Source organism: Emticicia sp. 21SJ11W-3 (assembly GCF_024138715.1).
Taxonomy (GTDB): Bacteria; Bacteroidota; Bacteroidia; order Cytophagales; family Spirosomataceae; genus Emticicia; species Emticicia fluvialis.
In genome coordinates, this window is sequence record NZ_CP092074.1 from 3,055,805 (window position 1) to 3,113,475 (window position 57,671).

At 40.7% G+C, this 57,671-nt stretch carries 48 protein-coding genes and 1 tRNA gene (1 of these 49 cut by a window edge); 28 read left to right on the forward strand and 21 right to left on the reverse strand.

The features are described 5' to 3' along the window. A protein-coding gene (locus tag MB380_RS12910) for a hypothetical protein (RefSeq protein ID WP_253523293.1) crosses the window boundary here: on the forward strand, positions 1-1,474 show its 3' portion. It extends 17 nt beyond the left edge of the window; only the last 1,474 of its 1,491 coding nucleotides appear in the window; its start codon lies beyond the left edge, outside the window; its stop codon occupies positions 1,472-1,474. Positions 1,475-1,578: 104 nt separating this feature from the next. Here the strand turns inward: MB380_RS12910 and MB380_RS12915 are convergent, their stop codons facing one another. Continuing rightward, a complete protein-coding gene (locus MB380_RS12915; protein ID WP_253523310.1) occupies positions 1,579-3,180 on the reverse strand; it encodes a GMC family oxidoreductase in 1,602 nt (533 codons plus the stop codon). A gap of 609 nt (positions 3,181-3,789) precedes the next feature. Between MB380_RS12915 and MB380_RS12920 the strand changes: the two genes are divergently transcribed. The 6 genes from MB380_RS12920 (at position 3,790) to MB380_RS12945 (ending at position 7,996) form a co-directional block, all read left to right on the forward strand. Beyond that, entirely contained in the window at positions 3,790-4,791 is a 1,002-nt protein-coding gene (locus tag MB380_RS12920) for an IS110 family transposase (RefSeq protein WP_253523137.1), read from the forward strand. Positions 4,792-4,922: 131 nt separating this feature from the next. Beyond that, complete coding sequence (locus MB380_RS12925) at positions 4,923-5,426, forward strand: hypothetical protein (RefSeq protein WP_253523313.1); 504 nt, start codon at positions 4,923-4,925, stop codon at positions 5,424-5,426. Between the two features lie 160 nt (positions 5,427-5,586). Then, positions 5,587-5,769: a hypothetical protein gene (locus MB380_RS12930; RefSeq protein WP_253523316.1), complete on the forward strand. Its 183-nt coding sequence runs from the start codon at positions 5,587-5,589 to the stop codon at positions 5,767-5,769. A gap of 309 nt (positions 5,770-6,078) precedes the next feature. After that, positions 6,079-6,444, forward strand: a complete 366-nt coding sequence (locus MB380_RS12935; RefSeq protein ID WP_253523319.1) for an immunity 8 family protein — start codon at positions 6,079-6,081, stop codon at positions 6,442-6,444. 97 nt (positions 6,445-6,541) lie between these two features. Then, positions 6,542-7,069 carry a hypothetical protein gene (locus MB380_RS12940; protein WP_253523322.1) on the forward strand — a complete coding sequence of 176 codons (528 nt, stop codon included), beginning with the start codon at positions 6,542-6,544 and terminating at the stop codon, positions 7,067-7,069. Between the two features lie 399 nt (positions 7,070-7,468). Then, positions 7,469-7,996 (forward strand): transposase, encoded by a 528-nt coding sequence (locus MB380_RS12945; RefSeq protein WP_253523325.1) that lies wholly within the window; start codon positions 7,469-7,471, stop codon positions 7,994-7,996. 374 nt (positions 7,997-8,370) lie between these two features. Here the strand turns inward: MB380_RS12945 and pdxH are convergent, their stop codons facing one another. Further along, complete coding sequence (pdxH, locus tag MB380_RS12950; RefSeq protein ID WP_253523358.1) at positions 8,371-9,012, reverse strand: pyridoxamine 5'-phosphate oxidase; 642 nt, start codon at positions 9,010-9,012, stop codon at positions 8,371-8,373. A gap of 311 nt (positions 9,013-9,323) precedes the next feature. Here pdxH and MB380_RS12955 point away from each other — a divergent pair, with 311 nt between their 5' ends. From MB380_RS12955 to MB380_RS12980, 6 genes are all read left to right on the forward strand, one after another. Next, positions 9,324-11,552 carry a DUF349 domain-containing protein gene (locus tag MB380_RS12955; protein ID WP_253523361.1) on the forward strand — a complete coding sequence of 743 codons (2,229 nt, stop codon included), beginning with the start codon at positions 9,324-9,326 and terminating at the stop codon, positions 11,550-11,552. Positions 11,553-11,697: 145 nt separating this feature from the next. Beyond that, positions 11,698-11,770: transfer RNA gene (locus MB380_RS12960), tRNA-Thr, on the forward strand. Positions 11,771-11,907: 137 nt separating this feature from the next. Continuing rightward, positions 11,908-12,603, forward strand: coding sequence for a hypothetical protein (locus MB380_RS12965; protein WP_253523364.1), 696 nt, complete (start codon positions 11,908-11,910; stop codon positions 12,601-12,603). A gap of 539 nt (positions 12,604-13,142) precedes the next feature. Continuing rightward, positions 13,143-14,147, forward strand: a complete 1,005-nt coding sequence (locus MB380_RS12970) for a hypothetical protein (protein ID WP_253523367.1) — start codon at positions 13,143-13,145, stop codon at positions 14,145-14,147. A gap of 13 nt (positions 14,148-14,160) precedes the next feature. Continuing rightward, complete coding sequence (locus MB380_RS12975) at positions 14,161-14,703, forward strand: toxin-antitoxin system YwqK family antitoxin (protein ID WP_253523371.1); 543 nt, start codon at positions 14,161-14,163, stop codon at positions 14,701-14,703. A 62-nt stretch (positions 14,704-14,765) separates the two neighbouring features. After that, the gene (locus tag MB380_RS12980; RefSeq protein WP_253523374.1) at positions 14,766-15,185 is read left to right on the forward strand and encodes a hypothetical protein; all 420 of its coding nucleotides are present in this window, start codon (positions 14,766-14,768) and stop codon (positions 15,183-15,185) included. Positions 15,186-15,464: 279 nt separating this feature from the next. Here MB380_RS12980 and MB380_RS12985 read toward each other — a convergent pair whose 3' ends face one another. The 4 genes from MB380_RS12985 to MB380_RS13000 all read right to left on the reverse strand — a co-directional run bounded on the left by MB380_RS12985 (position 15,465) and on the right by MB380_RS13000 (position 22,893). Further along, complete coding sequence (locus MB380_RS12985) at positions 15,465-18,419, reverse strand: type I restriction endonuclease subunit R (RefSeq protein ID WP_253523377.1); 2,955 nt, start codon at positions 18,417-18,419, stop codon at positions 15,465-15,467. Positions 18,420-18,664: 245 nt separating this feature from the next. Then, the gene (locus MB380_RS12990; protein WP_253523379.1) at positions 18,665-19,981 is read right to left on the reverse strand and encodes a restriction endonuclease subunit S; all 1,317 of its coding nucleotides are present in this window, start codon (positions 19,979-19,981) and stop codon (positions 18,665-18,667) included. Between the two features lie 9 nt (positions 19,982-19,990). Next, positions 19,991-21,085, reverse strand: a complete 1,095-nt coding sequence (locus MB380_RS12995) for a PD-(D/E)XK nuclease family protein (RefSeq protein WP_253523382.1) — start codon at positions 21,083-21,085, stop codon at positions 19,991-19,993. An 86-nt stretch (positions 21,086-21,171) separates the two neighbouring features. Further along, positions 21,172-22,893 carry a class I SAM-dependent DNA methyltransferase gene (locus MB380_RS13000; protein WP_253523384.1) on the reverse strand — a complete coding sequence of 574 codons (1,722 nt, stop codon included), beginning with the start codon at positions 22,891-22,893 and terminating at the stop codon, positions 21,172-21,174. Positions 22,894-23,095: 202 nt separating this feature from the next. Between MB380_RS13000 and MB380_RS13005 the strand changes: the two genes are divergently transcribed. The 4 genes from MB380_RS13005 to MB380_RS13020 all read left to right on the forward strand — a co-directional run bounded on the left by MB380_RS13005 (position 23,096) and on the right by MB380_RS13020 (position 28,857). Then, the gene (locus tag MB380_RS13005) at positions 23,096-23,791 is read left to right on the forward strand and encodes a hypothetical protein (RefSeq protein WP_253523387.1); all 696 of its coding nucleotides are present in this window, start codon (positions 23,096-23,098) and stop codon (positions 23,789-23,791) included. A 130-nt stretch (positions 23,792-23,921) separates the two neighbouring features. Beyond that, positions 23,922-24,332 (forward strand): hypothetical protein, encoded by a 411-nt coding sequence (locus MB380_RS13010; RefSeq protein ID WP_253523417.1) that lies wholly within the window; start codon positions 23,922-23,924, stop codon positions 24,330-24,332. A gap of 15 nt (positions 24,333-24,347) precedes the next feature. Then, the gene (locus MB380_RS13015; RefSeq protein ID WP_253523420.1) at positions 24,348-27,425 is read left to right on the forward strand and encodes a leucine-rich repeat domain-containing protein; all 3,078 of its coding nucleotides are present in this window, start codon (positions 24,348-24,350) and stop codon (positions 27,423-27,425) included. A 370-nt stretch (positions 27,426-27,795) separates the two neighbouring features. Then, positions 27,796-28,857: an acyltransferase gene (locus tag MB380_RS13020; RefSeq protein ID WP_253523436.1), complete on the forward strand. Its 1,062-nt coding sequence runs from the start codon at positions 27,796-27,798 to the stop codon at positions 28,855-28,857. A gap of 99 nt (positions 28,858-28,956) precedes the next feature. Here MB380_RS13020 and MB380_RS13025 read toward each other — a convergent pair whose 3' ends face one another. Next, complete coding sequence (locus MB380_RS13025) at positions 28,957-29,334, reverse strand: hypothetical protein (RefSeq protein ID WP_253523439.1); 378 nt, start codon at positions 29,332-29,334, stop codon at positions 28,957-28,959. A 333-nt stretch (positions 29,335-29,667) separates the two neighbouring features. Between MB380_RS13025 and MB380_RS13030 the strand changes: the two genes are divergently transcribed. The 7 genes from MB380_RS13030 (at position 29,668) to MB380_RS13060 (ending at position 34,641) form a co-directional block, all read left to right on the forward strand. Then, positions 29,668-29,835 carry a hypothetical protein gene (locus MB380_RS13030; protein WP_253523456.1) on the forward strand — a complete coding sequence of 56 codons (168 nt, stop codon included), beginning with the start codon at positions 29,668-29,670 and terminating at the stop codon, positions 29,833-29,835. Positions 29,836-30,111: 276 nt separating this feature from the next. Continuing rightward, the gene (locus tag MB380_RS13035; RefSeq protein WP_253523458.1) at positions 30,112-30,933 is read left to right on the forward strand and encodes an alpha/beta fold hydrolase; all 822 of its coding nucleotides are present in this window, start codon (positions 30,112-30,114) and stop codon (positions 30,931-30,933) included. 362 nt (positions 30,934-31,295) lie between these two features. Further along, complete coding sequence (locus MB380_RS13040; RefSeq protein ID WP_253523460.1) at positions 31,296-31,625, forward strand: DUF4348 domain-containing protein; 330 nt, start codon at positions 31,296-31,298, stop codon at positions 31,623-31,625. A 478-nt stretch (positions 31,626-32,103) separates the two neighbouring features. Continuing rightward, positions 32,104-32,385: a hypothetical protein gene (locus MB380_RS13045; protein WP_253523470.1), complete on the forward strand. Its 282-nt coding sequence runs from the start codon at positions 32,104-32,106 to the stop codon at positions 32,383-32,385. 194 nt (positions 32,386-32,579) lie between these two features. Then, a complete protein-coding gene (locus tag MB380_RS13050; RefSeq protein ID WP_253523471.1) occupies positions 32,580-32,957 on the forward strand; it encodes a hypothetical protein in 378 nt (125 codons plus the stop codon). An 830-nt stretch (positions 32,958-33,787) separates the two neighbouring features. Then, entirely contained in the window at positions 33,788-34,069 is a 282-nt protein-coding gene (locus tag MB380_RS13055) for a hypothetical protein (RefSeq protein ID WP_253523473.1), read from the forward strand. Between the two features lie 194 nt (positions 34,070-34,263). After that, the gene (locus MB380_RS13060) at positions 34,264-34,641 is read left to right on the forward strand and encodes a hypothetical protein (RefSeq protein WP_253523471.1); all 378 of its coding nucleotides are present in this window, start codon (positions 34,264-34,266) and stop codon (positions 34,639-34,641) included. A 646-nt stretch (positions 34,642-35,287) separates the two neighbouring features. Here the strand turns inward: MB380_RS13060 and MB380_RS13065 are convergent. Beyond that, positions 35,288-35,773 carry a hypothetical protein gene (locus MB380_RS13065; RefSeq protein WP_253523475.1) on the reverse strand — a complete coding sequence of 162 codons (486 nt, stop codon included), beginning with the start codon at positions 35,771-35,773 and terminating at the stop codon, positions 35,288-35,290. Between the two features lie 132 nt (positions 35,774-35,905). Between MB380_RS13065 and MB380_RS13070 the strand changes: the two genes are divergently transcribed. Both MB380_RS13070 and MB380_RS13075 read left to right on the forward strand, forming a co-directional pair. Beyond that, positions 35,906-36,736, forward strand: a complete 831-nt coding sequence (locus MB380_RS13070) for an AraC family transcriptional regulator (RefSeq protein ID WP_253523477.1) — start codon at positions 35,906-35,908, stop codon at positions 36,734-36,736. A gap of 73 nt (positions 36,737-36,809) precedes the next feature. After that, the gene (locus MB380_RS13075; protein WP_253523479.1) at positions 36,810-37,307 is read left to right on the forward strand and encodes an SgcJ/EcaC family oxidoreductase; all 498 of its coding nucleotides are present in this window, start codon (positions 36,810-36,812) and stop codon (positions 37,305-37,307) included. A gap of 94 nt (positions 37,308-37,401) precedes the next feature. Here the strand turns inward: MB380_RS13075 and MB380_RS13080 are convergent, their stop codons facing one another. Further along, entirely contained in the window at positions 37,402-37,608 is a 207-nt protein-coding gene (locus MB380_RS13080; protein WP_253523481.1) for a hypothetical protein, read from the reverse strand. A gap of 790 nt (positions 37,609-38,398) precedes the next feature. Here MB380_RS13080 and MB380_RS13085 point away from each other — a divergent pair. After that, positions 38,399-39,445: a VWA domain-containing protein gene (locus MB380_RS13085; RefSeq protein ID WP_253523483.1), complete on the forward strand. Its 1,047-nt coding sequence runs from the start codon at positions 38,399-38,401 to the stop codon at positions 39,443-39,445. 69 nt (positions 39,446-39,514) lie between these two features. Here the strand turns inward: MB380_RS13085 and MB380_RS13090 are convergent, their stop codons facing one another. From MB380_RS13090 to MB380_RS13145, 12 genes are all read right to left on the reverse strand, one after another. Next, positions 39,515-43,660 carry a restriction endonuclease gene (locus MB380_RS13090; RefSeq protein WP_253523485.1) on the reverse strand — a complete coding sequence of 1,382 codons (4,146 nt, stop codon included), beginning with the start codon at positions 43,658-43,660 and terminating at the stop codon, positions 39,515-39,517. 223 nt (positions 43,661-43,883) lie between these two features. Continuing rightward, a complete protein-coding gene (locus MB380_RS13095) occupies positions 43,884-44,267 on the reverse strand; it encodes a hypothetical protein (protein ID WP_253523487.1) in 384 nt (127 codons plus the stop codon). After that, positions 44,264-44,782, reverse strand: a complete 519-nt coding sequence (locus tag MB380_RS13100; protein WP_158237951.1) for a phage holin family protein — start codon at positions 44,780-44,782, stop codon at positions 44,264-44,266. The genes MB380_RS13095 and MB380_RS13100 overlap by 4 nt, the downstream gene beginning before the upstream one ends. Positions 44,783-44,816: 34 nt before the next feature. Then, positions 44,817-45,347 (reverse strand): N-acetylmuramoyl-L-alanine amidase, encoded by a 531-nt coding sequence (locus MB380_RS13105; protein WP_253523489.1) that lies wholly within the window; start codon positions 45,345-45,347, stop codon positions 44,817-44,819. A gap of 14 nt (positions 45,348-45,361) precedes the next feature. After that, positions 45,362-46,447 carry an SGNH/GDSL hydrolase family protein gene (locus tag MB380_RS13110; RefSeq protein ID WP_253523490.1) on the reverse strand — a complete coding sequence of 362 codons (1,086 nt, stop codon included), beginning with the start codon at positions 46,445-46,447 and terminating at the stop codon, positions 45,362-45,364. Positions 46,448-46,788: 341 nt separating this feature from the next. Further along, complete coding sequence (locus MB380_RS13115) at positions 46,789-47,271, reverse strand: hypothetical protein (RefSeq protein ID WP_253523492.1); 483 nt, start codon at positions 47,269-47,271, stop codon at positions 46,789-46,791. A gap of 49 nt (positions 47,272-47,320) precedes the next feature. Then, entirely contained in the window at positions 47,321-49,267 is a 1,947-nt protein-coding gene (locus MB380_RS13120; RefSeq protein WP_253523501.1) for a hypothetical protein, read from the reverse strand. Positions 49,268-49,290: 23 nt separating this feature from the next. Next, positions 49,291-49,725, reverse strand: a complete 435-nt coding sequence (locus MB380_RS13125; RefSeq protein WP_253523503.1) for a hypothetical protein — start codon at positions 49,723-49,725, stop codon at positions 49,291-49,293. A gap of 21 nt (positions 49,726-49,746) precedes the next feature. Further along, complete coding sequence (locus MB380_RS13130; protein WP_253523512.1) at positions 49,747-55,062, reverse strand: phage tail protein; 5,316 nt, start codon at positions 55,060-55,062, stop codon at positions 49,747-49,749. Beyond that, entirely contained in the window at positions 55,047-55,721 is a 675-nt protein-coding gene (locus MB380_RS13135; RefSeq protein ID WP_253523514.1) for a hypothetical protein, read from the reverse strand. Before MB380_RS13135 ends, MB380_RS13130 begins: the two co-directional genes overlap by 16 nt. 152 nt (positions 55,722-55,873) lie before the next feature. After that, positions 55,874-56,506 carry a DUF416 family protein gene (locus MB380_RS13140; protein ID WP_253523523.1) on the reverse strand — a complete coding sequence of 211 codons (633 nt, stop codon included), beginning with the start codon at positions 56,504-56,506 and terminating at the stop codon, positions 55,874-55,876. 72 nt (positions 56,507-56,578) lie between these two features. Then, positions 56,579-56,821: a hypothetical protein gene (locus tag MB380_RS13145; protein WP_253523525.1), complete on the reverse strand. Its 243-nt coding sequence runs from the start codon at positions 56,819-56,821 to the stop codon at positions 56,579-56,581. A 331-nt stretch (positions 56,822-57,152) separates the two neighbouring features. On the opposite strand from MB380_RS13145, the gene MB380_RS13150 reads away from it, so the two are divergent. Then, positions 57,153-57,395 carry a hypothetical protein gene (locus MB380_RS13150; protein WP_253523527.1) on the forward strand — a complete coding sequence of 81 codons (243 nt, stop codon included), beginning with the start codon at positions 57,153-57,155 and terminating at the stop codon, positions 57,393-57,395. Positions 57,396-57,671: the final 276 nt, after the last annotated feature.

A 57,671-nucleotide genomic window follows, 5' to 3' on the forward strand; every position in this document is an offset into this window, starting at 1 on the left:
AAACACACTAATTGACAGAATAGCCGGGAACCTGAAACACAAAGCCGGGCAATTGGAAGAACTTGTAAAAAAATACATTCAAAAGGCCGGACAGAAAAGAGAACGGGTGAGGAACACGGCGGCGCAGATACAGCAGGATACCCTGATAAGTGATATTCCGCCACAAGGGATATTGATAGACAAACCGGGAAACTACCAGTTTGCGAAAACTATTACGTGGATACCCGGGCAACAGGCAACAGCCATTGCCATTGATATTATTGCCGATGACGTAACCCTTGACCTGCAGGGGTACAGCCTCGTTGCCGTGCCTGTTATAAATACCAATAGCGTTATCGGAATCAACATTACAGGCAATAATATAACCATAAAAAGCGGCGTGGTGGTTGATATGTTGCTGCACGGCATCTCGGCCTCGCTATGCAATAACCTAACCATAAGCGGTGTTGCCGTGCAAGGCTCTGAATACAGCTACCTGGGCAACGACCCGCTCGTAACGGCCTCGGGCATATACATTGAGCTGTCAGAAAACATTACCCTGCAAAACTGCCAGGTAAGCGGAGCCAACGTTACTGCGCCTGCTTATGCGGGTATTCAATTATCTGTATCAACCCATGCCCGGGTTACTGATTGCCAGACAAGCCATCTGATAAATAATGACGGTACCGTTACAGGTTTTAGTTATGTATTCTCCGAACATATAACAACTACCAACTGCCTTGCTACCAAGTTCCGATCGTATTATCAGGGAAAAACAACCACTTTTGGCCACACTGTTTTAGGCTTTTTACCAACCGCCTGCAAAAACCTGACATACGAAAACTGTACGGCTATCAGCCTGAGGGGGTGCTGCGATGATTGCCATGGGATGTCGATTTTTGAATCAGATGATATTACAGTTACAGGCTTTAGCGCCATTGGTATTGTAGACGGCGACTGCCCCACCAACACGGGTGCCAAAGCCACCGGGCTGGAAGTGTATGGCAACAACATTACCATACAATACAGCCAGGTGCAAAACATCTTTGCTATTGTGCCGCAAGACAAACAGAGTTGCGGTTTCAGCGCGGCAGGAAATAACATCACGTTTGAAGCATGCGTGGCCTATAACGTATTTGTTTTTGACGAAAACAGAAACCTAACCAAAAACGCTGCTAAATATGGCTATGGTATCGGCTTTGGATGGGCACCAGACCCCCGCCAACCTTTTGTAGGCAAGAATGCCGTCAATACGGTTTACACTAACTGCGGTGCCATTTTCTGCCAGGTTGGGTTTGATACCTGGAATCATATCGGCGGACAATGGAATAACTGTTCGGTGGAAGACTGCCTCACGGCTGTGTTGCAGGAAGCTGGCGGCCAAAGGATTTTCACGATGGATAAGTGTTCTGAACTCCCCTCCAATATGACAAGCCCCATGACCATTATTAACTATGCGGCCAATAATACCTTTAATCCGCCAATCAGCAATTAGTATTACCGGGCGTGAAACCGCAGATAAGGATACAAAAAAATGAATCTGTTAGCAGGTAGAGGCAAGGCTTTATCTCTACCTGCTAACCCTTCCTTCAAGCTACCCTACCTCAGTACCAGATCTGCTCCTTTTTCGGCTATCATATAAACAGGGGCATTGGTGTTGCCCGATACGATGGTGGGCATAATGCTGGCGTCTATTACACGGAGGTTTTCTACGCCCTTTACACGCAGCTGATCGTCGACCACGGCCATTTCATCCGTACCCATTTTGCAGGTGCCTACGGGGTGGTAAACGGTTTCCAGTTGTTTTTTAATGTGCAGCATGATGCCATCGTCTGAGGTGCTGTCGGGAGGGGTAATCAACCGGTCGCGGTAAGCATCAAAGGCTTTGGCGTTCATTACCTCAATGGCTTTTCTGGTGGCTTTCAGCAGGGTGATTGCGTCTTGCTCTTTAGATAAGAAATTGGGCTGTATAACCGGTGCATCGGCTGGGTTATTGCTTCTTAAACCCACATACCCTCTGCTTTTGGGGCGCAACAAGGTGGGTAGAATGGTGTAGCCATCATTGTGCGGATAGGTTGAAACGTCATACATATCTACCGTGTAATCATCGCCCGTTTGCACGGCTGCAAAATGAAACTGGTAATCAACCCTATCCGGGCTGTCATCTGTCATGCCAAAGGCCACCGCCTCAAGAGGCCCGATGGTCATCACGCCCTTTTTCAGCAACAGATATTGCGCCAGCGCCTTTGCCTGGTTAACCAGCGACAGGTGGTGATTTTGCCCCCATTGCTGGTGAGACAACGCCGTAACACCCATAAAGAGATGGTCTTGCAGGTTTTTGCCTACGCCGGGCAGTTCTTTTTTGCAGGCAATGCCTGCTTTTTTGAGTTCGTGTTTATCGCCCACGCCAGAGAGCATGAGCAACTGCGGAGAATTGAACGACCCCGCCGAAAGGATTACTTCACGGGCAGCCATAATCTTTTCCGTATTGTTTCGGCCGCGTATTACCTCTACACCAATGGCTTTGTCGTTTTCTATCAATACCTGCTTCACAAGGGTATGGGTGTACACCGTCAGATTCGGGCGTTTCATGGCCGGTTTCAGAAATGCCCCTACGCCACTGTGCCGGCGTGCCTCTTTAATGGTAAACTGCATGAACGACACCCCCTCCTGCCGCTCGCCGTTATAATCTTTGTTGTCGGCAAAACCGTTTTCAATGCAGGCCTTCACAAAGGCATCGGTAAAGCGGGTTCTGTATTGCGTGGCAAAGGTGACGTTCAATGGCCCGCCCTGACCATGATAGAAATTTTTGATTTGCTCGTTATGCTCCGACTTCCGGAAATACGGAAGAATTTCTTCGTAGCTCCACCCCTCGTTGCCTGCATCGGCCCAATCGTTATAGTCTTCCCTGTTGCCACGCACATAGGCCATCGCATTGGTAGAGCTGCAACCACCCAATGTTTTGCCACGCGGCAGGTAAATGCGGCGGTTCAGCACGTGCGCCTGCGGCTCAGAATAATAGCCCCAGTCGACCTCTGTTCGGTGCAGTTTGGCGTATCCGGCCGGAATATGTATCTCGGGTTTCTTGTCGGGCCCGCCTGCTTCAATCAGTAAGACCCGATGGGCAGGGTTCTCTGACAGGCGGTTTGCCAGCACACATCCGGCCGAGCCGGCACCGATAATGATGTAGTCGTAGGTCATGGTTTGAATAGATAGCAGGTTAAAACAATGAAGATAAGGTGGTTTTGCAGAGCAATTTAATAAATTCTGAAAGAAAATCAGCGCGCGGGGAAGTATTATTCCAGTTAGTGTATACGAATTTAAGTGGAAGATAAAATTGAAAGGATTAACCATTGATTCTGCATTGAATAAAAGAGACAACCCAAATTGCCAAAACCAGAAATGATATTAATTTGCAAATGGATGATGGTAACGATTAAAAAATAGATTTGGCAGCTAAATGCCTCACCGTTCTAGGTTAACACCCGTGGTAGAGACAGGGCAATGCCCTGTCTCTACTCGTCGGATAAAGAATCCACCACCGCGACAGAGTCTTTTAGATTTGTAAATGAAAAGCAAGCTGTACAAAACCAAGAAAGGTTATCTTTGGTAAGATTAACAATTATAGAAGTTGTGGGGGGTAGGGAAACTAATTAGAGTCATAGGCTTGGAGCCTATAAGGGGATATAGTCCTACCCTCGCTACTTCGATAGTCAACACAAATAGAAATTCAGGGCTACCGACCCTATTATTAAAGACATGTGTCAATCTATCGAAACCAACTTCTTATTCTTCAACTATTACAAAGATATGAAAACCAAGACATTATTTTTAGGAATGGATGTATCAAAATTGACGATTGATTATTCGCTAATTGATTCAATGGACAAAGTTCTATTAAATGGGCAGATTGACAATACAGCAAAAGACATTTCTGGTTTGTTAAAAAATCTGAAGAATGCAGGGTATAAAGACTTAGGCTCGATATTATTTGGGATGGAAAATACGGGTATCTATTCAAATCCTTTTAAAGTTTATGCGGTCGAAAAAGGATTAGATTTGGTGGTATCTAATGCCCTAGACATTGCTAACTCAAAGGGTATTAGGCGAGAGAAATCAGATAGTGCTGATGCGTATCTAATTGCCCAGTATTTAAGAAAGAATCTTCCAACAATCAGGATATATAAACCTGATAATAAAGTGGTTGTAAAGATGAAACGTTTACAATCTGCTAGACAATTATTACTCAAACAGAAGCATCAGATAGAACGGCATGTCAATGAAATGAAGGGATTTGTTTCTACAAAAGACCATGCATCTTTAAAGAAGACCTTACAGGATTCAATAGCAGGATTAGCCAAAAGTATTGCCAAAATTGACAAAGAGTTGGATGAAATAGTCAAAGAAGATCTGCAAGTTGACAATAACAAGGATTTGATTGAAAGTATTCCAGGTGTTGGCAAACAAACTGCCATTGCCCTGATTACGGCAACTAATAACTTTGAAACGATTTCTGATCCAAGAAAAATTGCTTGTCATGCAGGTGTAGTACCTTTTAAAAAAGAATCAGGGAGTAGTCTTAAAAATACACCACGAGTTTCACATCTGGCTAATAAAAAACTAAAGCAAGCACTGCATATGGCCGCGCTATCTACGGTCAAATGGTGTCAACCTATTAAGCAATATTATGAAAGAAAACTTGCCGAAGATAAAAGCAAAATGTCGGCTTTGAATGCTGTTAGAAACAAAATTTTACATATAGTTTCTGCGCTGATTCGCAAACAAGAAAAATTTAACTTTTCCTTGAACTAGTTCTTTGTCTTTATCATAGAAATCCCTTTTCTGAGCAGTGGCCTGCGCACACAGGAGACTACCGGAACAATATACTAAAGATATGACAGTTGAAGAATTTCTTGAAAAATTTAAATTGATTAAATTAATATATGGAGGAAGAAAATGAAACTCGCGAAAATTGGGAGAATTATAAAAAAGGCCAACAAACTTTATATCGGCAAAGAAATGAATTACTAATGGATGAAAAATTCAAAGATTTAGCCTTTGAATTTTTTAATAATCCTTCAGAAAGATGGCATTTTCTTTCATTTTGTTGCAGCTTGATACATTTTGAAGATCAAGAGTTTATTAAAATCTTCATTAATGAAATTACTGAAGCCGCATTACTTGATAATCCAACAGGCTTGATGATTGCTCGATTTGTACTAAAGAAACTAGACAATAATTGGTTAAAAGCAAATTTGGATGCAATCATTAATAAAATACTTAATGAAATAGATTCGGAATCAGAGCAAGAATGGGCATATAGTAGAACAGCTGACTTACTATATTATTTAGGATTTGACTATATGTTAAAAGCATTTCTGGAGAATTGCAAAATTCATACAAATCCAGAGATTAATTCTATTGTTGACTTTTATTCCAATGATTAACAATCTACATTATTAACATTATTTTTGAGAGAAATACAGGTAATCTATTCTTTAGTAAATAAATATGGAAAATATTCTAAGACTATTTCATTTTACGATTGAGTTATTAAAGTTAAGAGGCATAAAGCACGAATTTACAAGTTTCGATTCGGGTGCAATAATGCTAGATATCTGGCATAATGAAAAGTTTTATGTTATCCAATTCGATGTTGATGGTTACATTGGCGTTTCTGAAGTAAACAATGATAATATGGGCTTTGATACTATCCCTGATGAGAAGTTCTATGATGAAATAAAATATAAAAACAAACTGGAAAGTATGTTGATGAGCGAGAACCGCTAAGAAGGTATCTGGGCAAAAGTAAGTGATATAGTTAAAGATTCTGCAAAATGGAAAGGAAATTTCGGTTTGGGAAGTGGGACTTATGATGAAGCAATGACAGCCTGTAAGTCTTGGGTCGGTGTTGGATATCGTATTTCTAGCGATGGTAAAGCACTTGTGAGTGCAGATGAATTGCGTATTTTTAGACCACCTTATTTTAAACCTAAGTCAGGGGAAACACAAGCCAATTTTGAATGGAAAACAGTTGCAGGTTGACAATTTCAAGGGAATGGTCATTTATACATTATTAATCCATAAGTTAAAATTTACATGAGAGCAGTATTGAAAGAATTATATACTATTGATATGATGCAATTATTAAAAGATTTTAAACCTGCTGTTTATAACAATTTTGGTATTTGGATAAGACTAATTGTAGGAGAAGAAAAAACAGGCGGCGAGGAAAGTTTTGATATTAAACTTTGTACTCCTCAATGGCTAATAGAAAACCATCAGGATTCTGATATTATTTTTGGACGACATCATTTAATTGTTTTTGAATACAACTATTCGAAAATTTATAATAAACTAAAAAAGCACATTGAAAATATCCATGGTGACACTTGGGGAGAAATTGGGACGAAAGTAGGCAGAATTGGATATTGGGAATTTGAAGATTATCAAGAGTATCGTTAATCGATTTAAAGTCAGTCAGAAGAAAAACCCTTTTAAATATTGAACCAGGCAATTAGTGATTAAGGTGGAAACTCTATCAATAAAAAGCAAGTAGTTAATGGATATTATAGTTGTAGGAGTTTATAATGAACAAGATGCCAATACAATTGAAGAAATGGCATCAGCTAATGGACTCAAATTGGTTTGGGACTATAAGCGATACAATATAGAAGCGGAAATGGGAATCGTCGAGTTGAAAAAATACTATACGTTATATGAAACAGGAATACTTATTGAAGGTAACTATGTTGAGGGTGATACCTTCTATTCGTATCCAGTTATATATGAGGTTTCTGATTATTTTATTGCTAGAGAATGGTACAATAAAAGTCGTGAACAACCGAAGTTATTTAATTTTTTTGATACTTTGAGTATAAGCAATATTCAGAAAATGATAATTGGATTTGCTGATGAGTGGGATGAAAACACGACAGTCAAAATTGAGAAATTAAGTTATAAAGAATTGAAAAGCAGACTATACAGTCCTTATGTATGGTGTTTTGGATATAATAATCTTAGAACAAACTCTGTAATCAGAGACGATTTTCATCCATTAGTTTTGGAGTTAGAAAAAGAATTAGATTAGCGAAAAAGCAATCGTACTAATTGCTTTCCGCTGCTATGGCAGTTGATGAAGCCGCTGTGCCTACAGCGGCAGTAAATGCAAATGTCCCTTTGTCGGGCGGTGGTGTATGTACATAGGAAAGTCTGTTAGAATATTATATGGCGCACAAATCAATTAGCGCCAAAATACGTTTCATACTGTCACTAGTTAAGCCGCACTGCGTGCGGCTTATCGTAGAATTAGGATATCGAATTAAATATTTACAACGGATTTGATTACATTTTTCAATTATCCTCCAATAAAAATCCACCTAACTTTAAAGGCAAAAAGCTGCATGCAACGCGGCTCTACCCAATTAAAAATAATCTGTAATTTATTAAATTAATTTATTTGTTATTTTTAGGGACAATTACTAATTACATGAGCGAATTATATAACAACAAATATCGAATACCCACAGTGAGACTAAAATCATGGAATTATTCATTTGAGGGGTTTTACTTTGTAACTATCTGCACAAAAAATAAAAAATATTATTTTGGCAATATAGCATCAGGTCAATTAACATCAACTGAAATAGCCAATATTGCTCATGCTGAATGGTTTAAGATACAGGAATTAAGACCTGACATGAATATTGAATTAGGTGAATTTGTAATAATGCCTAACCATATTCATGGCATAATAATCATTGGCAGAAACGATTTTAATAAATCAATTCCTAACGCTGAGACCAAAAATCAGTTTTCAGTACAATCAAAAAATCTGGCATCTATAATCGGAGGTTTTAAAGGGGCGGTAACAAGCTATGCCAGGAAGAATAGTATCGAATTTGAATGGCAATCCAGATATTATGAACATATTATTCGATCAGAAACAGAATATTTGAAAATCAGACAATATATTATTGATAATCCGTTTAAATGGAATGAGGATTCATTGTTTTGATAATTTTCGTTAAGCTGCACTCCCTGCCGCTTAACGCAGAATCAGGCTGTTGACACAATTATTTAAACCGGAATTATTGGTATTTTTCAACTTTCCTCCAATAAAAATCTACCTTGCTTTATAGGCCACAAGCCGCATGCAATGCGGCTCTACGAAATTCAATTTAATTACATTATTTAAAAATGATTCATAAACGCTATTATAACTTCACTGCGTGCGGCTTATCGTAGAATCAGGCTGTTGACTCAATTAATCACCACGGAATTAATGTCGTTTCTCAATCAACCCCAATAAAAATCCATCGTGTTTTAAATGCAAAAAAAGCCGCATGCAATGCGGCTCTACCAAACTCATTCGAAATATCAATTCAAAAATCACGGGCTTAAACGCTCAATTTTCCAATCTTCACCTTCATTCGTAAATAACAGGCGGTCGTGCAGGCGGTTGGGGCGGCCCTGCCAGAACTCAATACTTTCGGGTATTAACCGGTAACCTCCCCAGTGCGGAGGCCGCGGGATAACGTCATCGCCATACCATTCTTCCAGTTCTTTGGTGCGTTCTTCAAGGCTTTCTCTGGTTACTATGCTCGACTGCCGCGACACCCACGCGCCTATCTGGCTGCCCCGCGGGCGCTGCTGAAAATATTCGTCCGACTCCGCCGCACTCGTTTTTTCAATCCGCCCCTCAATGCGCACCTGCCGTTCCATGGCTGTCCAGAAAAACGTAATCGAGGCATGAGGCACCTCGGCCAGTTCACGGCCCTTGTTACTTTCATAATTGGTATAAAACACAAAGCCGGTGTCGTCAAAGCCTTTCAGCAAAACTATACGGCCGTGGGGCTTACCGCCAGACACCGTAGCCAGATGCATGGCGTTTGGCTCTGCCACATTGTTTTCCAGAGCTTCATGAAACCATTTTTCGAATTGTTTGAAAGGGTTTATCAAAACATTTTCTTCAAGCAATTCGTTGAGTACATAGTTAAGCCGAAGCGAGGCCACATCAGTTTTTTTATTCATTTCTTGCAACGTTTTGGGCTTTTTTTTCGTTTTTAATTATATAGAACCACCTGTTTTTGCAGGGTTGCCGGCGGTAGCAGAAACATCAGCCGGGCCTTCCAATGGTGTAGGTGGCGGCACAAATTTCGGGTTTTGTAGTAATTTAATTGCATTAAATTTTGTTTTTTCAGATACAAAACCGCAGGTTTTTTACCGGTTAGTAAAAATATAATTTCACACTGTGGTTTGTTAGGCAAAAGTATTTTTATATTTATTACATTTGCAAATCTAATAAAAACATTCTGCCTTACTACGAATCGTTTTAATTACCAATGACGCCCATAGACTCAGATTTACAAGAACCCGTTACTGATGCTGCCGAACAGAAAGATTCAACTTTGAAAGAGGCAGAGGCTCCGGCCATTACACAAGTAGACTCTAAAGAAATTATGAACGAACTGAATGATTCCATCGACACTTCGACCGACGAACCTGTTGAAGCAAGCAAAAAAGAGGTGAAAGATGCAGCCCCTGTTGCCGAAAATGCAGAAACTCCGGCAACGGAACAAACAGAAACCCCCATTGAGGTGGTTGCCATTACTACTGACGGTGAAGCCGAAGCCCCTGTGCTGGGTGCCGACGAAAGCCCATTAGAAGAAATTGTGGTAAGCAACGACCCGACTGTAATGGTTGAGGTATCGCCCAAGCCGGTTGAGACTGTAGAGGCCGCTGTTGAAGAGCTGCCGCAGTCGTTCGAGCTGGCAGAAGAAGAAACAGCCGGGCAACCAGCCGAAGAAGTTGATTACAGCAATTTTGGTAAAAAGGATTTTGTAGACCTGGGCGAAAAACTGCTGGGTTCAATTAAAGCCGAGGGCGTGAGTGTATCTGACGTAAGAAATGCCGACAACGTAATGAAGGAAATCAAACCTTTGTTTGACGACCTGAAAGCACGCGAGAAATCGGAGGCATTGAAAAAATATATTGCAGACAACGGAAGTAACGAAGGCTTTGAGTTTAGAAACGACAACTTTGTGGTGCGTTTTGAGTCTCTGAGTGCCCAGATACGTGATGCTAAAAACAGTTTCTTCCAGAAAATAGAGCGCCTGAAAGAAGATTACTTTGAGCGCAAAACCAACCTGCTGCAACGCCTGCGCGACATTGTAGAGCAGGAAGAACAAGGCGGCACTAAAAGCAACTGGCAGGATTTCAAGAAACTACAGGAAGAGTGGAAAACGGCCGGGAATGTCAATTCTCCGCATAATACCTCGCTGTGGTCGGCCTATAATGCCCTGGTTGACCGATACTTTAGTATCCGCCATATTCAGAACGAACTGAAAGACCTGGACCGCAAGAAAAACCTGACAGCCAAAAGCGAAATTGTTGAGCGCATTGAAGCCATTGCCGCTACCCTTGAAGAAGGCGGCCTGAGCAATGCTACCCTGCGCCAGGCAAACGACCTGCTGGAAGAGTACAAACACATTGGCCCGGCACAGCGTGAAGCCCAGGAAGAACTCTGGAAACGCCTGAAAGCCGCCTTTGATGTGATACACAACAAACGCAGAGAGCAGTCGTCGCAAGCCGGGGCTTTGCAGGAAGAGATTTTCCAGGCCAAACAACGCCTGGTAGACAACCTGAAAGCCTATGTGCAGTTTAATACCGACAGCATTAACGAATGGAACGCCAAAACCAAAGAAGTGCTGGCAGTGCAAGACCAATGGAATGCCATAAAAGGCGCCATGCCGAAAGACAAAGGCAAAGAGCTGAGCCGCGAGTTCTGGTCGTCGTTAAAGACTTTCTTCCGTAACAAGGGCGACTTCTTTAACCGTCTGGAAACCGAACGCGAAGGCAACCTGAAATCGAAAACGTCTTTGTGCGAGCAAGTGGAAGCACTTCTGGAAGCAGGCGATTACTCGCCGGCCAATACCGATAAAGTAGTAGAACTACAAAAAACCTGGAAGACAATTGGCCACGTGCCTGAGAAATTCAAGGATAAAATATATGATCGCTTCAAAAAAGCCTGCGATGCCTTCTTTAACGGCAAACGTGCCAAAGGCAATGAAGTAGAGCAGGAATACGAAGCCAACCTGAAACAAAAGCAGGCGCTATGCGATGAAATTGAAAAAGCCGCTGAAGCAGGCGAAGCAGACCTGAACAAGCTGGCCGGTTACAAGGCCCGTTATAACGAAATCGGCTTTGTGCCACGCAAAGAGATGCAGAACATTCAGCGCCGCTTTGTAGATGCCATTAATGCCTATGTAAAGGCCAGCTCGGGTGTGAGCGGCTCTGAAAAAGAGAAAATGCTGCTGCAGAACGAGGTTGAAGTAACCCTGAAAAACGACAGAGGCAACTCTAAAGAGCTTGACAAAAAAGAAAACGATATACGCCGGAAGATGAAAAAACTGGAAGACGACATCAGCCTTTGGCAGAACAATATCGAATTCTTTGCCCGTTCTAAAAACGCCAATGCGGTCCGCGCCGAATACGAAGCCAAGATACAAGGCGCAGAAAAAGAACTGGCCGACCTAAAACAGAAGCTGAAAATAATTGTGGCAGCCAACTGAAAAAATTTTATTTCTTAACTCGTTGGGCATCAACGAGTTAAGAAATTGTTAAAAAATATTTCAAAAAAGGGCTTGCGTTGTATATCTGAAACCATTAATTTTGCACCACGATTTCAGAACAACGGTAACGAAATCAGAAATAAAAGCCTCCATAGCTCAGCTGATAGAGCAACTGACTTGTAATCAGTAGGTCGCTGGTTTGATCCCGGCTGGGGGCTCACAGAAATTTAAAACCTCATAATCAAATTGATTGTGAGGTTTTTTTGTTTATTTTTAGGCCGTGAATAACCGACTAAAATACTCTACGCTTCACTAAGCTGGTATGTATCAGTAACGCACCCAAAAAAACAACCCAATGACTAAAATTTACTCCTACGTGCTGCGATTAGACGATGGCTCTGCCCCCAACCCTTTTGGCGGAATATGTACCCTAACTATTTGTAAACCGGTAATCAGAAGAACTGCCCATGTGGGCGACTGGGTGATTGGAACCGGCTCAAAAAACGTGGTGATTGAAAAAGGGACGCGCCCTATTGATTTTTCAGACAGCCTGGTATATGCCATGAAAATTACCGACATAAAAACCTTACAAGCGTATGACGAGTACTGCAGGAATTACTTGCCAGTGAAAATAGGCAATAAGTATGCAGATGACTGGCACCTGAAAGCAGGCGATTGTATTTACGATTATACTTCGGGCAAGCCGGTATTGAGAGTGAGTTCACATGACAAATGCCACACACCAACTGATTTAAGCGGGCAAAATGCGTTGCTATCTGACCACTTTTATTACTTTGGCCTTGAGGCACGACGCCTGCCGGATGAGCTGAAGGACATGATTAAAATCAGCAAAGGACATAAGATAATAGAACAGCCCGCGCTTGTGGCGGCATTTGAAAATTGGATTGCACAATTTGAGAAAAACAAGCTTTACGCCGACCCCCAGCGAAGATGGTTCTTTGACAGGCCAACGACAGAAATGGAAGCAAGCCAATGTGCCAAAGAAAAACTGGAAACAGAAGAAGATGATATGGAAGAAAGGCATTGCTGATAATAACACAAGACCTGGATAAATGAGAATTTTAATTGTTTTAGTTTTTATAAGCTTGTTTACCGGACGCAGACACAAATCTAAAACTCAGACTATAGAAATAGATGCCTCAAAGGATACCAATCTTTTTATAGAGAGAAGAAGCCATGCTTATTCAGCCAGGCTTATTGTTAACGGGCACATTAATCGTGACGCTCAAATTACTTTTGAGCAGACTGTCCCGAATACCGCAAAAAAATACCTCTCATAAAAGGTGCTAATCACTGTACTGAGTACCTATCCAATGTATATGTTGATACGATAAGAATTGCGTATTATCATAAAAATGTCAGTAATGGTAAGTTGAAATTAATAGTAAATTTTTAGTATAATGAATTACATAAACCACCTCATTATGTTAGAATTATCAATCTATTGCAAAGAGGGGAAATTCTATTGACAACTAAAGATTTGAAATGTAAAGAACAATCAAATTTTACGTTAAGAGTAAATGACTAAACCAACGTATTACATTTGCAGACACACAGAAATAAAGCTGAATGACACCCACCTTAAATAGCGATATAAACAATCCTTGTTCTTGCATCGTCGAAGCGTTTCATGAGCTTTTTCAATTGAATATGAAAATCCAGAAAACCCTAAAATTGCTATCCATAATTATTATTCTTGCCGTAGTGTCTATTTTCTACTTTCATAAAGAGACCATATTAATAACAAGGTTTGGAACTACCCATTGGGATTTGTATAAATCTGACTATAAAACCTTTAAACACCAATTCAAAAAACCAAATGAAATATTTCAAAAGGAAGGTGTTTATGAGCTTTCCTGGGACGGAGATTGCAACTATTACTTATATAATCATAGAAAGGATAGACTTGAACCATTTGAGGTAGACGATGTCATTACTAGCCATACCTGGAAATATGAGAATGATTCTACTTTTATGTTAGAAGGCTATAAATATAAAACATTATCCTTTACACCTGATTCTATTGTTTTACTCTGGACAAATCCAAATTGGATTGATACATTGATTCTAGTCAGGAGTAAGAAAATGTATAAGAAACAGCCCATCGGCCATAAAAATATGCTGGAGTTATCAATCGACTACAAGGAAGATAAATTTATATTAGAAATTAAAGATTTGAAATTTAAAGCATATTCAGATTTCTACTTCTTTGTAATTGATACCGGAATCAAGGAAAAGAAAAATGTCCTTCTGGAAAATCAGATAGAAAACTTCAAAAGCTGGAAAAATCAGATTTCAGGACTTGCTTCTGGTGAAATTTACTTACCTTTTGATTTTTCCGATCAATATCTTGGGTCTTTTAAACTCTTGGTTAAAAACGGAGAGTATCTGTTAAGTTACGGCTATTTTGATACCATACCAGCCGCATCTCCATCTTATTGTCGCCCTTTGAAACTTACGGCTAATGACAATTTCGTTGAAGACCTCCCGGCTTTTAATGTCAACAAAAATGAAATGATTAAGGATATCGATAGGATTATTTCTTTTCTTAATAAAGAATTAGCTGAAGAATGATAATTTTTTAAGAATGATAAAAACATCCCCCTACTACCGTATAATCAGGTTTTCTTTAATGTTATTGTCTGTAATGCTGCTATCGTGCCATGATAGCCAGCAAAAAACAGAAATAAAATGGCAAACCTTAGCCAATGGTGAAAAGAAACCCATGGGCATGCTTGTTGATAATAAAAAGAAAGGTATGTGGATCGAATACCAAGACAATGGTGAAATTGGAGTTATAAGGTCGTATAATAATAATATTCTAAATGGACCTTGTATGTATTTTGGTTCAGATGGTAAACTTTATTCTAAAAAGGAATATGTCGACAGTACTTATCATGGAGAGTATATAGTTTACAATTGTGATAGTAAATGTATTCGATTAAAAGGGTTCTATGACCATGGTAAGCCAGTGAAAGTCTGGGATTTTTATCCTCCCTGCGACTGTCGCCTAAGTAGAAGAGTTGATTATGGAGAAGACGGCAATAAGAATGATACACTGATAGAAAATCATATTGAGCCTATATTCCCAACCGACCATTATAAAAATTTTAAGATTGATAATCAATAACTATCCTTTAATCATCTATTTTTATCTGGATAAAGAATTAAACTGCCAATAGATAAGACAAAATGATTAAAATTGAATTCAAGGAAAACCATGAAAATAGGGCTCATGAGGATAGTATCATAGAATTTCCAACCTTAGGCAAAAAGCTAATAGGAGATACTTTTTGGTTTGCAGTTGATGTTGAACCAGAAATTTCGTATGAAAAACTGATTCAAAATATTGTATCTGAATTTCTAAAAGATTTCAATGCGATTAAGAAACTTTCTATCAAACGCTCATATATGTGGTTTTTTCATACTTTTGATGAAGGAGATCATGGAGTTGTTTTAACTAATATGGATAATTTCAGATTAAAGCTGAGTTTTGTATTTAAGTTTAGAGGTCACCCTCAAGAATATTCTTTTCAAGACGAAGAGTACTTGTTAGAAAGAGAACCATTTTTGATTGAAATGGAAAAAGAAATAAATAAATATCTGGTCTGATAATAAATGAATCGAAGTGTTTTTATCATGTGAAATAGTCAAGCTTTTTTAAAACAGACCTACGAATCAGTTTCATATAAAATACCTATAAAACCACTTCTGCTTTTTCTATAGACTTAAATAATTTAACAAATTACAACAATCTTAAAAGCAGGTATTTCAATAGTCCAAATGCCATAGTTGAAATTAATCAACTTGGGTTAATTCCGGTGTTTAACTATAAACTTGAATTCCAGCAAAATAATATGTAACCTAACCAAATAAGACTTTTATCACTTTTCAACGGAATTTCATTCCCATATACTGCCGATACATCAAATCAGCAATATTGGGTTTGATTCCGGGTGATTCTACGGTTTTGTAGAAATCAAAGTTATCATTAATGTACTCCAGAAAGATTTTGCTCATCATTTCGTTCCAGTATTGCCTTTTATTGGCCTCTGAGTTATCTCCTTCCATTACTTTCCTGATTTCTGCGCTCTGGCTCATCCTTATATAAACATTGTTCAGATGAATCCTGTCTTCTTCTTTCAGGTTTACTCCATGCACCTCATTTATCTTCCTGATAATTTCAGACAGTAAACTGTTCTCTTCTGCGTCTTTACCTTTGGCTCCGCTTTCTGCCATCGGGTCCAGCTCGCCCGCTTTGTCGTCCAGTTTAAGCTTCATTTCTTCTTGTTTCTGTAACCTCAGGGACTCTAAATCAATCGCATCGGTAATATCAACAGTGGTACCTATACGTTTGGGTAGTTTCTTCTTCAGGTATTTCAGGAAAATAAAAAGCTTTTCTAATTCAGCATCCTGAAAATCCATAATCTGAGAAATATAGCTGTACAACCGGCAATAAGCATTTATTAAAGACCTGTATTCTTCGCGCTTATCAATTAACTCTATTTCCTGCCATTTTTCTACGGCCCGGTTCAGGTACGGCTGGAAGGCCTCATCTGATTTTCTTTCTGAAAAGAATAATTGACAGAACTCATCTAATTCATATTTAGTAAACAAATGAAACGACTTTATTTCAGAATCTAATTCATACAATTTATAGGAGTCTGTTTCACCAGTTAGGATGGTTGAGGTATAAAAAGGCTGAAATGCCTCAATTATTTCTTCCGGCTGGTTTACAAAATCAAGCACAAAGGTATCTGTCTTGCCGGTGGCTTTTCTGTTTAGTCTGGATAACGTTTGTACACATTGCACGCCACCCAGCCGTTTGTCGACAAACATGGTATGGATGAAAGGTTCATCAAACCCTGTCTGATACTTGTTAGAGACAATTAATATCCTGAACCGGGGGTCTTTCAGTCCGTCAGGAATAGAAACCCCTCCTTGCAGCCCGTTTTCGGTATTTAATGAACCCTCCGTGTGTTCTTTTCCATCTTTTTGAATGCTGCCACTGAATGCCACCAGACAAGAGAAGGGTAGCCGGAGCGCCTTCATTTGCTTAAGCATTTCCTGCTGGTACAATACGCAGTGTTTTCTTGACCGCACCACTACCATAGCCCTGGCCTTCCCCCTGATTTGCTTCTGAGTTTGGTGCATAAACTGATTGAGTATAATTGCCACTTTTTGTCTGATGGTTTCAGGGTGAGAATCAACAAAATTCATTAATTCTCTTTTTACTTTTCCTTCCGGTAGTTCCAAATCATCCTTACCATCTTCCTGCTTCAATTTAAACCATCTTTTGTAGGGCATATAATGCGCCAGCACGTCTAATGTGTAGCCCTCAAAAATTGATTGCTTCATGCTATAAGAATGAAAAGGCACAAACTGGCCAAGCTCATTCTTTCTACCAAATAGCTCAAGGGTTTTGTTTTTGGGGGTGCCTGTAAAACCAAAAAACGATATGTGCTTTTGCCGCCCGCGGCTCAATAGCTCTTTTGTTAGTATATCTTCATAGTCTTCTTCCTCGTCTTCGTCAAATTCATTGAATGACAGCGACTTCTTTAATTTCTTTGCCGTCTCGCCTGTTTGCGACGAGTGTACTTCGTCTATGATCACCCCGAAGGTTCTACCCTTTAGTTTAGACATGGCATCGGCAATTACCCCAAATTTCTGAATGGTGGTAACTACAATATCATTCCCTTTGGCAAGGGCATCTTTCAGTTGCTCTGAGTTTTTATCTATTGCCTTTACAACCCCCGCCGTCTGTTCTAAATCTCTGAGGGTTTTCTGTAGCTGTTTGTCTAAAACTTTTCTATCGGTTACTACTATAATGGTATCAAACAGCCTTGTTTTTTGGCTTGAGTTCTGGTAAAGAGAAGTAAGGGTATGTGCCAGCCAGCCAATGCTATAGCTTTTGCCCGACCCTGTTGTGTGCTGAATAAGATAATAATGCCCTGCCCCTTCTGCTTTAATTTGTGTTTTTAGTTTACGGATAACATCCAGCTGGTGGTATCTCGGAAATATCAGTAAATCTTTTTTCTTCTCTACTACCCTGCCCAGTTTTTCATCCCATTCTTTTTCAGTTTCGGTGGTTTCCAACACAAAGTTTTCAATGATATCTAAAACTGAATTGGGGCTAAGCACTTCTTTCCAGAGGTAAGAGACTTTGTAATCGTTGGCAACAATGGGGTTTACGATGTCGCGGTTATAGGGCCAAAACCGGGTGTCGGGGCCTTTCAGCTCTGACGCCATGCCCACCGTGTCGTTATCTACTATAAAATGCACCAGCATACGCTTAAACTGTAACAGTGGCTCATTTTTAGGGTCTCTGTCAAACTGATACTGCCGGCTTGCGTGGCTGATGTCTTGCCCCGATAGCTGATTCTTCAGCTCAATGCCAATAATGGGTATGCCATTGATAAACAATACGATGTCTATCGATTTTTCATTGGCCTTTGAGTAATGCAATTGCCTCACAATACTTAACCTATTACACAAATACTTAGCCTGATGCTCAGGATTCAGCCCGCTTTTGGGCTCAAAGTAGGTCATATCAAAGTACACGGCTCTATCTTTGATGCCTTCTCTGAGTACTTTTATAAGGCCGTCTTTCTCAATCTGGGTAGATAACCGCTGCAGCAGCTTTTCATCTGCTTTCTCGCCAAACTGTACCTGCCAGCGCTCATAGCTTTCAGGCTGTGAAGATTGAAGAAACGCCAGTACCTCAGCGGGTAGCAGGCAGAGGGTTCTATCATAATTACTAAAATGCAATGCGGTATACACCAGACCATTATTATCGGTTGATGTGAGATATTTTTCTATGTATTCTTCAAATCTTTTTTCAGTCATTGTCAGATAATTATCAAGTTGTTCTATCTAATCAGGCTGAAAGCCCTTATGTTTAGTGTCTGGGTATGGTACAGGTTTTTTCTATTTACTTATAACTAAATTAATTATTTCTGCCGATATGGAGGTATTTTGACGATACCGAATCTGAACTAAAACATTTGATGGTTTCAGTTGATTGATGCTTATTTTAGAAAACAACAAAAAACTAAAATAACCAACCGTCTTGTTTTAATTTTTTAAAACATTTAAAATACTTTTATCTTGCCCGTAACCACATTAGAAATCAGGCTTTGACGATACTCTTTGAGCTTTTCTATTTTTTGGGTTTCAATTTCAATGCTTTTATCTATTATAGTTGTTTGGTTGTCTAAGAATTTTACAATATCCTTTTGTTCAAATAATGGTGGAAAAGTAAAACAAAAATTCCCTAAATTTTCCATTGATAAATTTGGTTGCGCCGATTGTACGGCATCAATCCAAATTTGTTGTTGTAAAATACTTGATGATAACCAATACCAAATATATTTTACATTATGATTTTCTTTTAGTCTAATAAATGAAACCGCTTGATTAGTATTTGCCGGGATAAATTCCTTAGTGAGAATTGCAACCTTCCCAAGTGTTGCACCCGCTATCACCACAAGAATATCATTTTCAAGCAGTTTTGACCTACTTAATATTTTATCTGTTTCATTATCAATAAAAAATGATGGAAATAACATCACTTTATTGTCGCTAATATTTTCAGCTTTTAAATACCTGACTTCTCCCTCATCTAACAACTCTCTACCAACTGTTGAAGGGGTTGTCCCTTTACTAATAATTTTTGAAATTTGTTTAATTTTTTTTCTCTCCCAATGCTCAGGTATTTCCCCAATCCAATCAATACCAGAATCTTTCATGGGGGCATCGGGGTTGAGGCCTTTGGTTACAACGTGGTTTATCAGGGCACTTCGTTGTTCTTTTAAAAGCTCAATTTTTCTTTCTTTTTTTATGATTAATTCATCAATTAAGGCTGTTTTGTGGTCTAGGTAATTTACTATTGCTTGTTGTTCTTGAATTGGAGGAAGAACAAATAAAATATTCTGTAACTTTTCCTTAGTTAAGTGTGGTATACTAACTCTATTTACCGAAGAGTCATAATATCCGGTAAAATAATGACAAATAGAATGATATAAGAAATACTGAGACAAGCCATTAATTATTGATACTCTATTCACAGAGTTTTGAATATAACATTCATTCAATTCATCATTCCAAATACAAGTTCTACCAACATCACCACCTTCATTTATTAATAAATCATTCTTTCTTAAAAGATATAATTGTAACTCTCTTTCTGAAAACCACATTTGCTTTACATCTGAAACATCAACTTTTTCATTTTGAATATTTTGGCTTCTTAAATATGGTTTCAATACGAACCCTCCTTTATCATCAATAGTAAGCATTTTGCCTAATGTAATAATAGAGAAATATTTTAATGGGATTATTCTCCAATGACTAGGAATCTCTCCAATCCATTCAATATTTGAGGGTTTGTATGAAGTGTAGGTTTGCATATATTTTAGTTAATTAAGATCTTTTAGGTCTTTTAAAAAAGGTACCCATTCATTTTGTACAGATACTCTAAATTCCTCTTCAAACTTTTCAAAGTTCTCTATATTCAAGTCATACATTTTAAAAACCATAGATGCCCAAATCGCGCTATCACCTTTTGTGTCTGGGACCAATAGAGTGGAATATTTACTCAAGACACCTGAGAACCTTCCATGTCCATCCTTATGCCATTCCTCCACCCAACTTTTATTATCCGCAATCCAGATATTGAGAACAAGTTTACTTATATCATTATCGCTAAAGAAAATATATCCATATAAACTCAGGTCGTTTACTTTAAAGGTAATTGAGTTCCCTTTCTGAACAGTGAATTTTACATGACCCTTAAATAACTCTTTGGCCACAATTTTGACTTTATTAATATAGCTGGTATGAACTTCATTGAGTAATTGCACCAACTTGGTTATTTTATCACTATTCATTGAAATAAATTCAATCTTTTCGGCAAGATTCTCCACGATTTGATAATGACTTTTTAATATTTCTATAAATGATTCAAAGTTTACTTTCTGTCTTTCTGTAAGAGATATGTTTTCAGATTTAAAATTTCTCTCGACACTTTCAAATAAATTCTGATGTGTAATGGTATAAAAATTTCCCACTTTTTCAGGTAAGTTTACCACAGAAAGAATGATGCATTCATTGCAGTTTAATCGATTGTGGCTTTCATAGCTATCCAGTTTATTATAAATATCAGCATATAATTTATTCTCAATTACTATTCTATTTTCATCGTCTTTAATGATTAAATCAATATACTTACCGTCATCAGTTTTTATTTCTCTATGAACTCTAACTTTTTTATAGTCATGAAATGAGACACCAAAATTTCTTAGTTCTAAAAGGGATTTCAGGAATAGTCCACCCAGGCCATGAGATTCAGATGGCGTAAAAAAATAAGCATATAAATTACTAACAGGTAATTCCTTATTATTGACTTTGGCCAGCTCTAAAATATTGGGTTCATATACTTCATCTGCTTTGAATAAAACAGCGTTATTTAGTAAGACTTCAACATCAAAAGTTTCGTTATTTTTATTCAGCATCGGTGTTTCTATGTTTTAGTATCTTTACAGGGTATGGTTTAATTCTTTTTAACATTTGCCCTAAGGCAAACAAGGCTTCAGGTTATTTATTTTGATATTTCATCTTCCAGTATCATTTTAAGCAGTCCGTCGCTTTCTTCTTCCAGTTTTAGTAAATCGGCCGTAATTTCCTGCAATGTTCTGAGGGGCTTATACTGGTAAAAATACTTTGTAAAGTTAATCTCATACCCTACTTTGTCTTTGCTTCTGTCCATCCAGGCCTGGGGCAGGTGCGGTTTTACCTCGGTTTCAAAGTAGGCATCAATGTCGGTTGCCAAAGGTATTCTCTCAAAGTCTCTCAGGCTGCCATCTACTTTGGGTAGCTTTGTTTTTTTGTCAATAACCTGCAGGCCATTCTCGTCAACCAGCGGTTGCTCAATGGTTACTTTTGTGTATCCAAAATAGGAGTTTGCAAAAATCTTGCTGTAAGCGTTTTCTTCAAATGAGAGGTAGGTTTGCAGTATTTCTTCTCTTTGGGCATCGGTAATGTATTTTCTCTTACTGCCTAACGATTTCTTCATGGTCTGGTGCAGCTCGGCGGCATTAATCAACTGCACTTTACCTTTTCGGTGGGGTTTCTTTTGGTTGGTAACTATCCAGATATAGGTGCTGATACCCGTATTAAAAAAGAGCTGGTCGGGCAGGGCAATGATGGTTTCCAGCCAGTCGTTTTCAATAATCCATTTTCTTATGTCTGACTCCCCCGAGCCGGCATCACCCGTAAACAGCGGAGACCCATTGAGTACAATGCCTATGCGGCTGCCCCGGTCTTCCATTTTTGATATCATGTGTTGCAGAAAAAGCAAAGCCCCATCAGAGCTTCTGGGTGTTCCTGCCACAAACCGGCCCTGCGGGTTTTTGGCCTCTGTTTCTACAAACTCCTGCTCCGATTTCCACGACACCCCATAAGGCGGATTGGAAATCATGTAGTCGAAGGTATTACGCTGTAGTTTGTCTTCAGACAATGACGAACCCAAATGAATGTTATCGGGGTTCTGGCCCGTAATGAGCATATCAGATTTACAGATAGAGTAGGTCTGGGGGTTGAGCTCCTGCCCATACAGCCGGATATCAATATTGGGGTTGATGTTCTCCAGAATCCAGTCTTTGCCCACCGTGAGCATACCACCGGTGCCACAGCAGGGGTCGAATATAGACCTGATTTTTCCATCGCCCTGCAAATCTTCTTTGTTTTCAGAGAACACCAGCCCTACCAATAGCTTAACCACATCGCGCGGGGTGTAGTGTTCCCCACTGGTTTCGTTGCTCATCTCTGAAAACTTGCGGAGCAGCTCTTCAAAAATCTGGCCCATTACATGGTTAGACACCACATCGGGGTGTAGGTCTATTTCTTTAAATTTAGCAATAAGCAGGTATAAGCGGTTGTTTTTAATGAGCTTTTCAACAGGTTTTTCAAGCTGAAAGCTGTCTATGATTTCAAACACATTTTTAGAATAACCATTCAGGTAATTCTGAAAATTGATTTTCAGGCTATTGGCAGTAAGTGTCGATAAATCGTATTGCGAATGGTTATAAAACTTAAGGTTGATTGCGTTTTCAATAATGGGGTCCAGGTTATTAATCTGGTCTTTGTAGGTGTTGTAGAGGTTAAAAACTTTGTCTTTGTGGGGTTCAAGCACGCAGTCCAGGCGTCTTAAAACAACAAAAGGGAGGATAATATCGCCGTATTCATGCTGTTTGAAAAGGCCTCTGAGCACATCGTCACACACATTCCATATAAAGGAAGATACTTCTTGGTGGTTTGCCATAGTCAGGTTAAAAGGAAATTTTGTTAAGCATGGCAATATAAAAAGATTAGAGATAATATAGAAAAATACTTTTATTGGCACGGCAGATGAGCCGCTGCCCGAGGCCAGTTATAATGAATTAAAAAATATCTGATTTGACAGGTTTTATCTTTTGAAATTCAATGAGAAACAATTACTTTAACGCACCAAAAAAAACAACCCAATGACTAAAATTTACTCCTACGTGCTGCGATTCGACGATGGCTCTGCCCCCAACCCTTTTGGCGGAATATGTACCCTAACTATTTGTAAACCGGTAATCAGAAGAACTGCCCAGGTGGGCGACTGGGTGATTGGAACCGGCTCAAAAAACGTGGTGATTGAAAAAGGGACGCGCCCCATTGATTTTTCAGACAGCCTGGTATATGCCATGAAAATTACCGACATAAAAACCTTACAAGCGTATGACGAGTACTGCAAAAAAGAATTGCCTGTAAAAATTGTAAACTGGGAGTCTGAGGACTGGCACCTGAAAGCAGGCGATTGTATTTATGATTATGCTACGGGCGAGCCGGTATTGAGAGTGAGCTCACATGACAAATGCCACACACCAACTGATTTAAGCGGGCAAAATGCCTTGCTATCTGACCACTTTTATTACTTTGGCCTTGAAGCACGGCGCCTGCCGGATGAGTTGAAGGACATGATTAAAATCAGCAAAGGACATAAGATAATAGAACAGCCCGCGCTTGTGGCGGCATTTGAAAATTGGATTGCACAATTTGAGAAAAACAAGCTTTACGCCGACCCCCAACGGAGATGGTTCTTTGACAGGCCAATAACAGAAATGGAAGCAAGCCAATGTGCCAAAGAAAAACTGGAAACGGAAGAAGATGATATGGAAGAAAGGCTGTGTTAATTTACTTTAACAACTACTGAATATTGTAACCTTTAAACCCATTCACAGATATGACCAGAATTAAGTACTCAATTATTGTTTTATTGGCCTTATTAACTTCTTGCTCTGACTTTGAACCTTCCATCTACTTATGAGTGCTGATGCTAAACACAAACACCTGGACCTGGTACAGGGGGTTATAAGCCGTATGGCGCAAAATTCTTTTATTATAAAAGGCTGGGCTATTACCATTTTAACAGGTTTACTGGCTTACGGCACCTCAAAGCCCGAGACGCCCTTCATTAAAATAGCGTGTTTAAGTATTGTGCCCACGCTTCTATTCTGGATTCTCGATGCCTTTTACCTGAGCCTTGAAAAACAGTACCGGCAGTTGTTTGATGCAGTAAGAAAAAAAGACAACGATAAAATAGATTACAAAATGGACGTAACTGCTTTTAAAAAAGATAAAAACAGCTGGCTAAATATTTTTGCCTGCAATTTATCTCTGTTGTTCTTTTACCTGCCACTGCTGCTATTACCTTTTATAATTGCCTGTTTTTAATTTACACTTTTGCGCATGAGCCGACTAGCTATTGAATTAATTGAAGAAAATATACGCACCAAAAACCCTTTTCTGGACTTAGGCAACTGTGGCCTGGTAGGTGAACTACCCAATGAAATTCTGAAATGTAAAGATTGGCTGGAAAGGCTGAATTTAGGCGTTTATTATTTTGACCCAGAAAGCAAAATCTCTATTCCATCAAAAAACAAGGGAAATAGAAATAAAATCAAGGGTAAGGGGTTGGATGCTTTACAAAACCTGCCCCAATTACAATCTTTAGACCTTCACTATAATCAAATTCAGGATATTAGTTTTTTACAAAACCTGTCCCAATTACAATCTTTAGACCTTAGCTCTAATCAAATTCAGGATATCAGCTTTTTACAAAACCTGTCCCAATTACAATCTTTAGACATTAGCATTAATCAAATTCAGGATATTCGTTTTTTACAAAACCTGTCCCAATTACAATCTTTAGACCTTAGCTCTAATCAAATGCAGGATATTAGTTTTTTACAAAACCTGTCCCAATTACAATCTTTAGACCTTAGCTTTAATCAAATTCAGAATTATAGTTTTTTACAAAACCTGTCCCAATTACAATCTTTAGACCTTCGCTCTAATCAAATTCAGGATTATAGTTTTTTACAAAACCTGTCCCAATTACAATCTTTAGACCTTCGCTATAATCAAATTAAGGATATTAGTTTTTTACAAAACCTGTACCAATTACTATCTTTATACCTTAGCTCTAATCAAATTCAGGATATTCGATTTTTACAAAACCTGTCCCAATTACAATCTTTAGACCTTAGCTCTAATCAAATTCATGATGTCAGCTTTTTACAAAACCTCACAAGGCTTAGTTTCATAGACATCAGATATAATCCAGTTCAGAATATTGGAGAAGGCTTTAAACAGTTTATCCTGAATAATACAAATTTAGAAGAATTTTACAGCGACCCATTACCCGGTATTCCTGCTGGTATTGAAAAAGGAATTGATGCACTCAGAACTTATTTTAAAGAGTTAAAAAAGCAGGCTGAAAGACATCCAAACAGGTCTTTTAAAATAATACTCATGGGTAATACGCGTGCCGGTAAAAGCCAGCTATTAAATTATCTGGTGCGGCAAAGTTTTGATGACCCTTCCATCAGCACGCACGGCATCAAAATTGAAGAGTGGCAAACAAGCATCAACAATGATGCGTATAATATAACTTTTTATGATTTCGGCGGGCAGGATTTCTACCATGCTACGCATAATTTATACCTGAGCCACAAGGCCCTTTACCTAACGCTCTGGAACACCGAAAACGAACAGAGCAACTCAGAACAGAATCTGCATTTAGGCTACTGGCTTGGTAATATTCTGTTCTACCTTCTATCAGACACTGAAGCCGACACCGCTCAGCAATTAATGCAAAGCCATGTTTGGTGCATACAAAGCAAAGCAGACCTGCAAGAAAACCAAAGGAAGCTTTTGCAAAGCCAGCTTGACTATCAGGTAAGCCCCAACGGAAATTTTTACCTCAGCATAAAAAATGCCTTTGATGCCGATGCCTACTGGCAAAAAGAATGGCAATATTTTAAAGACCATTTGCTGGCGCAAATTGCCGGCTTGTGCAAACAGGCAGATTTACTTACGGCGTCAATGGTGGCCATTAAAGAAAAAGTGCTGAAAACCTATAGAAACAAAGAACTATTGGTGGTTAAGTACGATGATTTACTGAACGATTGCCGGGCAAATACTGGGGCTTCTGATGAACAGATATATAATGCCTTATTGGTATGGGATGCGGCGGGTTATATTCAGTACTACCCAAAAGATGCTGTATTGAAAAACTACATTTTCCCTAATCCGGCGCTTCTGTCTGAAACCGTTTTCGGTGTTCTGGAAAATAAAAAAATGGAAACGAAAGGTGGTGAGTTTATGCAAGCAGACATAGATGAAGTACTAAATAAACAGGAAATTGAAACACAAGATTTATTCAGTAAAATCTTTATTGACCTGCTGTTGAATTTTGAAATAATATTTGAGAAACCCGGCCAACCCGGCACTTATGTAGTGCCGCAGTATTTGCCACCACAAAAGCTGGAAACCTTTCTGCTCGATATCATTCCGGTTACTTTAGTGATTCGCTTCAAAGACTATATGCCTTTCTGGCGTATATCTAACTTTATTACTCAGGTAGGCGCGCTTCCTGCTTCAAATGCACACTACTGGCGATACGGCATTTTATACAAGCTGCAAGACTGCACGGTGCTGATACGCATGCAAAGGGCTTTTGGGGCAGAAAGCACAGAAAACCAGAAGGTGATGATTCATATTGATGGGCCTGCTGATATAAGAAGCAAACACCTGAGAGAAGTATTTGAGTTTTTTACATTGACCGAAAAAAGAATACAACTGAGTTTTGCAAAACCGGCGTTGGATTTACTGTCTGAAGAAGTACAGCCAAAAAGACAAAAGTCGTTTATTGAACGAATTGAGTTGTCTGACGACGGCCATCAGTTTTTTAATGTGGCTGAGCTACTGAACCACATTGATGATACCAAATATTGTAAAAATCAGGATGGTAAAATTAAGCCTATCCCACCTATATTTTACCCGGTGCTAAATAAAGAGAATAAAACCCCCAAGCGTATTTTCTTTTCGTATGCTCATGCCGATGCCGTTTATCGCAAACAACTGGAAACGCATTTTGCCGCCCTGAAAAGAGATAAATTAGTGGAAACGTGGTTTGATTTGGAGATATCGCCGGGTGAAGAATGGGATAAACGAATAATGGAAGAAATCCAACGGGCAGATATTGTGCTGGCGCTCATCAGTCCAGATTATATAAATTCTTATTATATATGGGAGAAGGAAATTCCGAACATAACGCCCGATAAAACGTTGATACCTATTTTTCTTCGCTATTGTGATGTACCCGAGTCGTTGAATAAATATCAGGGCGCGCCGTTTGATTCAGAATCGAAGGATAAAAAAGCAGGAATAAAATGGATATTGTCTGACCATTGGAAGTTCATAGATGAGGCGTATCTGGAGGTAGTGAAAAAGGTAAAATCTGTTTTGGGAGCAGGTAGCTGATCCTGAAAATCCCGTCACTGCAAATTAAGAAACACAGAGCCGAATTATCAGATACCCCAATACGCTCAACACCCAACACTCTTATGCCCTCCAATGGGTTTTACAACCTCTCCGTTCGCAGCGGGTTTTGACAGGTAAATGGCATCACCCCCCCACTTTCAAAAAAACTTATTTAACGGTTACATTTTTTTAATCGGCGCTTTTGAGGTGTTTTATTGGCTCCGGATGGGCCTTTAAGGCGTTTTCTGCCTACTTATTACTTCTGCTGCCTGCCCTTGTAGGCTACCCGCAACCTGCTGACTACTAGCATTGTATAGGTTTATTAGATACATTTGTTAATCCCGATTTTGCAACATTACGAAACCCAAAAATGCTAAAAAAGACCAATCGCTCATCTAATATTGAGCTGCTGCGACTATTCGCCATGCTGTACATTGTAGTTTATCACTTTATTCTACACTCGGTTATCCCTACTTCTCCAGAACTCGACTACCTCATCAGGCCCATAATTGGGGTGCTGCACATTGGGGTTATCTGTTTTGTGCTCATTTCCGGCTATGCGGGCATCAGCTTTTCGCTGAAAAACCTCGTGAAACTTCTGATTCTTTGCTCGGTTTACTCTACGCTTATTTATCTGGTGGCGTGCCTCATCAGGCCCGATTTATTCGGTTTCAGAAGTCTGCCCTTTTCGTTGCTGCCGCTGCAATGGTGGTACGTGCGGGTATATGTAGGCCTGTACCTGCTTGCGCCGCTCATTAATATACCGCTCCAGACGGCTACCAGACGCCGAAAACTGCTTTACATTGCCCTGTTGGGTGTGGTATCGTGCATACTGGGGCAGTTTACGGGTGTGCTGGCCGACGGAAAAAACGTGGTCAATTTTATATTTCTCTATTACGTGGGGCATTACATCAGGCATCATCTGCGGGTTATTCCGCGCCGCATAGTACTCATTTACCTGGCTTATAATGTGGCTGTTTTCTTCTCGGTGCTGGCCCTGAACGCCTACCCCACCCTGCGCGACCAGGTGTTTCGCAGCCTGTTTTTCTCTTACAACAGCCCCGGGCTTATTATAAGCGGTATATTGTTTTTTCTTTGTTTTCTTAGTTTTCAATTCAATTCAGGCTTTGTGAACCGCATGGCAGCTTCGGTTTTTCCGGTTTATCTGCTCCATGAAAACAAGTACCTGAGCCATTATCTTTACGACTTTGTAGGTAGCCTGAAGGCGTACGTACCGCAACCGGCACTGCTGATGCTGGTATTGGTACTGCTGGGCGTGGTGGTTATTTTGGTTTGCGTGCTGATTGACAAGGTGCTGAGCCCCGTTATATCGCGGATTACAGACGCCGTTACCCATTCAAGGCTGTTTGAAAAAATTTCGGATTTTTCAGACCCCCTCCTGGCGCGTATCAAGAAGCCCGAAGTACAATAGGCCATACACCCGGGCTGACACTAACACGCCCGGCTGGCCCTCCGCATACAGGCGGCAGGCAAACCGGGCTGGGTATTTGGGGCAGCAGAACCAGCCTGACTACTGGTTACTGGCCGAAGGCTTGCGTTTCCGGAGCAGGTAATGCCGCATCCCTTGTTCGCCAAGTGGAAAAGCATACGCCTGTACAAAATCATAGCCGTTCCGGCTCATGAAATTGAGGGCATCTACCATCGACTCGAACTTGATTATTTTATCGTTTTCGTCGCGCACCACGGCCTGTTTGGGGTCAATGACACGGCTCTTTTGTCCGTAGTCAAAGTCAATTACCATTCTGGTTTGCTGAACCCGGTTAAAGCCTGTGATGGTCATGTACTCAGCCTTAAGGTCTTTCAGGGGGATGTCGTCAATGGATTGAGCGAAGCCGGCAGAAGCCACAAAAAACAAGGCAAGCGTTGCGATAAATCTGGATTTTGTCATGGTGGATACGTTTAGTTTATAAACAGTTAATTGAGTGCCGGCAGAAAGCTGCCTGTGTAGCTAAAGTTAATAAACGTTAACCTGTATGGGCTTGTTGCATGGCCGGCGAATGCCTAAAGATTATTTTTTTAGAATTATGTTAATCAGCCCTTAATTTTAGTAAATTAGAGGCAGGCGGCGGCGCATATTCACTTTATCCATTGCAGCTTCTCTCCTCCCAAAGCCATTGCACGCGGAAAATTTGCTAAAAAAGACTTACGATAACTAAAGAAATACCACAGGGTAGTTGAAAACTGCTGGGAGCAGGCACTACAGACAACATTTATGTATTTTATGAAAACATGGGCAATAAAAATTATTCTGATTGTGGCAGGCATTGCGCTGATAAATCTGTTATCAGGATATGGCCTGCCCGATTACGCGCGTTACACCGGCTTTGTTTTACTTATTGGGTTTGTCTTGTGGATTAAAACAGGTAACCAGCCCATCAGCAAACCCTGATGCTGGGTTCGTTTCCATCCGCGTTCGGCTCAATGTTAATTTAGTCGGTGTGTAAAGCGTTCACTGAACGCATTTTGATTTCTGGTTTTAATGGATTGTTGTAAACCAATCTACTTTGCATATAAAAAGGCTCTATTCCGATTCAGTATCTAACAAATTTGGATTGTTAAGGAAAAAAGTACAATCCAAAGCGAAAGCTGTCCATTTCAGGGACTCAGAAATTGCCTGAACTTTGTAACATCAAAAACAAGTTAATAACCATTAAATTTTAAAGACATGAACAAGTTTACAGTAAAAGACGGCACAGAGATTTATTTCAAAGACCTGGGTGAAGGACAACCGATATTTTTTCATCATGGATGGCCGTTATCGTCAGACGACTGGGATGCACAAATCATGTTTTTCCTGGAAAAAGGATTCAGAGTAATATCGCACGACAGAAGAGGCCATGGCAGATCTACTCAAACGTATAAGGGCAATGATATGGACACCTATGCAGCAGATGTGGCAGAATTGGTTGAGTTTCTGGATATAAAGGATGCCATACATGTTGGCCATTCAACCGGAGGTGGTGAAGCCATCAGATATGCCGCACAATACGGTAAAGACAGAGTTGCCAAAGTTGTATTAATAAGCGCTATTACGCCTTATATGATAGCCGACAAAAATAACCCGGATGGAGTACCGCTTGCCGTTTTTGACGATATCAGACACAATACACTTCATAACAGACAGCAGTTTTATCATGATATTACATTCCCTTTCTACGGCTACAACAGAGAAAACGCAGTGATAAAAAAAGGAATACAAGACAACTGGTGGAGACAAGGAATGATGGGGGGTATAAAAGCACATTATGATTGTATCAGAGTTTTTTCTGAAACCGATTTTACCGAAGACCTTAAAAGTGTAAAAATACCTGTTTTGGTTCTTCATGGTGACGACGACCAGATTGTACCTTACGCCACTACCGCAGTAAAAGCCGCAGCATTACTAAAAAACAGCAAACTGATTATTTATCCGGGTTTCTCGCACGGTATGCCCACAATCAATGCCGATGTAATTAACGAAGACATCTTATCTTTTATAAAAGAATAATAATTAACAGGCACAAAAGTACCAATGAATGGGCAGCCCCGAGGCCGCCCATTCATTTGCTTAAAGATTGAAGCCCAATTGTAGTATCAAAATTCAGACGCTACGTATGGTTCTCCCAGAGCGTATATTTGATTTTTGGTTTTGTGGATGAAGGTGATGGTGGTTTATCACCTTATGCAGAGTCCCCTCCTTTTCGCAAGGCCAATGCGCGGGAGACTTTGCTGGTACCTATAAAGTCGATTCATAAAAGTTTTTAATTTCTTCAACACGTGAGATTTGTATTATTGTTACTGGTTTTTATAATATCAATGAGTTGTAATAACCACTCGAAAGAATCTGCCAATAAAATAGTTAGTAAAGGCATGAATTTAAAAGAAGAGTCATTCGATGACTTTTTTCATAGATTCAGCAGGGATTCTGTTTATCAGAATAGCAGGATTAAATTCCCTCTACTAGTAATCATTGATGATATTGACGAAAAAGAGCAAAAATTAATTACTCAGAAAGATTGGGGATTCTTTGACATTGCCAAACTTAGTAAACCAAAGTATATTCAAACTGTCGAAAAAATAAACTCCCAGGAATACCACCTTACAATACAAATGGAAGATACCGGAGTTTATGTGGTTTATGTATTTAAAAGAGAGAAAAATAGTTGGATGCTTACTCAAATGATTGATAGTAGTACTTAACAACCCTGTTCGGCTAAATATCTAAATTTAGTCGGTGTGTCAGGCGTTCTCTGAATGCATATTTGGTTTTTGGTTTTATTGGATTGATATAATTTAACCAATTTATCCAACGCAGAGTCCCCTCGCATTTCACAAGGCCAGCACACACGGGAGACTCTGCTGATACCTCTGCACATATTTTACATAGCACTCATGAAAATTACAAGGAATTATTCCGAATAAAAGATTATGAAAGTTTTCAACTCAAAGGCTTTTTCCTGCCACTTTCTGAAATTCGTTAGATTGGTAACGCACTCACCTCTGTTCGGCTAAATAAAAAAGAAGAAAAGTAATGAGATATATTTTAAAGACAATTACCTTTATAAGTCTACAAATATTTATAAATTCCTGTACTAATAAATGCGTTGTTGCCGATATAGAAGTTAGTGAATTATTAAGTACAGTAGCTAAAGATCAGTGAATAGATTATTGTGAATTATTGAAATCTGCTTTATCGGGAGATATAGATTCAATTAAAAAATTATCATTATTAGAATTTAATGATGCTGTTAGATATGTTCACGGAGCTGTTATTGTAGATTTAATTCTCCAGATAGGGGAACAAAAGTATTTAGGATCTATTTTATCAACAAATCAAGAGCAAAAATATTTAATAAAGACCTATTTAGATATTGGTTTAAGCTATGGAAATAATCCAAAAGTAATGGGTACGGAATTACAAGATATCTTTCCCAGTATCTATGCTTTTTTGAAAAAATAATATCCTATAATGGAGTAAATTAATTCCACCCACCGCAAGCAGAGTCTCCTCGCTTTTTGCAAGGCCAAGGATTTAAAGAATATATAGCTAATTTATCGAATACCTTGAAATCGCAACTGGATATTGATCTAAACGAGATTTTAGTAAAGACCATCAATTAATTTTCAAATACCAATTTTACCATTAAACAACTCATGAAAGCACTTTTAATCTCTATTTTATTTTTTTTAACAGCAAGTTGCGCTAGTCCTGACCTGACTAATTCCGTTTGGATATGCACCATCGATGATAGATGTACAGACACATTAAAATTTGAAAGTAATAATCGTGTAACACACTATAGTTGTCAAATGAATTATACTTTCAAGAGTACTTTTGATATCTCTAAAAACGTAGTAACAATTTCCGTGAAAGATGAGTCTCGCGAAGGTAAACCAGAATATGCAAGATTGAAATATCATCTTGGTGATAATGAATTATATCCTATTAGCAATGAAGAACTAGTCAATGGCAAATGGATAAAGCCTAACGCGCAGTTGGCTAAAAAGTATATATTTAAGAGAAGTAAATAATCCAGTATCGGGCTAACTGTCCATTATTTCTTAGGGTTATAATGTATTTCAGGACAGGATATGCCCCTCTGTTCGGCTAAATTTCTAAATTTAGTCGGTGTGTCAGGCGTTCTCTGAACGCATATTTGATTCTTTGGTTTTATTGGATTGATATGATTTAACCAATTTATCCAACGCAGAGTCCCCTCGCATTTCACAAGGCCAGCACACACGGGAGACTCTGCTGATACCTCTGCACTTATTTTACAAAGCACTTATGAAAATTACAAGGAATTATTCTGAATGAAAGATTCTGAAAGTTTTCAAGTCAAAGCCTTCTTCCTGCCACTTTCTGAAATTAGTTAGATTTGTAATGCACTTACCCCTGTTCGGCTAAATATCTAAATTTAGTCGGTGGGTCAGGCGTTCTCTGAACGCATTTTTGGTTTTATTGGATTGATATAATTTAACCAATTTATCCAACGCAGAGTCCCCTCGCATTTCACAAGGCCAGCACACACGGGAGACTCTGCTGATACCCCTACACATATTTTACATAGCACTCATAAAAATTACAAGGATTTATTCCGAATGAAAGATTCTGAAAGTTTTCAAGTCAAAGGCTTTTTCCTGCCACTTTCTGAAATTCGTTAGATTGGTAATGCACTCACCCCTGTTCGGCTAAATAAAAAAGAAGAAAAGTAATGAGATATATTTTAAAGACAATTACCTTTATAAGTCTACAAATATTTATAAATTCCTGTACTAATAAATGCGTTGTTGCCGATATAGAAGTTAGTGAATTATTAAGTACAGTAGCTAAAGATCAGTGAATAGATTATTGTGAATTATTGGAATCTGCTTTATCGGGAGATATAGATTCAATTAAAAAATTATCATTATTAGAATTTAATGATGCTGTTAGATATGTTCACGGAGCTGTTATTGTAGATTTAATTCTCCAGATAGGGGAACAAAAGTATTTAGGATCTATTTTATCAACAAATCAAGAGCAAAAATATTTAATAAAGACCTATTTAGATATTGGTTTAAGCTATGGAAATAATCCAAAAGTAATGGGTACGGAATTACAACATATCTTTCCCAGTATCTATGCTTTTTTGAAAAAATAATATACTATAATAGAGTAAATAAATTCCACCCACCGCAAGCAGAGTCTCCTCGCTTTTTGCAAGGCCAAGGATTTAAAGAATATTTAGGTAATTTATCGAATACTTTGAAATCGCAACTGGATATTGATCTAAGCGAGATTTTAGTAAAGACCATCAATTAATTTTCAAATACCAATTTTACCATTAAACAATTCATGAAAGCACTTTTAATCTCTATTTTATTTTTTTTAACAGCAAGTTGCGCTAGTCCTGACCTGACTAATTCCGTTTGGATATGCACCATCGATGATAGATGTACAGACACATTAAAATTTGAAAGTAATAATCGTGTAACACACTATAGTTGTCAAATGAATTATACTTTCAAGAGTACTTTTGATATCTCTAAAAACGTAGTAACAATTTCCGTGAAAGATGAGTCTCGCGAAGGTAAACCAGAATATGCAAGATTGAAATATCATCTTGGTGATAATGAATTATATCCTATTAGCAATGAAGAACTAGTCAATGGTAAATGGATAAAGCCTAACGCGCAGTTGGCTAAAAAGTATATATTTAAGAGAAGTAAATAATCCAGTATCGGGCTAACTGTCCATTATTTCTTAGGGTTATAATGTATTTCAGGACATGATATGCCCCCCTGTTCGGCTAAATTTCAAAATTTAGTCGGTGGGTCAGGCGTTCTCTGAACGCATTTTTGATTTTATTGGATTGATATAATTTAACCAATTTATCCAACGCAGAGTCCCCTCGCATTTCACAAGGCCAGCACACACGGGAGACTCTGCTGATACCTCTGCACATATTTTACAAAGCACTCATGAAAATTACAAGGAATTATTCCGAATGAAAGATTCTGTAAGTTTTCAAGTCAAAGGCTTTTTCCTTCCACTTTCTGATATCCGTTAGATTTGGAATGCACTCACCTCTGTTCGGCTAAATATCTAAATTTAGTCGGTGTGTCAGGCGTTCTCTGAACGCATATTTGATTCTTTGGTTTTATTGGATTGATATAATTTAACCAATTTTTCCAACGCAGAGTCCCCTCGCATTTCACAAGGCCAGCACACACGGGAGACTCTGCTGATACCTCTGCTCCTATTTTACATAGCACTCATGAAAATTACAAGGAATTATTCTGAATGAAAGATTCTGTAAGTTTTCAAGTCAAAGGCTTCTTCCTACCACTTTCTGATATCCATTAGATTGGTAATGCACTCACCCCACCCTCTCCCAAACCAACCAGGTATGCCAGCAATGCAGCACAACGAAAACGGCTGAAACAGACAGGTAATAAAACCAACGGTAAGGCAGCTTGCAATAGAATGAATCGGCCATGAGGGCTATGCCTGCCAGCCAGATAAAGGGCGTGTAGGCCGGGGCCATGAAACCCCACAGGCTTTGGCTCCAGGGGCTTTGGGGGTAGTCAATCTGGGCTATCCAAGCTGCAAAATAGAGTGCCAGCCCTGCCAGATAGATTTTAAAACCGGCTTTCCGGTGTAGCTTACTGATGGGCAGCGGCATGAACAAGGGTAGTGCAAATACCAGTATTCTTGTAGCGTTTTCGGCATATTGCAACCAGACGGGAATATGGCTCCTGAAAACATCGGGCTGAAAAGCCGCCGGAAGTCGGCTGGTAAACAGGCCGTCCCATAGCATCACAGGCAGCAGGAACAGCACACAGTTGAGCAGGTATTTCTTCATCAGGTAATACATAGGCCACAAATTATGCCCCGCCGCCATCAAAATCAATGATAAAACTCATAATACCACTTTAAGCTGTTAATTTTTTTAATATATTGCTCTGCGTTTGCCGTACCAACCTGTTAATCAGCCATGATACACATTTACCATCAGCCTCACCCTGCCCTTCGGGCATTTGTGAACAATATCATGGTTTTCAGGCTTCAGCTCCCCGGCGCTGTGCCTGCACCGGTTTTGTCGTTCCCGCCGCTGCCCGAGCAATGCCTGTATTTTTATCCGTTTGGCGCGCCTGTGGGCGAATACCCCCATCTGCAAAAATCTGTCCACCTGCCCCGCAGCATTGTAGTGGGGCCGCAGGCAACGCGTATCAGGCTACACATGCGGCAGTCGAACTACACAGTAAAGGTGGGCTTTCAACCTGGCGGACTTTACAGGCTGCTGGGGATTCCGATGAGTGAGTTTCCGATGGATGAGTCGCTCGACAGTGCCTACGTATTGGATGCCTACACCGGCTCGCTGGCCGACCAACTGGCCGAAACGCCCGATGCGGCAGATGCCATTGCGCTGGTAGAACAATTTCTGCTTCAAAAATTGAGGCTGCTACGGCCCGCCCTACCGATAGACCGCGCCTTGCCGCTGCTCATCAGGCAGGGAGGGCTGATGAACGTTGATACCATGGCGCACCTGGCTTGTGTCAGCACGCGCCAGTTGGAAAGGCAGTTTATGCAGCGTGTGGGGCTGGGGCCAAAGTTTTTTGCTCGCCTGACCCGCTTTGCCAGCGCCTGGGTGCTGAAAGAAAACCAACAGTACCTGAACTGGACCACCATTGCCCACCAATGCGGGTATTTTGACCAGATGCACCTCATCCGCGACTTCAAGGCTTTCTGCGGGGTGTCGCCGCGCATGATAGAAGAGGAGTTCAGGCAGACACCTTTTTTGCTGAAAAACCGCCTGCCCGGCTGACAATGTCGGATTTGTACTATTTATGCCCTGCCGCAATGTATAGTTTTGCCAGCAACCAAACATAAGGCAAACAATGAAATACATGATTTTAATGCTGGGCTTATGGCTGCCCTGCACCCTTGCAGCCCAAACCAGAACCCAAGACCAGGCCGCTGTTGAAAAACAGGTGGAGGCCATTATTAACAGCTGGAATCGCCACGATTACAGCGATATGCCCACCTATGCCACCGAAGACTGCGACTGGGTGAATATTGTAGGTATGTGGTGGCAAAACCGCAAAGAGGTAGAATATGCGCATGAGGTTTTTCATAAAGGGATGTTCAGAGACGTAACCCTGAAGATGGACAGCGTGAAAACCCGTGTAATAACCCCTGATGTGATACTGGCCCGGGTTTACAAAACCATAGGAGCCTATAAAAGCCCTTCTGGCACGGTTTACCCCAAAGCACAAAACCTGCTGATGCTACTGTATGTAAAAAAGAATGGCAAATGGCTGCTAACCGCAGGCCAGAACGTAGTAGTAAACGAAGCCGCCCAAAAAAGCAATCCGGTTAATAAGCTGAGGCGGTAGAAGAATTAACGGCCTGTGTTTTGCTTTTTATTTAGGGCAGAATACAGGCATATTTTTTGGCAGCGGCGGGCTGGTAAAAGCGGTTAATGATACATCATTTGTGCGTTATTTTATGCCCGTCTTTATAGTTGGCTTTTACATATCTGACAAAGCTCTCTGTGTCTCTCCTTTCAAAGTCTGAGCCAGAAACAGGATGTTCATTTCTATATCCATCATTCCTTGTATCAAAAGCACTCAAGTCTCCTTGTGCATACACAAATCCGTTGTTACTTTTCTGATATTTTTTCGTCTGGTTTTTCATTTAACAAATTTATATAATGGATTTTGTTCAGTAATATCAATTATTCTGAAATCATCTCCAATTTTCACATCGGTACTTATTTCACAAAAAGAAACGAATAAATCCTGATTAAAGTTTTTTAATCGGTATTAATTTATTGTAGGTAACCGGATAAAATTAATTGATAATGTTCTACCACGGTGTATCACTGAGTTTTGCACAGAGTGACACGTAGAATGCATTGTCAAACTGTGTAACTCGGTGTTTTTTTACTCTGTGAAACTCAGTGGTTTATAGTTTTAATGGCAAATAGTATTTTCTCATTACTTAGGTTCATTTGAATAACTATTAAGAATATAGTAGAACCGAAACTAAAAATACCTCCGCCATCAGCAGAGGTATTTCCTTAATCAAACAATTAACAATTTAACTGTCCTATGGAACAGCCCTAATAAGCATACGTTTATTAAGATTTTTGCCGGGTGGCTGGTCTTACGCCACATCTATGTTCTAACCCCTGCGGGGCTTGCATTTTGCCTCAGGCGGCGCATATCTACGCTATTGTTTTTCAAACTTATTCAATCAGGCCCACAAAACCAATTAAAAAAACATTAATAGCAAGCCTGTGCACACCTGCCGAAATAACGGCTGGTCTATACGCAACCCAGCCTGCGCCACCATAAAAAATGATTTTTGTGCGCGCTGAATCAGATTCGGGATTTTTTTTCGTTACAAATGCAGATGGTAAACTGAATGATTGGTTAATTTGCAGCCCCAAACGTGCAAGTACTTTAAAAAATCCATATATAACATGACCCGTAAGACATTTTTAAACGTAACGCTGATGCTGATTGTATTGTTTTTTAATTCCTGCGGAAGCAGCATTGAAAACAACTGCCCCAATATATCATACAGCGACCTGAAAATCAGCGTTGTGCAAGAGCCGAAAATTATACCCGGCAGCAGCAAACTAAGCATGATACTCAAGGTAGACGAAAACTTTAACAAGTTTATGCCGGTTTCCGGCCTTACCACCGGCAACTTTAAGGTTTACGAAAAAGGACCCAACGACGACTGCCCCAACCCTATATCGGAGAGCGAGGCCAACAAGCAGTTTTCTCCCAGTCCACAGAAATTCCGCCACAACACCCTCATCGTGCTAGACCTCAGCGCCAGCGTAACCAGCAGCACGTTGTCGCAGCTGAAAAGCTCAACCACCAGTTTTATTAACAATATTATTACCAGCAACGGCGACAACTCGTATCTGGTGGGTGTGTCGTGGTTTGACGGCGAAGACAAGCTAAACACCCTGGTTGACTTTACGTCAGACAAAAACAAGCTCATCAATGCCGTGCAGAACATCAATGCCGGTATCACGAACGACCCCTCTACCGACCTCTACGGAGCCGTTATCAAGTCGGTCGACAAAGCCGAACAACGCCTAAAAGACCTGCAGAAAGAAAGCTATATATCAGCCTTTTCGATAGTGATTTTCACCGACGGCACCGACCAGGCCGCGCGTTACAGCAAGCAGGCGGCAATAAACAAAGTAAACGGAGCCAACCCGAAGATATCAATGTTTACCATTGGCCTGGGTACTGAAATTGACAAAACCGTATTGACCGCCATAGGAAAAAACGGAGCAGTTTTCCCCCAGAACAAAAACGAGCTGGAAGCCAAATTTGTAGAGCTGGCCCGCATCGTACGCGGCGAAGCCAACAGCTATTACCTGTTTGAATACTGTTCGCCCAAGCGAGCCGGCAAAGTACAACTGGTGCTGGTAGTGCAATACGACGCCAAAAAAGGCACCTACGCCACTACTTTTGACGCCACCGGGCTGACTAGTAATTGTTATTAGGAATCAGAACTCGATTTATATCTATCCCCCTCGCTTTGCCTGGGGGATTTTTGTGTGGAAGAATCTTGACTAAGCAAATATCTTTTCTAATATTGGCTTGATTTCTTTGATGTTTTTGTAGTCAATCTTTTGTAGGTAATATTCTCTTTCGAGTGAAAATAGACGGTCTTTAAAAATTGAAGTATTAATCTTATCAATTTCTGAGATATCAATGGAATTCAACTTCTTAAAAACTTCCAAAAAGATTTCATCTGATTTAAGAGCAATTAGCTTTAATGAATCAAAAAGAATATTGATAGGTTCAAACCTATCCCTTTCGTATATTTTATTGTTTAATACAAATTTTATTAAATCTACAAAAATTACAATTGACCTATCAACGGGTAATAAGTCTATGCCCTTTAAAGGTATTATAAAATCATTTCTATGATTTCTGAAATCTTCAAGAGATTTGAGCCAATTAGCATACCATTCAAGCCCCTCGATAAAGTTTGCTTCAATTAATATTAGAGACGCTTTATGAAGCGACTCACTCTTTCTAATTTTTAGTATTGTATTCCCTACTCTAGGCTTCATAATGTCCACCTTAACCATTTGCTCCAATAAACTCCAATGAAATTCATTACCAGAATCAAATACATTAAAAATGAAACGAAGTTCAACCACTTTGCCTCCTAACTTTAAGTAATTCTTGAATATACTTTCTAAGTAAATACAATTCTTACTATGCTTTTTTTCTAGAATACTCTTTATTAATGGAATCGCTTCAATGCAGTTGAATTTAGTACACCACTGAACCTGTAAGTCTGTTACAATTAAAGGTTGTGATTCATTTTGTAAATTTTCTAGAATTTTATTCTTCGCTTTATCAAAACCGATTAATGATGCAATCTTTTCAATAAATGTTCTTTCATCTTTGCTCCCTTTCGATTTCTCAAAACTGTCTCTTACTACAATAAAGCTTAACATATCTAATAGTATTTCCTCAGGAACACTTATACCCAAGTTTAAAAAAAAGTCTGCATAGTACAATTCTAAATACCTGTATGACCAAGAAAAGTCTTCATTCTCAATTATTGCTGTTCTAAAAATCAAATTTTCCACATTTTCATTACACCATGTTTGCAAATATTCCAATGCATCACAAGGAAAACTTATATCATTATGTAATAATCGATGAAACTCCTCAATGATATACGAATTCCAATTTGTATCATTATCTATCCAATTGAATACTTGAGATTTGCGGACTTCCTGAATTTCATTCGAAAAAAAACTTCGTAAAAAATCACCAATAATATTATTATCCTCAAGTTGCCAATTTCTTCTATCACCATCGAACTCAGATCTGTTAAAATTATCCTTTGCAAATCTTTCAAAAACTTCCAATACGCAGTTTTTAAACTGATTTCTATTTAGGAGTAAATAGAAATCTTTTTGGGTTTTAATGAGTCTTTCCTCTTCCCAGTTTTTTTGTTCTATATATACAAAGTAATTATTACTAATACTATTCAATTCCAATCTTAGTTGTTCAGACCACTCATGATTTGAATCGTTTGTAATATGAATAATATACCATAAATCTTCTTTTGACAAAGTGCGATTTTGAAAGTTATGGATACAATCCTGCAATAATTGATTATCCAGCAACCCATTAAAATCTAACTTCCAAATTTGTTTTCCACTTTTATGCTCATCCCAAATATCCCAAAAGACCTCCTTTTTTGATTTTGATTTAATCATAAAGACCAAAAAACATTTGGTTGTTTTGTTTTTTTGATAGCAACTAGAATTTAAAAAGAGCTGCAATATTTTTTTATAAATTTCTTCATTTTGGTTAAAAACTAAGAACAAATTATCAAAAAGAGCGTTAAAAAGTTCTTCTATATAATAATGACCCCAATTTAGAAAAGATTGTCTTGCATCTAAATCAACACTAATCTCTAGTAAAAAATCTAAGATAATCCTTAAAGATTCTGGACTTTTAATTTCTCCCAAACCTTGATATAAACTATCTCCAGTAAAATGATAAGATCCATTCCCTGCTTGTAATGTTTCTTCAAATAACCTGATTGCCCTTATATAAATATCCAAATATTTTTCCAACTCTCCAGACATATTTAAGTAACAGACCACATCTTCAATTAACCAATACTCATTCTTATCTTTTGCCTTACCAACTAATATTTCAGTAATTCTTTCGTCTATTAGTTCAAGATCAATAATTATTCTTATAACTGCTTCAACAACTTTTTTTTCGTTCGTTTGAAGTAACTCGCAAAAAATAGAAATCATTTCGTTCTCTAACCCCCAAAGTTGTAGTTTATTCGTTTCCATTAAACAATATAATGCCTCTCTTCTTATAAAGGAATCTTTGCTTTTTACTACGTCAAGTAAATATTCTAAAACCTCAGGATTTTCATTTAGCCCAGCAAACTCCGTCAAATTTTTACCGAGTATCTCCCAGCTTTTGTATTTTCTATCTGCAGACGATACAATTTTTTTGAATGACTTTAACCTCAAGGGAAGTGGAAAAAACTTATATTCAATATTTGCAAGGATATTTGATTCCTTTTCAACTATTAAATTAATAAGAGGTTCAAATAATGGAATTGAAGTTGGTATTATTTCAAGCAAGATTCCAATTGTATTAAACCACTTAGGTTTAATTTTTTGAAAATCAGGAGGAAAAGTAATTGCTTGTAACAAATCAGTCCAGGAGAAAGAAAAAAGAACTTTAGCAGCCAAGTATTCCTGTAAAATATTATGCTCAAAAGAAATAGATTGGTCATTAACCTCTACTATACTCATCTTTCTTAATTTCTCGAACTCCTGACTTGTAAAAATTTCATTTAAATCATTGAAAGTTAAACTATTCCGACCAAGAAGATTCATTGCAAATGCAAGCCTCTCTAATAATTTCAAGTAAGAATTTTGCTCAAAATAATCAATCCCATATCTAGTAAAATCCTTGTTGATTTTAAGATCAAAAATTCTCTCAATCAATTGAACTCTAGTCGTTGGTATATTATTTAAATCCTTCTTATAAAACTCAATAAAATGCTGTAAGCAAAAAGGACTTCTTAACCAATGCTTAATATTCTTGTAATCAACTAAATCCAAAAAGTTTCCGACTTCGTTTTTAGATAAAAGTAACGAAGCATATTCTTGCATATTAAAATCACTAAATTCAGTTAAGGTAAATACTTCAAATTCCTTTAATTGACTAGATTGAATCACAAAATTGGTACGTGAAGATAAAACGATAGTAACATCAGGATTAGCCTCAATAAACTGACCTAATCTTTTGAGAAAATTCTCTCTTTCTTCTGTCTTTACTTCATCAAGGCCGTCTAAAAGCAACAGAAGTTCTCTCTTTGGAATACTTTCCCACTTAGAAATGTATTTGGTAATTAAATCTGGAATTTCCTGATTTACATAGTTTTTAAGAGAAATAAAAACTGGGAAATAGACATCCTTTTCAACAGAAGAATAGTAATGAGCTATAAACTTTAGTTCGGTTGACTTACCAATCGTCGCTTCACTTTTGATTAAAACTAAATTTGGGATTTTTTCAAGACTATTATTGAAAATATCTATTGATGAAGTTTGAACAGTTTCATTACCTTCATTTTTAATCCAGTGCAAAACTCTTTGTTGATAATACTTTGGACATGCGTATTCTATTCTTTTAGGCTTGAAAATTAGACCCTCTAATGCATGTTCACCATTAAATTCCTTTACCCATTCTACACCAAATAAATCGAGTACAATCTTTGGGTATTTCTTTAGTAAAGCATTCAGCCTCTGTTCATCCCACAATTCAAAAAGTATGCCTTTTTCATTCAACCTTATTTCAGATTTCCTTAATTCACTCTCAAAATTTCTATTAATACTTACTTTAGTTACAAGTATAAATCTCTTGGTTTGTTCTATAATATCCCCTTTTTCAAATACATCAATAATATTCTTTAAATCTTTGTGTGTAAGTTTTTTTACTTGCTTACATTGTATGCATACCAATTTATTATCTTCAGGATTAAAACCTCTAATATCAATCCCTTCTTGCCTATGCCCTTGGCTAAGATATAATCTTACATTTAAAAGTGTTGGAAATTCTTTCTCTACTAAATCTCTACTCAGCCTTTCAAAGTTTTGCCATGAAAGTTTGTGATAATCTAGGGCATTATGCTTAGGACTAACTGGTGGTGTCATCTTTGTTCTAAAAACCTTCAAATTTTAAATTTCTACATTGTATTAGCATAGTTGCATTGAAACGCTTATACCTAAAAGTAAATTTACGAAAATAATCTAATATAAGTTGACTTCTCAATGAGAGATGATATTCAATTCTGTATATATACGAAATTGTATTTACAAAAAAACAACCAACCCAAACGGGCTGGCTGTTTCGGTAAATCCCCTTATTTGTAAAAAATCAAAACAGTTTCTTTTTCTGTCTGGCTTTTTCGAGGTCTTTCTGGAGTTCAAGCACGCGGGCTTCCAGTTTAGAGCGGTCGCGGTTGATTTTGATAACGCTGTCGCGCATCACGGCAATGACCGACTGAAACGAGGCCGTCATGCCTTTGCTAAGGCTGTAAAGTTCGGTAGCGTTTCGGGTGTCTATCAGGCTTTTGGCCAGCCATTCTTTATGAATCCGCAGGGAGTCCTGCAGTGCCTTTTTCTCGGCCACCAACGTTTTGTTTTCTTTCGTAACCACCTTGTAATCTTTCAGTTTTCTGAATGCTCCCTGCGCCCAGATGGTGCCTCCGATGGTTGCCAGAACGCATACCCCCAATATGATTTGTCTGATACGGTTCATTGTCTGGCTTGGTTGGATGGGTTAGGAATCTGGTCTGCATCTCCGCCCGAGCTGATGAAAGTCTCAACTTTGTCTATCACGGCGGTTGGCATTCTGATGCCGAAAATCCGGCTCAGATTATCTTTAATCGACAGAAATTCGATACCTGCAAAAAACAGCATGGAGGTCATCATCGGGATATTGAGGTAATAGCTGTCAACAAAAGGCGCACCGTCTTTGATGTTCATGAGGAAGAGCATCATCGTGAAGGTCCAGAGGGCCATCAGGAAAATAACATAACCCAGCACCTTTTTAACACCTTTTTCTTTCAACAATTTATAGTCGTAAGTACCGGTTTTTTTAGCCAAACGTACACCAATATACGTATCAATTGAAATCATAAAAAAAAGGAAAATAAACAGCACTCCGTCTACCTGCCACGACTGCACCACAAATTTGAGCAGCGTAGATAGTAAAGCAAAAAATGACACCATGTAAGGATGGTCTATGATTTGCTGTTTGAAATTAAGCATCATTGTTTTCATTGTTGTGTGGAAATTAATTGGTAATCTAAAACTTGCTGGCCAGTACGTTTGTTATCTCCTCAACCAATAAGTCGAAAAAAGTATCATACTGCTGCATATCATATTTGTTTGATATAAAGCAGACCTCAACCAGTACATTTAAACCCAGAGGCCTCATCATGCCGAGCTTTTTATGCTGGCTGTCGCGCTCGCGTTTTACGCCCCTGTTTCTGATAATGAGCGTTGAGGCGATTGTATCAACCAATGATTTAGCCAGCGCAAGCTCGGTGGCATTGGCGTCATCGGCCACGAAGACCTCACATCCGGTGGCCGTGGGGCCACCGGCATTAAAGTGGAAATCGCAGATGATATCGCCAGGTTGAGAGATTTTCCTGATTTCATTAATGGTCTGACTTAAATTCCAGGCGTCGTTATCATTCCAGACCTGCGCGCCCTTTTCCCTCAACGATTGAGTAACAGCATTGCGGAGCCTGATTGTTTCCTCCGCCTCATTTCTCCCGGCATACACAGCACCCGGGTCTTTCCGGTTATGCCCGGCGGTTATTATTAGTTGCATGGGGGGAGTTAGGGCTAAAGCATGTTCATTGTTAAGAATGAGTCAAGAACATTAAACATTGCTTGGTGGCCAGAATTATTTGGATGAACTCCATCGTTGAGGTAATAATTGGAAAGGACAGTCCTATCAAAGGAATTAGCAAGGTCGCAATAAAATACATTTTGATTTGCTGCTTCATAAACTGCTAATTGCATTTTTCTTCTTAAATTTTCAAGGATTGTTTCTTCATTACTGTTATTTCGCGGTGAAGCCCCCAAATAAATTTGCTTTGCATTTGGATATTTAATACTATTGTAGGCAATCTCAGATTTTATATTAACGTAATATTCTGCTTCACTGGTGCCTTGAACGGCATCGTTTACTCCCAACTGATAAAAAATATAATCAACTTGTTCATAATCAAAATAAGAATTTCTCCTTAAGTAGTCAAACCATTTTGAAGTTGTTCCTCCCCAAGTTTTTGCGATTAACCTTACCCCATTAGGAGTTCTATCAAATAACCTATTCCTTATTTTCCAATTTAACATGTTTAACTTATTTGTAACGCCATAGCCATCTGAAATTGAATCGCCCTTCCATAAAATTATCTTGCTAGCACCTATATTAAAATCATCTGTCAAGTATTTGCCAATGTAGGTTACACCAAAGTCGCAATTTGTTTTGTCGGAATCATAAACTTTTCTAACAAAGCAAGACATCGCGGCACCTAAAGTTTGACCTTGATAGCCTCCATTAGCAATTAAATGGACAGGAATTACAACAGAACCCCCTCCATCAGGCGTAGTCGCGAAAACATTTGCATTTGCTGTCCAAGTTCCAACGCCGGAAAGCCCTAGTCCAGACCCTAAATTGCCCCCGGTCTGCACAAAAAATAATGCTTTTTTATTAGAATGGACTATAATGCTTTCAATGTATAAAGCCTTTAAGTGAGAAACTGAAATACCCCCAATTACTTCCCCAGCTCCAATTGTTGATGATGGAAATATTCCGTTATTGGCGGAATACGACATTAATATGCTTCCATTATTACCAACACCATCCCCCTCTTGCATTAGTCTACTTATATATTCTTTGTTATACTGTTGAGAAACCGGAAACATAGATAAATTGTTTAAAATGTAAAAAAACTAATTCTGATCCTAATGAATTTCCTTCCTGTCTTTTAGGTAAATCCAATGTTGATACTTTTTTTAATTAAATTGGAAAAAAAACACTTTTCTTTCTGTTTAACTACCCATGAAATTTATAAAATTGATAATGATATAATCGATTATTACATTTAAAAAAAATGTAAGTTCTTCAAATCAAATTACCGTTTCAAATTCATAAATCTTATAGTACATTTAGACTATTAATTTTAAATATTTAGCACTTGAATAAATAACATTGATAGACTCAAAAATTGAATAAAAAAATACTTTCAAAATTTTTAAAAAGTTGGCTACATTTCTTCAGTCGCAGCAATCCATAACAATGTTTCATTAGGATAGATAATATAAATTGCACTCTTTATTCCTTTCCTCTCATCGTTTTCCACCCGCACCAAAGTATCAACATCAACTGTAAGGGCAAGCATTTCTGCGTAGGTGCTCACGGTTACAGAACTTAATTTACCACTCAATGCCGCCTGTTGAGCTACGCTTATGGGCTTTGCGGCGTCTGAGGTGTTGTCTACGTTACTTAACCCTACCTGGCTTTTGTTTAGCCCTGATACCGTGTTTCCGGTTATGGTTAATCCACTAAAGGTGGGTGCTGCCGCGGGCCCTAATTCCTGGGGAAGTATCTTCAGAGTAATGTCGTCTTCCTCCTGGCTCGCTAACAATTTCAATCCCTCTTCAACCACTATAACTCTATACAGCCCGCCTACGTCCGGACGGGTGTCGTCGGTACTTACATACCCTAATGCCAATTTTGTGCTACTCATAAAAACCGTCTTTAAATTTTCTGGACACTAATTAATCTTATGCACCGATTCAGACATCCCCGTGCAACCCGTTCTTCTTTACTGCTACACCCTTAATTGAAGTGTACTGTATCCATACCTGAGCTGGTGTCAGATTTCCTGCCCCCGGAAACGTGAAAGTCTCCCACAATGGGTCCTTTATGCCTCCTTCGTTCAGCACGCGGGTAAAAGTTACGCCATTCACCGTGTTACCAATCGTTACGGTCAGGGTTTCGCCAGCTTCCAGCCGCGGCTCTGCCAGCAGTATATCCAGATGATTGGCTCTCAGGCGACCCAGCCCGATTAGCTCTGCACGGGGCTGAATGTGCATCGGGTCTGTAAAAACACAAAGTTGGTCGTTACTGCCGTAAAGGCCGAAGTCACGGTTTTTCATCCGGATGGCATAACTAATCGCCAGCGACTGCCGCTCGGCGCCCAGATGCACGTTTTTGGTGTAGGCATCCAAGCCCTCAATACCCGCTTGCGTAAAAGCGTTTCCTTCGTTTGTCAAAGGGTACAAACCACTTCCGTCGTCAGTAAAGCCCAGCGTGCCTGTCCACCCTGCCCACCAAAGCACCTTATCGGTAAACATAAAGCCCATTACCACATACAGCTTGGTTGTGTATCGGTCCAGCGGCCTGTAAGCGTTTGTCCAACTGTTGCTTTCGTTGGTTGTGCGCAGCATCCAGCAGGTTTTATAAGGCCCGTTAATTACATTGCTGATGTCATTGCTTCCGGCAAAGGCTCTCAGGTTAAACACCGCGTTGGCATAATGGGCATAGCCGCCGTAAACTGCCAGAAATGCCTCATGTATCCAGTGCTTGTAAGGGCCCTGATCATCATTGACAGGGTCGTTTTCGTGGCCTTCATTGGGCGACCAGTGCATGTTCAGGCCTCGCTGAACTTCATCAAAACCGTGATCTACAAAATCGCGCTCTCCACTTCCGTCGTTCACTATCGCTCCGCCCGACTTCTTATACATGGCTGTACTGAGCGGTAATGGCGCCGACGGATAAGAATACAGAATATTAAAATAAATATTCTTATGCTGAAAGTACGCATCAATGGCGCCGGACGGCTCCTGATAGTTGACTCCGGCCTTCATAAAAGGATACAGCTTCTGCCTGTCTGGCACAGCATCGCCATCATAATAAAAGCTACTCTGCCGCCAGAATGCCCTGTACTGCCTGATTGCCGGTTTACCATATACGATACTCACAAAGTCGGGATTATCGACTAAAGCAGCATTATGAAACCCCTTGTAAAAAGCGGCTGCTTTGGCCTCAGACCAGCTGCCCAGCTCAATATCCCAGTGCACACGCGGAATCCTGATTACCTGGTTGTTTTTGTCTCGGCGCGTACCACCAGCACCAAACATGTTGATGTTGTACTCTCCGGCTCCGTTGATTTCATTTTGCTCAACAGAATCAAAAGCGTAACGCTCAGGCGGAATGTTCCAGGTGTAGCGTTCTGAAACCGGCATGGCCGTTGTGTCAAACGCCCGGTTATGGTCAAAGGCGGTAGCCAGCCCCAATGCTCTGATGCCCTCGGCATTTCCTCTGAAAAGCGGCGCATCGCCCCACCATAATTCGGCCCTGATACTGCCTGATGGCGACACCGGAACTGATGGAAAAACTGACAAACCCAGCGAGTTCATGTTTGGAATATCCGTTAAGCCGGAAATCAGGCCGGGCAATACCGATTGTTCCCAGTTAAGGTTGGGGTTCTCCAGCACAGGCACTTCTCTGTACACTACCGGCATATTCAATTTTGCTTCCGTGAGCGACTCCTCCAGAGACGTACCCTTTACCTGCCCGCCTCTGTTCAGCGGCTTTCCGGTGGCGTCGGTCGTAAACCAGAGGTATTGCATCTGGTTGCCCACTTTTCGCTTAAATACCTTCGCAAAGTGGTCTGCTCCCTCTTTTTTTACTAATACTTCGCCCTCTGCATCTACCAACGGACTAACACCTATTGCCATATCCTTTTTGTTTAAACTTGTGCTTAATTTTTTACCAACCCTCTTCTTGACAGCAGCAGCAGCGCTGCCCTTACCATGCTTATACCGTCCTTGTTCAGGCGTTTATCCAGCCTTTCGGTGTCGGTCGGTATTTTGCTTAATTCAACCGGCCTGAAACTCCCTGCAAATGCTGCCTCGGTTATTCTGTTCCATTCGGCATGGGCTTTTTCGGTTTCTGCTTTTATTTCGGCATCCAGCGCCGCCTGTTCTTCAGCATTTGTATCTGTGTTTTTTTTCTTTTCGTGCAGGGGCTTCAGCTTTTTTGTTAGCACGCTCTGAACGTTTTCGAGCGAATCCTGCACCGGCTTTACTTTTTTGCTTTCTTCCAGCAATTCAAGTGAGTATCCAAAATCAATTCCGGTCATTTCCAGAATCACGTCATAGTTTGCTGCTATGGTCAGCGCTTCGTTGTTGGTCATATTTGTAGCTTAATTTTTTACTTATGAAGGGGTTACCCAGCTTGCCTTGCCGGCGGCTGTGGCCATCAGCACTTTTCCTACGGCAAAGCCGGTCATGTCTAACTCAATGCCCTGAATGATGACTTTGCCTCCGGCCGATAATTCCATGTCGCCATGCTCGGTTACAATAGCTATCATAGCGTTGTTATAACCCGTCATGCACAAGGTTCCGTTGCCGTCGGTGTCCAGATAAACGCCGCCCAGTTGCGTGGCTGTGCCGCCCGACAGCCTGTTAAATTGTAAGCCAACGGGGTAGCCTCCTACCTCTTCTTTGTCCAGTTTCAGCTGATTCCTGAACGTACTTATCTCGGTAGTGGTGAATCCGGGCGATAATTTGTTATTGAACGTCGTCCAGTCAGATGCGCTCAGGGCACCTGCATTGGCGGCGCTGGCGTATTGAATCTGAATATTGTTGCCGCTTATTGACAAGGGGCCTGATGCCGTGTAGCTGTTGTCTTGCCACACCACCGAGCTGCCGCTTTTGGTTAGTACCTGCCCGTTACTGCCACCTGACGGCAGGCTGAATTTATTGTTGAAGGTTGTCCAGTCTTCGGCCGACAAAACACCTTTCTGACTACCCCCGGCTGTAGCCACTGATATTACCGAGCCTGTAACGGATATGGGCGATGTACCTGTGTACAAAGGCGCATCGGCCCACTGCACACCGCTGCCCAGTTTGTACAGTATCTGCCCGGTTGTACCCGTTTCGGGCATAGGCATTTTATTGTTGAAGGTATTCCAGTCGTCGGCACTCAATGCGCCCGGCGACGTACTACCCGCCATGCCTATTGAAATATGATTACCCGATACAAAAATGGGCGAATTACCCACATAACCGGTGCCGCCAGCGGGCGCATCTGCCCAAACGGGCAAGCCGCCACTCAGCATCAGCATTTGTCCGTCAGAACCGCTCATGACCGGACTGGCGAGCTTGCTATGAAAGCTATTCCAGTCTGAGGCGCTCAGATAACCCGGCTGTGAACCCGATGCCTGCTGAATGGATATACTGCCGCCACTAACTGATATGGGCGATGTACCCGTGTAACCACCCTCCGAACTCACCGACCCCCATACCACCGAGCCACCGCTTTTCATTAATACCTGCCCGCTGCTGCCACCTGTCGGCAGGCTGAACTTGCTGTTGAAGGTATTCCAGTCGCCAAAAGTCAGGTAGCCAGATTGCGCCGCCGTGGCCTGCTGAATAGAGATATAATTGCCCGAAACCGTTATAGGCAGGTTGCCTGTGTAAGCTGCTCCGGCGTTTTCCCATCTGGTGCTGCTGCCATATTTGGTAAGCACCTGCCCGCTCACACCTTCGTTATCTGGCATGGGCATTTTGTTGTTGAAGGTATTCCAGTCGTCGGCGCTCAAAGCACCTGTAACCGTGCTGCTGGCGGTGGAGATAGAAATAAATCCGGCACTGATAAATATAGGCGCATTACCTGCATAGGTGCCTCCACCGGCTACATCGCCCCAAACTACATTGCTGCCGTCTTTCATCAGCACCTGCCCGTTGCTGCCGCCTGCGGGTTTGTTTAGTTTGTTGTTAAAAGCCGCCCAGTCTGCTGCGCTCAGTGCGCCTGCCTGCGAGGCCGAAGCCATAGCAATAGAGATTTCAGCGCCACTTACATCAATAGGCCCGGCCCCGGTGTAAACCCCTCCTTCGCTTACGGTTGCCCAGGCTGTGCCGCTGCCTGTTCTGGTAAGTACCTGGCCTTCAGAGCCTCCGGCGGGCAGGGTAAATTTATTGTTAAAGCTAAGCCAGTCTGCTGCGCTTAATGCACCTGCCTGGCTTGCCCCGGCCGTAGCGATTGATATAACCGACCCACTGATACTAATGGGCCCTGCGCCTGAATAACTACCGCCTGAACCCACCGTACCCCATACGGCCGTGCTGCCGCTTTTCATCAGCACCTGCCCGTTGGTACCACCTGCCGGCAGGCTGAACTTACTGTTGAAGTTGTTCCAGTCGTAGGCTGATAAAGCCCCCGACGTGCCACTGCCTGCCATGGAGATGGATATCACGTTACCAGACACCGAAATGGGCAATGCGCCTGTATATAGCCCGCCTTCGGCGTCTTCGCCTTCCAGCACATATTTGTAGCGTGTGTTGGGGTAAACAGGGTCTATATAATACAGCCTGCCGTCTGCGGGGTTTATCCAGTTCTGGTAAGTGGTAACAGCGGGAGAATCTATCGACACCACGTTCATTTCCAGCACAATTCCCCCGTTTACCACATCTTTGCCAATAAAAACGCCTTCGTCACCGTCTATCTCCTCTATCAGCAGGCCTTTATACCGGGCTTCATATTCGCCTCTGTCAAACACATATTCTTTTACGTCGCCGCCAATGCCTATCCAGCCCGAATCGGTGCCGCCATACAAACCGCGCACATACAGTTTGCCGTCAAAGTGGTCGGCAAATGGCCTGCCAAAGGCCAGGTAGGTTGCCTGGTCGGGGTATTCTTTACCGATTCCGAGCTTCAATACATGCCATTGGGTAGCCTCGTAGGGCATATCTGTATCCGTGCCGTTCAGAAATGCAGCACCCCAGTTATCAATATCTTCCAGCAAGGCATACTGCTCATGCCCCTGCCATTGGCCCCAGTCGGCGCCAAAGCTCAACCAGCCGGAATCGGCCTCGCCATACCTGCCGCGCAGATACAGGCGGCCATCAAACTGACCATCAAAAGGGCGGCCAAAGGCCAGATATGTGGCCTGTTCGGGATACTCCTCGCCTATACCCAACTTAAACACGTGCCACTGGGCAGCTGCGCCGGGCATATCGTCAGCCATGCCGCTGGTAAAAGTTACACCCCAGTTGTCAATATCGGCCAAAGAGGCATACTGCGTATGTTCCTGAAACTGCCCCCATTCGCCTACGCGCACCCCGTTAATGCTATAATAGGTAGTTGTGTTAATATCACCGGCCACATCAAGGGTATATTCGGGAGCTTCTACACCAATACCCAGCCCGTCGGCATTCAGTATTACACTTCTGGTGTCGCCCAGATAAAAGCTGATGTCTTTTTCTTCATCAGTCGACCGCACGTCAACCCCCTCGCCTTTCAGCGACAGCCGGTTGCCGGCTGCCAGATTCGTGCGGCTGTTGTCGGGTTCTATATCAATCCTGAATTTATCCCACACATTTATGGCTTTGGCAATCAGCGGGCCGTCGGGCATCAGCAATGACTTTGTTTTCAGCACCAGCCCGTCAATATCGCTTTCGCCGGGCAGGTAATTTCTGAAAAAACTTCCACCGCCAAAATCAAGCAGGCCATTGACTCTGATCTCAGACGCATTGCCGCCCAGCTCAATGCGGGCATTATTTTTGCCCAGCACCAGCACTTCATCTTCTGTTATGAGGGCATTCAGGGCAGTGGGTACATTAATGAGGTCTTGCCAGTCGTTAATGGTAATGTTTTTGTCAGGTACTTTTACGGTTCTGTTAGCCTTTAGGTACGAAACATCAAGATGCGCCGACAATTGGTTCTGATTAAAAAAGAAAATTGAACCATGATTTTTTAGCAGAGTGGTATAGTTACCCAGATCAATTGTATCAGAGTATTGTCCCAGACTTACAGTCGGTGAATAATTTAATGTATCGACTATCTTTGGAGTTGGGTCCCTTTGAATCTTGTCATTTTTAGGTCGACTCGGAAAGTTCTTACCCGCGTCTTTCTCTAACTCCTTTGTAGTTCTTCCATTAATTATAATTCGCTTGATAATGCTGGTATTCTGCACGTCCTGAATCACCAGCTGATACTTGTACGGGCGCAGGAGGTCGCGGGTATATTCTCCGATTTTGATGCGATTATTGACCGACAGCACCTCATCTTCAATATTCACGGTGTCGCCCACTTCAAAAATATTGGGCGTTGGGCTCAGGCTTTTCAGATAAACCTCGTCCAGCTCCAGCGAGTACTTCAACGTAGGGTAAGAGTACATATCCAGGTATTCTCTTACTTTGTCGGCCAGTTTGTTTTCAGCAACCAAAATGTAAGACTCCGGCATGGTAATGTCAACCAGAATATACTTATCGCCCGATTTTATCCTGAACGCCGGTGTGCCGCTCTCGTCCGCTGCTGCGGTAGCACTTACCCGCCAGGTTGTGCTGCCACCACCACCACCAGACCCGTCACCGGGGTCGTTGCCCTCACCGTCGCCCGGGCTGCCACCGGGGCCGCCATCGGGGTTTTCAGGTTCAGGCAACGGTGTCGGAAACTCCATTCCGCGTTCGTCGGTATATTTGCTTATCGTAAACAGCTTACTGTTATACTTGATTACATCAAACTGATACCCGGCCAGATCGCCGGTCTGAAAAATCACTTTAGGCTTCACACTACCGGTTACATACAACCAGTTACCTTTGTCGTCTTTGGCGTTCAGGTCAAAATCCATCGTATCATCGCTGAACATATACACGTTGGTTTCATTAATACCTGTAACCGAGCCGGTGCGATGCGGATAAATCTCTTCAAAAATTACGCTGCCTTCAAACTTCCCGAAAGCCGCAATTGAATTGGCCTCCATTGCGGGTTCGTCTTCCTCATCGCCCAGGCGCAGGCGCGGCGAATACCCCTTATAATTGCTGGGGATATTCTTAGAGCTGCCATACGCCCACAAGGTATTTATCATGTTTTTAGCATCTACGTTTTCGCGGGTCAGCTTATAAAGGCCTTTGCCCTGCCCGTATTTAAAATTGTAGTTGAGCGCCGTGCCCAGGGTGCGCACGTGCAGTACGGTATGGGTGTCTGTTTCTGCAAACACAAACTGCTGCTTGTACTCGTCGCACAGCCTTTGCAGCACCGTCAGGCAGTTTTCGCCGGCAAAAGACAGATTCCGGGTTTCGGTATCTGCCGGAAAATCGCCCAGGGCCCATTTGCCTGCGTCAAAAACCCGGTTCAGGTTCTTGATAATCACGTTCAGAAAAGCCTCCAGATTACCCATCAGAAAAAAATCGGCGGCGCTGTTCACCATGGCTTCGTCGGTGTTCCGGTACATCACCCGCATCAGGTCATACTGGGGGCCTTCAAAGTTGATATCGTACTGATATTTCCGGTTGGCGTTTCTGGCCACCGTTGGCAACTGATTGATGCGGTATTTCGACATCCCCGCTGGTTTAATGTAATCGCCGATGCCGAAATTACGTACCGTGGCGCTTTCTACCGTCATGGTAATGATGTCTTCCCCCAGCAGTACTTTCTTGTGTTCGGCCTTTTTTATCACACTCACCGAGCCGTGGTCGTTGATGGGCTCTGATGTTCCGTTGGGGTGATATATCAGTATTTGTTCCATACTTCTTCGGCATTGGTTATAATGGGCTTAATTTCTTCAATCACACCGCATAGCAGTATAAAATGCGGGCCGGGGTCTCCTGCATAATCATGCGTTACATTTACCTCGTTGCCAAAAACATTCAGTGTTTTTTTGTCGTCTCCCCAATAGATGTCAATGGGGTTTTGGGTAGTAATTGTCATACTAACGGTAATACCTGTACGTACATACAATCGCTTTACCGGCGACGGCTCAACGAGTTTCAGCGTAAAAGTGCCAAACATTTCGTGCTGGTACCAGCGCTTGTCTATATTCACGCCGTCGGCAATATAAACCATGTAAATCAGCGGCTTGTCGGTAATGCGGATGTCTAACCTGCGCAAACCGGGCTTCTGAAAGGCATTGAGAAAAGTGTTGATTTTTCTGAAAAAATCAAGTTTGCCGGATGCTTTCACAAAGCACTCCAGTTCAATTATGCGATTGGTGTATCGGGGGGCAGCTAAATCAACAACAGTTCCGTGCGAGTCGGGCCAATCAACTATCTGTGGTTCTTTCAGGGGCGGCATATCCTGCATACCTTTAGAGGCAGTTACATACACGCCGTAGTCTGAGAGAAACTCCAGCCCGTCAATTGTATAAGTTATTCCTGTGGATTCAGTGCCCGGCTCATGTATTGGCATGTCCGGTTGTGTGTTATAATTATCTATTACAAATATAACATTTATACTTATAATATAAGCATAATTACCGAAAAAATATTTTGCACAAAAGTAAGCCCTGCCAGCGGCCTGAAACGCTGCTCAGCAGCTACATAAGCCAGGTAAAAAAAGCCTTACATACCCAACAATCCCCAGTCAATAATCGGCCCGTCTGCCTTGTTGATTTCGCGCATAAAAGCAATAAACGGCAGGGTAATTTCGGCCTCCTTCAGGTGGGTCAGTAATATGGTCTGGCGTTCAATTTCCCTGCGGGTAAAACCAACGGCGCTTTCTTGTTCATCATCCGCATTTTTCTGTATCAAAAAGCTGGTAAACCTGGTAACCGTTTGCAGTGCGCGGTAAGAAGACCCTGCCACATAGCCTATATCTTCGCTCAGCAGATACTCAATGGCATCGGCAAAGGCGGTGGCGGTGTCTACCGCAAACGGCGTTAGGGCTGTTTTAAAATGAGCAGGCTCGGGTATGGCTTCCACTATCCGGTTATAGGTATTTTCCAGCTCGTTTTCACCAAGCGGCATATCCTGCAGATACTGGTAAAGAATAACCATAGCCTCTTCAAACACCTCCAGGTCTCCGCGGTTGGTTCGCCTGTAAAACTCAATGTAGTTGGGCAATAGTTTTTCACAATTAAGAGCCATGTATAAAACCTGTTGCTTAAAAGAAAGCGCGGCTATTCTGTCTTCAACAACACTTAAGAAGTAGTCCATGGGCAGGTAATATGTGCGGCCGTTTTGTTTAGGCCGCACATAGCAGTTAGGTTAAAGTATTTTTGTCAATCGGGGCGGCATACGCCTGCCTCTACCCGGGTAATACATAACTCAGGGCATATTTACAAGCACCTTTATGCGTTTTGCTCTGGTGCAGAAATAGCTGCTGTAATTGATGTTTTCTTCGTTCAGGTATCTGAAAAAATGTTGAAGCAGACGCGTATTAAACTTACGGATAAACGTAATGGCAACCTCTTCCCTGCCGGCATTAACAGTAATGTCTTCATATAGCAGGTCGTATTTCTCAAGCACCACCACCAGTTCGGCCCTGAGGTTATCAATCGTTTTATTCATAGGTTAAATCTGGCGTCAATCCGGCTTATTACTCCGGTAGCCAACGTTTTTCGGCAACAAAAATACGGCATTCAATTGCATAATGCCAAAAAGCTGAAAATAATTCCGTAAAAATAAATTCAACGGTACCATCCGGCAAGCCCATTCTGAGCCAGCGGTTACAAATCCCCAATAAAAAAAAGTTAGTTTCTATTTTTTCCCATAATAAACTATTAATTTTGTTTAAGTTTACGGCACATTTAAAGCCACATAATTAAACAGTTGTCTGTATACGCAAGTATGTCAGTTGGCAAGATAAGCTTAAAACCGGGTTTAATCCCTTTTGTACCGTATGAAAAACTTTGAAGAATTCAGGAAAAAAGTTTTGAAAGCCATTGAGAGCAGCGACATCGTTCCTGCCAGAATCATTGAGCAGGAAACCACCATAACTATTTCTATTGAAAACCCAGGCCACAACGCCGAGCGCCTGAAAAAACTGAGCGCCTACCTTGAGGCTGAAAAAATAAGGTTCAGGTCGTCGGTATTATTACCGGCACAAAACAACACCGTGCAAATTTCGGTGTATCATACCTGAAAATCATAAATGGGGTTGCCACGTATCGGCGGGGTTGTAGTATGTACCCGCCTGATAAGATTAACCCCTAAAATTTGATAACTAATTGGTATAGCTCTAATTTTAAACGCTTATTTGTGTTTCTGTTCAAAGAAAACAAGTAATAAAGCCTTTTTTACAAAACTTTTGCCAGCGTAAAAAGCATAAAAGACTAAAAATTAAGACCATAATAAAAGACGAAAACTAAACAAATTTACCGGCATCAGTCGGAGGCCTATGATGCAAATAATACAAACG

Excerpts from the sequence above, each read along its gene's own strand:
- MB380_RS13110 (WP_253523490.1), bottom strand. The coding sequence starts at position 46,447 with ATGTTTCCGGTTTCTCAACAGTATAACAAAGAATATATAAGTAGACTA.
- MB380_RS12975 (WP_253523371.1), top strand. The coding sequence starts at position 14,161 with ATGATAAAAACATCCCCCTACTACCGTATAATCAGGTTTTCTTTAATG.
- MB380_RS13100 (WP_158237951.1), bottom strand. The coding sequence starts at position 44,782 with ATGATGCTTAATTTCAAACAGCAAATCATAGACCATCCTTACATGGTG.
- MB380_RS13115 (WP_253523492.1), bottom strand. The coding sequence starts at position 47,271 with ATGAGTAGCACAAAATTGGCATTAGGGTATGTAAGTACCGACGACACC.
- MB380_RS12925 (WP_253523313.1), top strand. The coding sequence starts at position 4,923 with ATGGAGGAAGAAAATGAAACTCGCGAAAATTGGGAGAATTATAAAAAA.
- MB380_RS13080 (WP_253523481.1), bottom strand. The coding sequence starts at position 37,608 with ATGAAAAACCAGACGAAAAAATATCAGAAAAGTAACAACGGATTTGTG.
- MB380_RS12945 (WP_253523325.1), top strand. The coding sequence starts at position 7,469 with ATGAGCGAATTATATAACAACAAATATCGAATACCCACAGTGAGACTA.
- MB380_RS12930 (WP_253523316.1), top strand. The coding sequence starts at position 5,587 with ATGCTAGATATCTGGCATAATGAAAAGTTTTATGTTATCCAATTCGAT.
- MB380_RS13125 (WP_253523503.1), bottom strand. The coding sequence starts at position 49,725 with ATGACCAACAACGAAGCGCTGACCATAGCAGCAAACTATGACGTGATT.
- MB380_RS13020 (WP_253523436.1), top strand. The coding sequence starts at position 27,796 with ATGCTAAAAAAGACCAATCGCTCATCTAATATTGAGCTGCTGCGACTA.
- MB380_RS13005 (WP_253523387.1), top strand. The coding sequence starts at position 23,096 with ATGACTAAAATTTACTCCTACGTGCTGCGATTCGACGATGGCTCTGCC.
- MB380_RS13130 (WP_253523512.1), bottom strand. The coding sequence starts at position 55,062 with ATGGAACAAATACTGATATATCACCCCAACGGAACATCAGAGCCCATC.
- MB380_RS12940 (WP_253523322.1), top strand. The coding sequence starts at position 6,542 with ATGGATATTATAGTTGTAGGAGTTTATAATGAACAAGATGCCAATACA.
- MB380_RS13030 (WP_253523456.1), top strand. The coding sequence starts at position 29,668 with ATGAAAACATGGGCAATAAAAATTATTCTGATTGTGGCAGGCATTGCG.
- MB380_RS13060 (WP_253523471.1), top strand. The coding sequence starts at position 34,264 with ATGAAAGCACTTTTAATCTCTATTTTATTTTTTTTAACAGCAAGTTGC.
- MB380_RS13085 (WP_253523483.1), top strand. The coding sequence starts at position 38,399 with ATGACCCGTAAGACATTTTTAAACGTAACGCTGATGCTGATTGTATTG.
- MB380_RS12965 (WP_253523364.1), top strand. The coding sequence starts at position 11,908 with ATGACTAAAATTTACTCCTACGTGCTGCGATTAGACGATGGCTCTGCC.
- MB380_RS13095 (WP_253523487.1), bottom strand. The coding sequence starts at position 44,267 with ATGAACCGTATCAGACAAATCATATTGGGGGTATGCGTTCTGGCAACC.
- MB380_RS13120 (WP_253523501.1), bottom strand. The coding sequence starts at position 49,267 with ATGGCAATAGGTGTTAGTCCGTTGGTAGATGCAGAGGGCGAAGTATTA.
- MB380_RS13065 (WP_253523475.1), bottom strand. The coding sequence starts at position 35,773 with ATGAAGAAATACCTGCTCAACTGTGTGCTGTTCCTGCTGCCTGTGATG.
- MB380_RS13040 (WP_253523460.1), top strand. The coding sequence starts at position 31,296 with ATGAATTTAAAAGAAGAGTCATTCGATGACTTTTTTCATAGATTCAGC.
- MB380_RS13050 (WP_253523471.1), top strand. The coding sequence starts at position 32,580 with ATGAAAGCACTTTTAATCTCTATTTTATTTTTTTTAACAGCAAGTTGC.
- MB380_RS13150 (WP_253523527.1), top strand. The coding sequence starts at position 57,153 with ATGAAAAACTTTGAAGAATTCAGGAAAAAAGTTTTGAAAGCCATTGAG.
- MB380_RS13105 (WP_253523489.1), bottom strand. The coding sequence starts at position 45,347 with ATGCAACTAATAATAACCGCCGGGCATAACCGGAAAGACCCGGGTGCT.
- MB380_RS12985 (WP_253523377.1), bottom strand. The coding sequence starts at position 18,419 with ATGACTGAAAAAAGATTTGAAGAATACATAGAAAAATATCTCACATCA.
- MB380_RS12990 (WP_253523379.1), bottom strand. The coding sequence starts at position 19,981 with ATGCAAACCTACACTTCATACAAACCCTCAAATATTGAATGGATTGGA.
- MB380_RS12970 (WP_253523367.1), top strand. The coding sequence starts at position 13,143 with ATGACACCCACCTTAAATAGCGATATAAACAATCCTTGTTCTTGCATC.
- MB380_RS13070 (WP_253523477.1), top strand. The coding sequence starts at position 35,906 with ATGATACACATTTACCATCAGCCTCACCCTGCCCTTCGGGCATTTGTG.
- MB380_RS12920 (WP_253523137.1), top strand. The coding sequence starts at position 3,790 with ATGAAAACCAAGACATTATTTTTAGGAATGGATGTATCAAAATTGACG.
- MB380_RS13145 (WP_253523525.1), bottom strand. The coding sequence starts at position 56,821 with ATGAATAAAACGATTGATAACCTCAGGGCCGAACTGGTGGTGGTGCTT.
- MB380_RS13010 (WP_253523417.1), top strand. The coding sequence starts at position 23,922 with ATGAGTGCTGATGCTAAACACAAACACCTGGACCTGGTACAGGGGGTT.
- MB380_RS12980 (WP_253523374.1), top strand. The coding sequence starts at position 14,766 with ATGATTAAAATTGAATTCAAGGAAAACCATGAAAATAGGGCTCATGAG.
- MB380_RS12995 (WP_253523382.1), bottom strand. The coding sequence starts at position 21,085 with ATGCTGAATAAAAATAACGAAACTTTTGATGTTGAAGTCTTACTAAAT.
- MB380_RS13035 (WP_253523458.1), top strand. The coding sequence starts at position 30,112 with ATGAACAAGTTTACAGTAAAAGACGGCACAGAGATTTATTTCAAAGAC.
- MB380_RS13090 (WP_253523485.1), bottom strand. The coding sequence starts at position 43,660 with ATGACACCACCAGTTAGTCCTAAGCATAATGCCCTAGATTATCACAAA.
- MB380_RS13025 (WP_253523439.1), bottom strand. The coding sequence starts at position 29,334 with ATGACAAAATCCAGATTTATCGCAACGCTTGCCTTGTTTTTTGTGGCT.
- MB380_RS12915 (WP_253523310.1), bottom strand. The coding sequence starts at position 3,180 with ATGACCTACGACTACATCATTATCGGTGCCGGCTCGGCCGGATGTGTG.
- MB380_RS13000 (WP_253523384.1), bottom strand. The coding sequence starts at position 22,893 with ATGGCAAACCACCAAGAAGTATCTTCCTTTATATGGAATGTGTGTGAC.
- MB380_RS13135 (WP_253523514.1), bottom strand. The coding sequence starts at position 55,721 with ATGCCAATACATGAGCCGGGCACTGAATCCACAGGAATAACTTATACA.
- MB380_RS12935 (WP_253523319.1), top strand. The coding sequence starts at position 6,079 with ATGAGAGCAGTATTGAAAGAATTATATACTATTGATATGATGCAATTA.
- MB380_RS13075 (WP_253523479.1), top strand. The coding sequence starts at position 36,810 with ATGAAATACATGATTTTAATGCTGGGCTTATGGCTGCCCTGCACCCTT.
- MB380_RS13015 (WP_253523420.1), top strand. The coding sequence starts at position 24,348 with ATGAGCCGACTAGCTATTGAATTAATTGAAGAAAATATACGCACCAAA.
- MB380_RS12955 (WP_253523361.1), top strand. The coding sequence starts at position 9,324 with ATGACGCCCATAGACTCAGATTTACAAGAACCCGTTACTGATGCTGCC.
- pdxH (WP_253523358.1), bottom strand. The coding sequence starts at position 9,012 with ATGAATAAAAAAACTGATGTGGCCTCGCTTCGGCTTAACTATGTACTC.